At 66.0% G+C, this 57,408-nt stretch carries 47 protein-coding genes, 1 tRNA gene and 2 CRISPR repeat arrays (2 of these 50 running past the window's edge); of the genes, 29 read left to right on the top strand and 19 right to left on the bottom strand.

Going from position 1 to position 57,408, the window contains the following annotated elements; translation table 11 throughout:
• Positions 1–572 carry the 5' portion of a leucine--tRNA ligase gene (gene leuS / locus ACFOHJ_RS13500; protein ID WP_378221221.1) on the bottom strand. The gene continues 2,056 nt to the left of window position 1, outside the view, so 572 of the gene's 2,628 nt are visible here — the first part of the coding sequence; it begins with the start codon at positions 570–572; its stop codon lies beyond the left edge, outside the window.
• A 141-nt stretch (positions 573–713) separates the two neighbouring features.
• Here leuS and ACFOHJ_RS13505 point away from each other — a divergent pair, with 141 nt between their 5' ends.
• Positions 714–1,376 carry a YggS family pyridoxal phosphate-dependent enzyme gene (locus ACFOHJ_RS13505; protein ID WP_378221223.1) on the top strand — a complete coding sequence of 221 codons (663 nt, stop codon included), beginning with the start codon at positions 714–716 and terminating at the stop codon, positions 1,374–1,376.
• 70 nt (positions 1,377–1,446) lie between these two features.
• Here the strand turns inward: ACFOHJ_RS13505 and ACFOHJ_RS13510 are convergent, their stop codons facing one another.
• Positions 1,447–2,553 (bottom strand): ABC transporter substrate-binding protein, encoded by a 1,107-nt coding sequence (locus tag ACFOHJ_RS13510; RefSeq protein WP_378221226.1) that lies wholly within the window; start codon positions 2,551–2,553, stop codon positions 1,447–1,449.
• A 174-nt stretch (positions 2,554–2,727) separates the two neighbouring features.
• Complete coding sequence (locus tag ACFOHJ_RS13515; protein ID WP_378221227.1) at positions 2,728–3,000, bottom strand: usg protein; 273 nt, start codon at positions 2,998–3,000, stop codon at positions 2,728–2,730.
• Positions 3,001–3,266: 266 nt separating this feature from the next.
• Between ACFOHJ_RS13515 and acs the strand changes: the two genes are divergently transcribed.
• Both acs and ACFOHJ_RS13525 read left to right on the top strand, forming a co-directional pair.
• Positions 3,267–5,222 carry an acetate--CoA ligase gene (gene acs / locus ACFOHJ_RS13520; RefSeq protein ID WP_378221230.1) on the top strand — a complete coding sequence of 652 codons (1,956 nt, stop codon included), beginning with the start codon at positions 3,267–3,269 and terminating at the stop codon, positions 5,220–5,222.
• 22 nt (positions 5,223–5,244) lie between these two features.
• Positions 5,245–5,982, top strand: coding sequence for an MOSC domain-containing protein (locus ACFOHJ_RS13525; protein ID WP_378221232.1), 738 nt, complete (start codon positions 5,245–5,247; stop codon positions 5,980–5,982).
• 79 nt (positions 5,983–6,061) lie between these two features.
• On the opposite strand, the gene ACFOHJ_RS13530 is transcribed toward ACFOHJ_RS13525, so the two are convergent.
• The 4 genes from ACFOHJ_RS13530 to ACFOHJ_RS13545 all read right to left on the bottom strand — a co-directional run bounded on the left by ACFOHJ_RS13530 (position 6,062) and on the right by ACFOHJ_RS13545 (position 9,027).
• Positions 6,062–6,355 (bottom strand): excalibur calcium-binding domain-containing protein, encoded by a 294-nt coding sequence (locus tag ACFOHJ_RS13530; RefSeq protein ID WP_378221235.1) that lies wholly within the window; start codon positions 6,353–6,355, stop codon positions 6,062–6,064.
• A 277-nt stretch (positions 6,356–6,632) separates the two neighbouring features.
• Positions 6,633–8,036: a hypothetical protein gene (locus tag ACFOHJ_RS13535; protein ID WP_378221238.1), complete on the bottom strand. Its 1,404-nt coding sequence runs from the start codon at positions 8,034–8,036 to the stop codon at positions 6,633–6,635.
• A gap of 269 nt (positions 8,037–8,305) precedes the next feature.
• Positions 8,306–8,758: a thermonuclease family protein gene (locus ACFOHJ_RS13540; protein ID WP_378221239.1), complete on the bottom strand. Its 453-nt coding sequence runs from the start codon at positions 8,756–8,758 to the stop codon at positions 8,306–8,308.
• Positions 8,759–8,814: 56 nt separating this feature from the next.
• Positions 8,815–9,027, bottom strand: a complete 213-nt coding sequence (locus ACFOHJ_RS13545; protein WP_378221242.1) for a DUF1674 domain-containing protein — start codon at positions 9,025–9,027, stop codon at positions 8,815–8,817.
• Positions 9,028–9,133: 106 nt separating this feature from the next.
• Between ACFOHJ_RS13545 and htpX the strand changes: the two genes are divergently transcribed.
• The 4 genes from htpX to purH all read left to right on the top strand — a co-directional run bounded on the left by htpX (position 9,134) and on the right by purH (position 15,056).
• Positions 9,134–10,117: a zinc metalloprotease HtpX gene (htpX, locus tag ACFOHJ_RS13550; protein WP_378221245.1), complete on the top strand. Its 984-nt coding sequence runs from the start codon at positions 9,134–9,136 to the stop codon at positions 10,115–10,117.
• Positions 10,114–11,505, top strand: a complete 1,392-nt coding sequence (locus tag ACFOHJ_RS13555; protein ID WP_378221579.1) for an RsmB/NOP family class I SAM-dependent RNA methyltransferase — start codon at positions 10,114–10,116, stop codon at positions 11,503–11,505. The genes htpX and ACFOHJ_RS13555 overlap by 4 nt, the downstream gene beginning before the upstream one ends.
• 129 nt (positions 11,506–11,634) lie before the next feature.
• Positions 11,635–13,311, top strand: coding sequence for a heparinase II/III family protein (locus tag ACFOHJ_RS13560; protein ID WP_449224166.1), 1,677 nt, complete (start codon positions 11,635–11,637; stop codon positions 13,309–13,311).
• Positions 13,312–13,439: 128 nt separating this feature from the next.
• On the top strand, positions 13,440–15,056 hold the full coding sequence (purH, locus tag ACFOHJ_RS13565; RefSeq protein WP_378221249.1) for a bifunctional phosphoribosylaminoimidazolecarboxamide formyltransferase/IMP cyclohydrolase: 1,617 nt from the start codon (positions 13,440–13,442) through the stop codon (positions 15,054–15,056).
• 187 nt (positions 15,057–15,243) lie between these two features.
• On the opposite strand, the gene ACFOHJ_RS13570 is transcribed toward purH, so the two are convergent.
• The 3 genes from ACFOHJ_RS13570 to ACFOHJ_RS13580 all read right to left on the bottom strand — a co-directional run bounded on the left by ACFOHJ_RS13570 (position 15,244) and on the right by ACFOHJ_RS13580 (position 21,933).
• The gene (locus ACFOHJ_RS13570) at positions 15,244–16,620 is read right to left on the bottom strand and encodes an MFS transporter (RefSeq protein ID WP_378221250.1); all 1,377 of its coding nucleotides are present in this window, start codon (positions 16,618–16,620) and stop codon (positions 15,244–15,246) included.
• A 64-nt stretch (positions 16,621–16,684) separates the two neighbouring features.
• Positions 16,685–17,137 carry a cytidine deaminase family protein gene (locus ACFOHJ_RS13575; protein WP_378221252.1) on the bottom strand — a complete coding sequence of 151 codons (453 nt, stop codon included), beginning with the start codon at positions 17,135–17,137 and terminating at the stop codon, positions 16,685–16,687.
• Positions 17,134–21,933 carry an NAD-glutamate dehydrogenase gene (locus tag ACFOHJ_RS13580; protein WP_378221254.1) on the bottom strand — a complete coding sequence of 1,600 codons (4,800 nt, stop codon included), beginning with the start codon at positions 21,931–21,933 and terminating at the stop codon, positions 17,134–17,136. Before ACFOHJ_RS13580 ends, ACFOHJ_RS13575 begins: the two co-directional genes overlap by 4 nt.
• A 155-nt stretch (positions 21,934–22,088) precedes the next feature.
• Here ACFOHJ_RS13580 and ACFOHJ_RS13585 point away from each other — a divergent pair, with 155 nt between their 5' ends.
• The gene (locus tag ACFOHJ_RS13585) at positions 22,089–22,652 is read left to right on the top strand and encodes a peroxidase-related enzyme (RefSeq protein ID WP_378221256.1); all 564 of its coding nucleotides are present in this window, start codon (positions 22,089–22,091) and stop codon (positions 22,650–22,652) included.
• Positions 22,653–22,654: 2 nt separating this feature from the next.
• Here the strand turns inward: ACFOHJ_RS13585 and ACFOHJ_RS13590 are convergent, their stop codons facing one another.
• Both ACFOHJ_RS13590 and typA read right to left on the bottom strand, forming a co-directional pair.
• On the bottom strand, positions 22,655–23,269 hold the full coding sequence (locus ACFOHJ_RS13590) for a LysE family translocator (protein WP_378221258.1): 615 nt from the start codon (positions 23,267–23,269) through the stop codon (positions 22,655–22,657).
• A 96-nt stretch (positions 23,270–23,365) separates the two neighbouring features.
• On the bottom strand, positions 23,366–25,189 hold the full coding sequence (gene typA / locus ACFOHJ_RS13595; RefSeq protein ID WP_378221260.1) for a translational GTPase TypA: 1,824 nt from the start codon (positions 25,187–25,189) through the stop codon (positions 23,366–23,368).
• A gap of 208 nt (positions 25,190–25,397) precedes the next feature.
• Between typA and ACFOHJ_RS13600 the strand changes: the two genes are divergently transcribed.
• Entirely contained in the window at positions 25,398–25,685 is a 288-nt protein-coding gene (locus ACFOHJ_RS13600) for a hypothetical protein (protein ID WP_378221262.1), read from the top strand.
• A gap of 16 nt (positions 25,686–25,701) precedes the next feature.
• Here ACFOHJ_RS13600 and ACFOHJ_RS13605 read toward each other — a convergent pair whose 3' ends face one another.
• The 3 genes from ACFOHJ_RS13605 to ACFOHJ_RS13615 are packed head-to-tail and all read right to left on the bottom strand — an operon-like array spanning position 25,702 to position 27,819.
• Entirely contained in the window at positions 25,702–26,340 is a 639-nt protein-coding gene (locus ACFOHJ_RS13605) for a TPM domain-containing protein (protein ID WP_378221264.1), read from the bottom strand.
• An 8-nt stretch (positions 26,341–26,348) separates the two neighbouring features.
• The gene (locus ACFOHJ_RS13610; protein WP_378221581.1) at positions 26,349–27,179 is read right to left on the bottom strand and encodes a TPM domain-containing protein; all 831 of its coding nucleotides are present in this window, start codon (positions 27,177–27,179) and stop codon (positions 26,349–26,351) included.
• 1 nt (position 27,180) lies between these two features.
• Complete coding sequence (locus ACFOHJ_RS13615) at positions 27,181–27,819, bottom strand: LemA family protein (protein WP_378221267.1); 639 nt, start codon at positions 27,817–27,819, stop codon at positions 27,181–27,183.
• A gap of 149 nt (positions 27,820–27,968) precedes the next feature.
• Between ACFOHJ_RS13615 and ACFOHJ_RS13620 the strand changes: the two genes are divergently transcribed.
• From ACFOHJ_RS13620 to ACFOHJ_RS13670, 11 genes are all read left to right on the top strand, one after another.
• A complete protein-coding gene (locus ACFOHJ_RS13620; RefSeq protein WP_378221269.1) occupies positions 27,969–28,223 on the top strand; it encodes a hypothetical protein in 255 nt (84 codons plus the stop codon).
• A gap of 6 nt (positions 28,224–28,229) precedes the next feature.
• Complete coding sequence (pdxY, locus tag ACFOHJ_RS13625) at positions 28,230–29,087, top strand: pyridoxal kinase PdxY (protein WP_378221271.1); 858 nt, start codon at positions 28,230–28,232, stop codon at positions 29,085–29,087.
• A gap of 78 nt (positions 29,088–29,165) precedes the next feature.
• Positions 29,166–29,810 carry a carbonic anhydrase gene (locus tag ACFOHJ_RS13630; RefSeq protein ID WP_378221273.1) on the top strand — a complete coding sequence of 215 codons (645 nt, stop codon included), beginning with the start codon at positions 29,166–29,168 and terminating at the stop codon, positions 29,808–29,810.
• 107 nt (positions 29,811–29,917) lie between these two features.
• Complete coding sequence (locus ACFOHJ_RS13635; protein ID WP_378221275.1) at positions 29,918–31,963, top strand: M3 family metallopeptidase; 2,046 nt, start codon at positions 29,918–29,920, stop codon at positions 31,961–31,963.
• A gap of 180 nt (positions 31,964–32,143) precedes the next feature.
• Positions 32,144–32,764 (top strand): 50S ribosomal protein L21, encoded by a 621-nt coding sequence (locus tag ACFOHJ_RS13640; RefSeq protein WP_378221278.1) that lies wholly within the window; start codon positions 32,144–32,146, stop codon positions 32,762–32,764.
• A 102-nt stretch (positions 32,765–32,866) separates the two neighbouring features.
• A complete protein-coding gene (rpmA, locus tag ACFOHJ_RS13645) occupies positions 32,867–33,136 on the top strand; it encodes a 50S ribosomal protein L27 (RefSeq protein ID WP_378221279.1) in 270 nt (89 codons plus the stop codon).
• 118 nt (positions 33,137–33,254) lie between these two features.
• On the top strand, positions 33,255–33,845 hold the full coding sequence (locus tag ACFOHJ_RS13650; RefSeq protein WP_378221280.1) for a GNAT family N-acetyltransferase: 591 nt from the start codon (positions 33,255–33,257) through the stop codon (positions 33,843–33,845).
• A gap of 121 nt (positions 33,846–33,966) precedes the next feature.
• Entirely contained in the window at positions 33,967–34,995 is a 1,029-nt protein-coding gene (obgE, locus tag ACFOHJ_RS13655; RefSeq protein WP_378221281.1) for a GTPase ObgE, read from the top strand.
• A 43-nt stretch (positions 34,996–35,038) separates the two neighbouring features.
• On the top strand, positions 35,039–36,178 hold the full coding sequence (gene proB, locus ACFOHJ_RS13660) for a glutamate 5-kinase (protein ID WP_378221284.1): 1,140 nt from the start codon (positions 35,039–35,041) through the stop codon (positions 36,176–36,178).
• 2 nt (positions 36,179–36,180) lie between these two features.
• Positions 36,181–37,467 carry a glutamate-5-semialdehyde dehydrogenase gene (locus ACFOHJ_RS13665; protein WP_378221287.1) on the top strand — a complete coding sequence of 429 codons (1,287 nt, stop codon included), beginning with the start codon at positions 36,181–36,183 and terminating at the stop codon, positions 37,465–37,467.
• Between the two features lie 260 nt (positions 37,468–37,727).
• Entirely contained in the window at positions 37,728–38,315 is a 588-nt protein-coding gene (locus tag ACFOHJ_RS13670) for a nicotinate-nucleotide adenylyltransferase (protein ID WP_378221583.1), read from the top strand.
• Positions 38,316–38,319: 4 nt separating this feature from the next.
• On the opposite strand, the gene ACFOHJ_RS13675 is transcribed toward ACFOHJ_RS13670, so the two are convergent.
• Positions 38,320–39,603 (bottom strand): MFS transporter, encoded by a 1,284-nt coding sequence (locus ACFOHJ_RS13675; RefSeq protein WP_378221290.1) that lies wholly within the window; start codon positions 39,601–39,603, stop codon positions 38,320–38,322.
• A gap of 71 nt (positions 39,604–39,674) precedes the next feature.
• Here ACFOHJ_RS13675 and ACFOHJ_RS13680 point away from each other — a divergent pair, with 71 nt between their 5' ends.
• The 9 genes from ACFOHJ_RS13680 (at position 39,675) to cas2 (ending at position 48,632) form a co-directional block, all read left to right on the top strand.
• On the top strand, positions 39,675–40,316 hold the full coding sequence (locus ACFOHJ_RS13680) for a TetR/AcrR family transcriptional regulator (RefSeq protein WP_378221292.1): 642 nt from the start codon (positions 39,675–39,677) through the stop codon (positions 40,314–40,316).
• Between the two features lie 161 nt (positions 40,317–40,477).
• A tRNA-Ser gene (locus ACFOHJ_RS13685) sits at positions 40,478–40,567 on the top strand.
• Positions 40,568–40,837: 270 nt separating this feature from the next.
• The gene (locus tag ACFOHJ_RS13690; RefSeq protein ID WP_378221294.1) at positions 40,838–43,126 is read left to right on the top strand and encodes a CRISPR-associated endonuclease Cas3''; all 2,289 of its coding nucleotides are present in this window, start codon (positions 40,838–40,840) and stop codon (positions 43,124–43,126) included.
• A 51-nt stretch (positions 43,127–43,177) separates the two neighbouring features.
• The gene (gene cas5c, locus ACFOHJ_RS13695; protein ID WP_378221297.1) at positions 43,178–43,876 is read left to right on the top strand and encodes a type I-C CRISPR-associated protein Cas5c; all 699 of its coding nucleotides are present in this window, start codon (positions 43,178–43,180) and stop codon (positions 43,874–43,876) included.
• Positions 43,873–45,675: a type I-C CRISPR-associated protein Cas8c/Csd1 gene (gene cas8c / locus ACFOHJ_RS13700; protein ID WP_378221299.1), complete on the top strand. Its 1,803-nt coding sequence runs from the start codon at positions 43,873–43,875 to the stop codon at positions 45,673–45,675. The genes cas5c and cas8c overlap by 4 nt, the downstream gene beginning before the upstream one ends.
• Positions 45,675–46,631, top strand: a complete 957-nt coding sequence (cas7c, locus tag ACFOHJ_RS13705) for a type I-C CRISPR-associated protein Cas7/Csd2 (RefSeq protein WP_378221301.1) — start codon at positions 45,675–45,677, stop codon at positions 46,629–46,631. The genes cas8c and cas7c overlap by 1 nt, the downstream gene beginning before the upstream one ends.
• A 4-nt stretch (positions 46,632–46,635) precedes the next feature.
• Positions 46,636–47,307, top strand: coding sequence for a CRISPR-associated protein Cas4 (gene cas4, locus ACFOHJ_RS13710; RefSeq protein WP_378221304.1), 672 nt, complete (start codon positions 46,636–46,638; stop codon positions 47,305–47,307).
• Positions 47,304–48,338 carry a type I-C CRISPR-associated endonuclease Cas1c gene (gene cas1c / locus ACFOHJ_RS13715; RefSeq protein ID WP_378221306.1) on the top strand — a complete coding sequence of 345 codons (1,035 nt, stop codon included), beginning with the start codon at positions 47,304–47,306 and terminating at the stop codon, positions 48,336–48,338. The genes cas4 and cas1c overlap by 4 nt, the downstream gene beginning before the upstream one ends.
• 3 nt (positions 48,339–48,341) lie before the next feature.
• Complete coding sequence (cas2, locus tag ACFOHJ_RS13720; RefSeq protein WP_378221308.1) at positions 48,342–48,632, top strand: CRISPR-associated endonuclease Cas2; 291 nt, start codon at positions 48,342–48,344, stop codon at positions 48,630–48,632.
• Between the two features lie 214 nt (positions 48,633–48,846).
• A CRISPR array of direct repeats spans positions 48,847–51,665; the repeat unit is 32 nt; unit sequence GTCGCCCGCCACGCGCGGGCGCGGATCGAAAC.
• Between the two features lie 99 nt (positions 51,666–51,764).
• Positions 51,765–54,125: direct repeats of the CRISPR family, unit length 32 nt; unit sequence GTCGCCCGCCACGCGCGGGCGCGGATCGAAAC.
• 23 nt (positions 54,126–54,148) lie between these two features.
• Here the strand turns inward: cas2 and ACFOHJ_RS13725 are convergent.
• The 3 genes in view from ACFOHJ_RS13725 to ACFOHJ_RS13735 are tightly spaced (each overlapping or abutting the next) and all read right to left on the bottom strand, a layout consistent with a single transcriptional unit that may run on beyond the window.
• Entirely contained in the window at positions 54,149–56,023 is a 1,875-nt protein-coding gene (locus ACFOHJ_RS13725; protein ID WP_378221311.1) for an alpha/beta fold hydrolase, read from the bottom strand.
• Positions 56,023–56,910, bottom strand: coding sequence for a branched-chain amino acid ABC transporter permease (locus ACFOHJ_RS13730; RefSeq protein WP_378221313.1), 888 nt, complete (start codon positions 56,908–56,910; stop codon positions 56,023–56,025). Before ACFOHJ_RS13730 ends, ACFOHJ_RS13725 begins: the two co-directional genes overlap by 1 nt.
• Positions 56,907–57,408, bottom strand: partial view of an ABC transporter ATP-binding protein gene (locus ACFOHJ_RS13735; RefSeq protein ID WP_378221315.1) — the 3' portion only. The gene runs 290 nt beyond the window's last position; only the last 502 of its 792 coding nucleotides appear in the window; its start codon lies beyond the right edge, outside the window; the stop codon is at positions 56,907–56,909. Before ACFOHJ_RS13735 ends, ACFOHJ_RS13730 begins: the two co-directional genes overlap by 4 nt.

The raw sequence follows: 57,408 nt of genomic DNA on the forward strand, positions 1-57,408 counted from the left end.
TGCGTCAGGTCGCGCTGCTCGACCGGGGCGCCGGAGCGCCAGCCCTTGCCGTCGATGACCTGCTCGTTGGCGAGCACGGTCATGTCGACCGGGTCCCAGTTGACCTTGGCGGACTTGCGCTCGGCAAGACCTGCCTTCCAGAAGTCGAGGAACATCTTCTGCTGGTGGCGGTAATAGGAAGGGTTGCAGGTGGCGATCTCGCGCGACCAGTCGAGCGAGAGGCCCATCGTCTTCAACTGGCCCTTCATCGTCTCGATGTTGGCATAGGTCCAGTCGCGCGGGTTGACCTTGTTGTCGCGCGCGGCGTTCTCGGCCGGCAGTCCGAAGGCGTCCCAGCCCATCGGATGCAGCACGTTCTGGCCCTTGGCGCGGTGGTAGCGCGCGACCACGTCGCCCATCGTGTAGTTGCGCACATGGCCCATGTGGATGCGTCCCGACGGGTAGGGGAACATCTCCAGCACGTAGTATTTCGGGCGCGGATCGTCGTTCCTGGTTTCGAACAGCTTTTTGGCGTCCCAGGCCTTCTGCCATTTGGGCTCGGCCGCGCGCGGGTTGTATCGTTCGGTTGCCATGATCCGTTTTTCACTTAAAGAAGGCGGGGAAAACCCCGGGATTTGCGTGTGTGAAGACCGTGGTTCGGGTCTTCACCACGGTTTGGCGGACCCGTCAACCGAAAGGGCGGCGATGGGCCGCGAAAACGAAGGAATTGGACCATGGGCGACGCCGTCGAACACCTTGCGGCCGTGAAGGCGAAAATCGCCGCTGCCGAACGGGCGGCGGGGCGTGCCGTTGGCGCGGTGACGCTGGTCGCCGTCTCCAAGACCTTCGACGACATTCATGTCCGCCCGGTGGTCGCCGCCGGCCAGCGTGTGTTCGGCGAGAACCGGGTGCAGGAGGCGATGGGCAAGTGGCCGGCGCTGAAGGCGGATTTTCCGGACGTGGAGTTGCACCTGATCGGTCCCCTGCAGTCCAACAAGGCGAAGGAGGCGGTGGCGCTGTTCGACGTCATCGAGACCGTGGACCGCGAGAAGATCGCGGCCGAACTCGCCCGGGAGATGGGCAGGCAGGGCCGGCGGCTGCGGCTCTACGTGCAGGTCAATACCGGTTCCGAGCCGCAGAAGGCGGGCATCGGGCCGCGCGGGGCGGTGGCTTTCGTCGACCGCTGCCGCGAGGTCCACGGTCTCGCCATCGAGGGGCTGATGTGCATTCCGCCGGCGGACGAGAATCCCGGCCCGCATTTCGCGCTCCTGGAAAAGCTGGCGCGCGAGGTCGGCGTCGAAAAGCTCTCCATGGGCATGTCGGGCGATTTCGAGACGGCGGTGGCCTTCGGCGCGACCAGCGTGCGGGTCGGGTCGGCGATCTTCGGCAGCCGCTGAGCGAGTGGCCGCCTGAAACGGCGAAGGCCGGGGTTTCCCCCGGCCTTCGGATACGTGACTGGCTCCAGCCTTACTCGGCCGCGACGATCTTGCCGCCTTCCCACTTGAACAGCGAGAAGCTCGGCGAGGACAGGTCGCCATTCTCGCCATAGGTCAGCTTGCCGATGGCGGTCTGGATCGGCTGGCCGTCCTTCAGCGCGGTAGCCACGGCCGCGGTGTCGTCGGCCTTGCCGGCCTTCTCGATGCCGGCCTTGATGACCTGCACGGCTGCATAGGCGTTGAGCGTGAAGGCCTCCGGCGGAACGCCCTTGTCCTTCAACACCGCGACGGCCTCGGCCGAATCCGGGTTCTTCAGCGCGTCGGTGGCGTTGGTGAAGAGCGTGCCGGCGGCCGCCTCGTTGCCGATCGCCCAGTACTCGGTGTTGGACAGGCCTTCACCGCCGATGATCTGCGCCTTCACGCCGGCATCCGCGAGCTGGCGCGCCAGCAGGCCGCCCTCGGGGTGGTAGCCGCCGAAATAGATGACCTCGGCGCCGTCCTTCTTCAGCCGGCCGACCAGAGCGGTGTAGTCCTTCTCGCCGGCGGTCAGGCCTTCATACATCACTTCGGTGACGCCGCCGGCATTGATGGCCGCCTTGAAGGAGTTGGCCAGGCCCATGCCGTAGGTGCCCTTGTCATGGATGACGGCGATCTTCTTGTCCTTGAGGTGGTCGAGCACGTATTTGGCGGCCACTTCCGCCTGCTGGTCGTCGCGGCCGCAGGTGCGCAGCACGTTGGTCAGGCCGCGGTTGGTGAGGTCCGGCGCGGTCGCGGTCGGCGTGACCATCAGCACGCCGTTTTCGGCAAAGACGTCCGAGGCCGCCATGGCGACGCCCGACGTGACGGGGCCGACGACATAGTGGATGCCGTCGCCGACGAGCTGGTTGGCGGCCGACACGCCCTGCTTGGGATCGCCGGCATCGTCGGCCAGCTTGATCACGACTTTCTCGCCGAGGATGCCGCCGTTCTTGTTGATCTGGTCGACGGCGGCTTCCGCGCCGTTCTTGACCTGATCGCCATAGGCGGCGACGGGGCCGGTGAGGGGCGCCACGAGGCCAATGGTGATATCGGCCCAGGCGGCCGGCGTGAGAGCCAGCGAAGCGGCAAACGCAACACCGGCAAGCAACTTTAACTTCATGAGCGTTACTCCTCAGATGGCCGGCAATATATGTCGGCGGGGAACCTTGCCCATAGCCCTTCGCAGCCTCGTTGGCAAACGGAACGGATGCTGGCGGCCCGCCGGGCGCGCGGTGCCCGGAGAACGAGGCGAGGCTTCCTCAGGGGCAGGACCGTATCGGGAGGAACAGCCGGCTCAGTGCAGCAGGAACTCGCCGTCGACCTTGCGCCACTCGTTGGGCGCGATCAGGGTGCGGTGCGTGTAGGTCACCGAGTGGAGCGGGCCGTCGAGCTTTTCGCGCCAGAATTCGATGAATTTCACCAGCACCGGGAACCTCGGGGCGAGATCGTAATCCTGCCAGATGAAACTTTGCAGCAGGTGCGGATGGTCGGGGTAATGGTAGAGGATGTTGGCCGTGGTCAGGCCGTACCCCTTCAGCATCAGGTCGAGTTCGGATTGGTCTCTCATGATCGCCCTCGCAAGCTTATGAGCCCTGTCCTGAGATCAGGAGTCTGCGCCCGCATGGTTAATCGATGCTTAACGGCATCGGGACACAGGATACGCCCGCTTTGATTGCCGATCATCGCACGAGTGCGTCATCACGCCGCTGCCCGTCGAAGGTCTGATGTTGCCGTCGGGGCCGAAGTGTTAATAATACAGTGGACGCGCGCGACCGTAAGCCGCGCCGCCGCGTGCCGCATGCCGGCAAACGAGCAGGGAGAGGAAATCAGGCAATGTCAGACGATTACGTCCACAAGGTACAGGCCGCGTGGAAGAAGAATGCGCTGATCGACAACGAGACTTATCTGAAGTGGTACGCCGACAGCGTGAAGAACCCGGACAAGTTCTGGGGCAAGCATGGAAAGCGTATCGACTGGTTCAAGCCTTACACCAAGGTGCGCAACGCCTCGTTCGAGGGCAAGGTCTCGATCAAGTGGTACGAGGACGGCACCACAAACGTTTCCTACAACTGCATCGACCGGCATCTCAAGAAGCGCGGCAACCAGATTGCCATCATCTGGGAAGGCGACAATCCCTACGACGAGAAGAAGGTCACCTATAACGAGCTGCACGAGCATGTGTGCCGCTTCGCCAACGTGCTGAAGAAGCATGGCGTCAAGAAGGGCGACCGCGTCACCATCTACATGCCGATGATCTTGGAGGCGGCCTATGCGATGTTCGCCTGCACGCGCATCGGCGCCATCCATTCGGTGGTGTTCGGCGGCTTCTCGCCCGACGCGCTGGCCGGCCGCATCGTCGACTGCAAGTCGAACTTCGTCATCACCGCCGACGAGGGCCTGCGCGCGGGCAAGCATATCGCGCTGAAGGAAAACACCGACAGGGCCATCGAGATCGCCGCCAAGGATGGCGTCAAGGTCGACAAGGTCATCGTGACGCGCCGCACCGGCGGCAAGATCGACTGGATGGAAGGCCGCGATTTCTGGCTGCACGAGGAGGCCGCCTCGGTGAAGCCGGCCTGCCCGCCGGAAAAGATGAAGGCCGAAGACCCGCTGTTCATCCTCTATACGTCCGGCTCGACCGGCAAGCCCAAGGGCGTCCTGCACACCACCGGCGGCTACCTCGTCTATGTGTCGATGACCCACCAGTATGTCTTCGACTACCATGACGGCGACATCTACTGGTGCACGGCTGATGTCGGCTGGGTGACCGGCCACTCCTACATCCTCTACGGGCCGCTCGCCAACGGCGCGACCACGCTGATGTTCGAGGGCGTGCCGAACTACCCGACGCCGTCGCGCATGTGGGAGGTGGTCGACAAGCACAAGGTCAACATCTTCTACACCGCGCCGACCGCGATCCGCGCGCTGCGCGGCGTCGGCGACGAATGGGTGCAGAAGACCTCGCGCAAGACGCTGCGCATCCTGGGTTCGGTCGGTGAGCCGATCAACCCGGAAGCCTGGGAATGGTACTTCAACGTCGTCGGCGAGAAGAAGTGCCCGGTGATCGATACCTGGTGGCAGACCGAGAACGGCGGCATCCTGATCGCGCCGCTGCCGGGCGCGACGGACCTCAAGCCCGGTTCGGCGACGCGGCCGCTGTTCGGCATCGTGCCGGAGATCGTCGACAACGACGGCAATACCATCGAGGGCGAAGGCAGCGGCAATCTGTGCATCAAGGAGCCGTGGCCGGGCATGACGCGCACGGTGTTCGGCGATCATGAGCGCTACATCCAGACCTATTTCAGCAGCTACAAAGGCAGGTACTTCAGCGGCGACGGCTGCCGGCGCGATGCCGGCGGCTATTACTGGATCACCGGCCGCGTCGACGACGTCATCAACGTGTCGGGCCACCGCATGGGCACGGCGGAAGTGGAGTCGGCGCTGGTGGCGCACGACAAGGTGGCCGAGGCCGCCGTGGTCGGCTACCCGCACGACATCAAGGGGCAGGGCATCTACTGCTATGTCACGCTGGCCGAGGGCGTCAGCGGCAGCGATGCGCTGCGCAAGGAACTGATCGCGCATGTGCGCAAGGAAATCGGGGCGATCGCCGCGCCCGACAAGATCCAGTTCGCGCCAGGCCTGCCCAAGACGCGTTCGGCCAAGATCATGCGCCGCATCCTGCGCAAGATCGCCGAGGACGAGTTCGGTTCGCTGGGCGACACCTCGACGCTGGCCGATCCGAGCGTCGTCGACGACCTGATCGCCAACCGCCAGAACAAGCGGGCATGAGGCAAACCGCCCGGGAGGATCGATGACCGTGCTCGGGCGGGTGAAAGGACTGTGGCGCTATCCGGTGAGTTCGCTCGCCGGAGAGCCCATGTCGGCGATTTTCCTCGGGCAAGGCGGGGCCGACGGCGACCGGCTCTACGGGCTGGTCGAGGTTGCGAGCGGCGAGGTTGCCGCTCCCGACCGCAATGCCAAGTGGCATCCGGTGCCCCGCATCCGCACCCGCCTGTCGGCGGGCGGCGGCCTGGAAATCCTGGTTCCCGGCGGGGACTGGGTGTCGGCCCCGGGCGCGGCTTGCGACCGGGCGGTTTCCGCCTTTCTCGGCTTCGAGGCGGCGATCCGGCCGTTCCCGGCCGAGGGGGCATCCCTGACCGACGGTTCGTTCGTGCTGCCGCGCTATGAAAAGGCGCCGGTGCATCTTCTGACCACCGCGTCGCTGGCGCGGCTGAAGGCGCTGCACGCGCAGGGCGACCCCGACCCTCGGCGCTTTCGCCCGACGATCCTCGTCGACATGCCGGAAGTCGAGGGGATATTTCCGGAATCGGAGTGGCTCGGCCGGCGCATCGCCGTCGGCGAGGTGGAACTGACGGTATCGGCCCCGTGCCGCCGCTGCGGCTTCACCATCATCGCGCAGGAGGGGTTCGACAACGACCCCGGCATCCTGCGGACGCTGGTGCGCCATAACGCGCACAATATCGGCGTCTACTGCACCGTGGACCGGCCGGGCGATGTTCTGCTCGATGCGCCGCTGCGGTTTTTGTGAGAGCGAAAAGCCGCTCTGCTCTTTATTTTAACCGCATTTCTGGACGCAAAACCGTTTCACGCTTTTGCAGGGCAATGGCCTAGCAGCCGATCTGGTCCTTGATTTTCTGGACTTCTTCCAGAGAGCGACAGACGTTTTCGCAAGGGATGCCGTCGTTGTCACCATCGGCGCGCGAATAACCACCGCACCACATTTGAACGGCCTCTTCGCAGGAGGCGGCCCGTTTGCAACTGGCGGCTGCGAGGATGACCTCGGTATGTTCAAAAGCCGCCGGATGCGCATAAACGGAGTTCGCGAAAGCATTTGCGGTCAAAAGGAACAGGACAATCGCGCTCGTGGCACACACCAAGCTTGGCGCATACTTGGCGGTCACGGTCTGCTCCTTGCAAATAGAGTTCCAGCACCCCATCATAAGGCCGTGTTCAACCAATCGAAAGGAGGTGATCCGATGTCGAGTGATTTCGTTTTGCGTTGCGTGGTCTCGGCGGATCGTCCTTTCGGGAAGCAGCCTTCCTGAAATCGGCGTGACGCGCGGCTGACGCCTCCGGGCCGTCGCCTGGGAATGTCGCCATGAGCCGCGCCAGCAGCGAAAGCACGGGGCCGCCCTTCCGGGGCGGCCCTCGCTTTTTGTGAACCGGGTGTAGTGACCGTTATTTGGTCAGCGCCAGTTGCTCGGTATTGGCGACGATGTCCTTGAAAGCGGCGTCCAGTTCGGGGCCGGTCGAAACATCGTAGAAGTGCTTCATCGAGGACGTATCGTTGCTGGCGCAGTTCCTGAGCACGCTGCGCGCCTGGCTGGATTCGGAATTGGGGAGCGCGAACCCGATGGTGAAGACGACGATGCCGTCTCTTTTCATATTGCCGCAGATGCTTTCGGCGTAGCTGCGCGATTTCTGACCCTGGTCGTTTTGCGGCTGGTTGTTCTTGTCCTTGCTCACCGGCACGCCGGCGAATGCCGTGTTGAAGGCGCCGTCCGTCATCAGGATCGCTACCTTGCCTACCTTCTTGGGATTGATGTCGGCGGGGCCGTCGCCGGCCCCGGCACTGCTGATCGCCGAACGCCATTTGGGTGACAGCATGTAGTATCCCCACTGTGCGGCGATGCCGCCGGCAGTGACGCCGTTGGCACTAAAGCCCTCGATGGCGGCCAGCAGCGCATCCTTGTCGGCTGTCAGCGGTACCAGACCGGCCTGGGGGCAGGTGCCGACGCGGTCATCCCGGTTGACCTTGGCGTAGTACTGTTCATCCTTGTTGTTACGGCGAACGATCCGGATCGTGTCGGGCGCGTCATCCGAGAAATCGGCGCTGCCGTCCTGCATCTTGCGTTCCGTGGCGCAATTGTCCGGGTGTGTTGTTGCCGATACGGGAGTCGCGATCGACGGAGGCAGGTCGGGACCGTTCTTTTGCTCGACGAAAACCGTGTCGGCCAACTTGCCGGTGTTGACTGCTTCCGCATAAGGCACGATTGCCACGCGCACTCGGGGAGTGTTTGGATTCTTGTTTCCAGCGAGCAACGCCTCGACGGCGCTTTGGGCGGCCTTTTTCAGATCTTTGATCTTCTGTCCGCCCATCGATCCCGTGACGTCCAGCATCATCGCCACTTCGATGTGCCTGTCGGAATAGATCGCGGCGCCGATGTTGGAGACGCGGCGGGTGTTCGGCATGCCGAACAGCGGGAAGTACAGCGATACGTCGACATGAGCCTCGGCTTCGACGGTCTTGGCCGTGTCGTCGATGGTCAGCCTGTCGAGGACGATCTCGTCATAGGCGAGCAGGCCGCCGGTGCTGTTGGCGCTGAGAAACGCCCGAACGGTGTCGGGGGCGTCCTCTTCGGTGATGTCGCCGATGGTGATGCTGCGCGCCGTCGAGGTGACCGCGGCGTCGACCGCCGCGCGCAATGCCGACTTGGCGTTCATGAGTTGCACCGTGTCGACGGCAAAGCCGACGCCCAGCACCAGCGCCGAAGCGGTGATGCCGAAGACCACGGCAAAATTGCCGCCGCGATGGCGGGCGAACCTGTCGATCGCCTGCCAGAAACCCCCATGACCCCACATTCGCCCTGTCTCCGCCGCCACGCCCCCGGAAGCCTCTCATGCGGCGATGCAGGCTTTCCCCCTGATCGCCCGGGCAAGAGCGCCGGACTTGCTTGAACTGCCTCAAAATGTTGTTTTGGCTTGGATTTTGAGGGGGCGTGCTAAATGAAACATGAATGGCGCGGCGCCAGTTCGCAATATGCTTACCGGGTCCTGACCGGCGGCGCCGATGCCCGTCGGCGGCAGGGCCATTGTGTGCCGATCCGGGACAAGGGGTCGGCTTGGAGCGCTCAGCCGCACCAGCTTTTCCGGCGCCCGCCGGTGTAGGCCCGGACCAGGCTCTGGCCGAGCATTTCCTCGGCCACGGGCACGCCGTCCTGCGTTTCGACGTCGGCCAGGACGCGGCCGTAATATTTCGCGCCGCCGATATTGGAGATCGAAACGCTACCCTCGCCGATCAGCCGGGCAAGCTCGTCGCGGGCGCGCAGCGCGGCCCGGTGTTCGGCCGCGCACCGGCTTTTCATTTCCGGGGCGTCGATGCCGCGAATGCGCACGTTGACGCGCACGGACTGGCCCGGCCACACCAGCGCGTCGGCGACAAAGGTGTCGCCGTCCAGAACATCGAGGACGATGGCCTCGACGGGCCCGCGAAAACCCCCGCCCGCCCGGACCGGGGTGAGTGCGGCCAGCGCGACGGCGGTGCCGAAAAGGGCAATGCAAAGCGGGCGGCGAAACGAATCCATGCCAAGGCATTTATTCCTATTCTGCGTCGCGCGCAAGCGATCGCGGGGGGCAGGATTCAAAAGTCGCTGGTCAGTCCCTTGACCTCCCAGTCGCCGTAGCGGCCGGGTTCCTTGCCGCCGCGGCCGCCGTGTTCCTTCGGCAGGGCGGCTTCCTTTTCACGATAGACCTGCCGGCGGGCTTCGGCCTCGGCCAGGGCGCGCCTGGCGGCGGCCGGCAAATCCCTCGATGCGCTGTCGGTGGCTGCGGGAGCTTTATTTTCGTCGGCCATGCGAGCCTTCCCTGGATTGAAACGGGACCCGTTATTCCCCATCCTATACCGGAACCCGGCGCAGATCGCAGCCATGAATTGACGCTCGCCAGACACGGAGCAGACGATGAATACCCTTCGCACCGCCATGCTTCTTGCTGCCATGACGGCCTTGTTCATGGGCGTCGGCTTCCTGATCGGCGGATCGGGCGGCATGATGATCGCGCTGGTCATCGCCGCCGGCATGAACCTGTTCAGCTACTGGAACGCCGACAAGATGGTGCTTTCCATGCACCATGCCGTCGAGGTCGACGAGCGCAACGCGCCGGAATATTTTTCGATCGTGCGCGGCCTTGCCCAGCGCGCCGGCCTGCCGATGCCGAAGGTCTACCTGATCGACAACGACCAGCCGAATGCGTTCGCCACCGGCCGCAACCCCCAGAACGCGGCGGTCGCCGCCACCACCGGACTGCTGCGCCGGCTTTCGCATGAGGAAGTGGCGGCGGTGATGGCGCATGAACTGGCCCATGTGCAGCATCGCGACACGCTGACGATGACGATCGTGGCCACGCTGGCCGGCGCCATTTCGATGCTGGGCAATTTCGCCTTCTTCTTCGGCGGCAATCGCGACAACAACAATCCGTTCGGCTTCATCGGCGTGCTGGTGGCGATGATCGTGGCCCCGTTCGCGGCCATGATCGTGCAGATGGCGGTCAGCCGCACGCGCGAATATTCGGCCGACCGGCGCGGCGCGGAAATCTGCGGCAACCCGCTTTGGCTCGCTTCCGCGCTTGACAAGATCGCGCGCGGAGCCGAACGCATTGCCAACCCCGATGCCGAGCGCAATCCGGCGACCGCGCACCTGTTCATCATCAATCCCCTTTCCGGCGAGCGCATGGACAATCTGTTTTCCACCCACCCGGCGACGGAAAATCGCATCGCCGCCCTCCAGGCGATGGCACGCGAGATGGGCGGCGGCCGCGAGGCGGCGCCGAGCCAAAGCGGGCCGTGGGGCGCAGCCGCCGCGCCGCAGGCGCGGGGCGAGCGCGAAGCGCCGAAGGCAGGTCCGTGGGGTCGTAGCCCGACCGGGCCTAAAGGCCCGTGGTCCTGATCTTGGACGGGAACGCTCACCGCAAGCCGGGAAAGCCCCACCGGCGGCCCAGGCCTGCCGACGAGGCGGCCGCGCCGGGGCTTGCCGCCCGCAAGGCGGCTGCGCGGCTGCTGGCGGCGGTCATCGACGCCCGCACGCCGCTCGACGGCCTGACGGACCACGAGCACGGCCACCCGCAGTACCGGACGCTCGACCTGCGCGACCGGGCGCTGGTGCGCGCCATCCTGGTGACGGCGCTTCGCCATCGCATGACCATTGCCGGGCTGATCGGGCGCCGGCTGGAAAAGCCGTTGCCGCCCAACGCCACCGCGCTGTCGCATATCCTGCATGTGGCGGCGGCGCAAATCCTCTTCCTCGACGTGCCGGATAGCGCCGCCGTCGACCTCGCCGTCACCCACGCCAAGGCCGATCCGCGCACCGCACGGTTTTCCGGCCTCGTCAACGGGGTGCTGCGCGCCATTACCCGCGGCAAGGAGGCGGAACTCGCCGATGCGCTGGCGCGAACCGAAGAGGCGCCGCCATGGTTCGTGGAGCGGCTCAAGGCCGCCTACGGGGTCGATACGGCAAGGCGCATCCTCGAGGCGCACCGGCATGAAGCGCCGGTCGATTTTTCCGTCAAGGCCGATCCGGCCCTGTGGGCGCAGAAGCTTGGCGGCATCGTCACCCCGACCGGCACGGTCCGGGTGGAGCGGCTTGCGGCTCCCGTCGCCGAACTGCCCGGTTTCGAGGACGGCGCGTGGTGGGTGCAGGATGCCGCCGCCAGCCTGCCGGCGCGGCTTCTGGGCGAGGTGCGCGGCCTTCGCGTCGCCGACCTGTGCGCCGCACCCGGCGGCAAGACCGCGCAACTTGTGCTTGCCGGCGCCGACGTGACGGCGCTCGACACTTCGAAGAACCGGCTTGCGCGGCTGCGGCAGAACCTGGAGCGGCTCGGCCTCGATGCGCAAACCGTCCAGGCCGACCTGCTCGAATACAAGCCGGAAACGCTTTTCGACGCGGTGCTGCTCGACGCGCCCTGTTCCTCCACCGGCACGGTGCGCCGCCATCCCGACGTTCCGTGGACGAAAACGCCCGCCGACATCGAAAAGCTGGCGGCCCTGCAGGCAAGGCTTCTTGAACACGCCGTCACCCTGGTGAAGCCGGGCGGGCGCATCGTGTTCTCCAACTGCTCGCTCGACCCGCTCGAAGGCGAGGACCTTTACCGCGATTTCCTAGCGCACGCGCCGGGTGTCGCCGACGATCCGGTGCGGCCCGGCGAGTTTGCCGGCCTCGATCCCTACCTCACGCCGGAAGGCACGCTGCGCAGCACGCCGGCCGGCATGGACCTCGGCGCGCCCGGAATTTCCGGGCTCGACGGCTTCTTTGCCGCCCGCCTGCGCAAGGCTGGCTGAACGAAGCAGTGGGCATCGGGTTAAAGCGCCTTCGCATGAATCCCTGAATGGCTTACCTTGCGCGGTCTGCAAGGGCGATTCCCCGGGGGTGCATTGACAATCGAGGCAGGCAACAGGATGCGCGTGGGCATGCTCGTGGCGAAGGAAGTCTGGCGCAAGACGCGCCGGCGCCTGCGGTCCGGCCCCGCTTACCGATGGCGTTATTCGGGCCGCACGCCCGAGCGCGTCCTGATCGCGCCGCCGGACCTGCGGCTCGCCGATCCGCAGATCGCGCTCGAAATCTATTACGGCCGCTACCCCTTGTCCGGGCACATGGTCGAGACCGGCGGCCAGTCGCCGTTCCAGATCCAGGTCAACGATCGCGGCTGGAAAAAGAGCCTGCACGGCTTTCGCTGGCTGCGCCACATGCGTGCCGCCGGCACGGAGCTCGCCGCCGCCAATGCGCGGGCGCTGGTGGGCGACTGGATCGCCATGCATGGCGGGCGCATCGACGGCGTCGCCTGGGAACCGGGCACGACGGCCAAGCGCATCATCTCGTGGCTGCAGCATTCCTCGGTCGTGCTGCAGGGGGCGGAGTTTCCGTTTTACCGCTCGTTCCTGAAATCGCTCGCCGTGCAGATACGCTACCTGCGCTCGATGGCGCCGGAGATGCCAGACGGCAAGGACAGGCTGCGCGCCCGCATCGCGCTGGCCTTTTCCGCGCTGTCGCTGCCGGCTCCGGCAAGCGCGCTGCGCACGGCCACCCGCAATCTGGGCGCCGAACTCGACCGGCAGATCCTGCCGGACGGCGGCCATATCTCGCGCAACCCGATGGTGGTCCTCGAAATCCTCGCCGACCTCCTGCCGCTGCGCCAGACCTACGCCAACCAGGCGGAAACCCCGCCGGCGGCGCTGATGGGCGCGATCGACCGCATGCTGCCGGCCTTGCGCTTCTTTCGCCACCAGGACGGCAGCGTCGCCCGCTTCAACGGCATGGGCGCGACCATCCAGGACCGCATCGTCGCCATCCTGCGCCATGACGACACCGCCGGCTCGCCGCTGCTGCATGCGCCGCATTCGGGCTATGAGCGCCTGTCGATGGGGGACGTCACCGTCATCGCCGATACCGGCGCGCCGCCGCCGGTCGCCGTATCGGCTTCGGCCCATGCCGGCTGCCTGTCATTCGAACTGTCCTCGGGTCGCCAGCATTTCATCGTCAATGCCGGCATCGACACCTATGGCGCCGCCGAGTTCCGGCCGCTGGCGCGCGCCACCGCCGCCCATTCGACGGCGACGCTCAACGATACCTCCTCGGCCCGCTTCAGCTATTCGCCGCGCGTCAGCGACGTGCTCGGCTCGCCGCTGATCGGCGGGCCGCGCGCCGTGCCGTGCCAGCGCATCGACGACAAGGATCGCCAGGGGTTCGTGGCCCGCCACGACGGCTATGCGGCGCGCTTCGGGCTGCTGCACGAGCGCCAGATGGCGATGACCGGCAACGGCAACGTGCTGTCCGGCCGGGATCGCTTCGTGCCGGCCGAGGGCCGGACGGTCCGCAATGGCGAGGACATGGTCGCGGTGCGGTTCCATGTCCATCCCGACATCGTTCTGGCGCGAGACGAGCGCGAGCGGCTGGTGCTGGCGGCCGAGGCCGGCGACCACTGGCTTTTCACCTCGCCCGAGGTGGAGCCCGAGGTGGAGGAATCGATCTATTTCGCCGGGCTCGGCGGCCCGCGCCGCAGCCGCCAGATCGTGCTGCATTTCAGGGCCTGCGAGATGCCGGAAGTGCGCTGGCAGCTGATCCGCACGAAGATTTCCGGGGAAGCTTAGCCCTACAGCATGTCTCCCGAAGTGGCCCGGTTTCGGGATAAAGACATGCTTAGGGCCGGTCGTGTCGCATTGATTTCCGCTCGTCATATGCTACGGCCCGTTCCTAATTCCACGAAAGGTCCTGTGCCATGGCTGTCGCCTCGAAAATGATCCCTCCGCCCGACCTGGTTCCGGTGCGGCGCGCGCTGCTGTCGGTTTCCGACAAGACGGGGCTGGTCGAATTCGCGCAGGCGCTGGCCAAGGCCGGCGTCGAGCTCGTCTCCACCGGCGGCACGGCCAAGGCGATCGCTGCGGCCGGCATCGCGGTGCGCGACGTTTCGGAACTGACCGGCTTTCCCGAAATCATGGACGGCCGCGTCAAGACGCTGCATCCGGCGGTGCATGGCGCGCTGCTCGGCGTGCGCGACGACCCCGAGCATGCGGCGGCGATGCACCAGCACGGCATCGAGCCGATCGACCTCGTCGTCGTCAACCTCTACCCGTTCGAGGAAGTTCGCCGCTCCGGCGGCGAATACGCGGCCATCGTCGAGAACATCGACATCGGCGGCCCTGCCATGGTGCGCGCCTCGGCCAAGAACCACGCCTATCTCGCCGTGGTCACCGACCCGGAGGACTACGCCTCGGTGCTCAATGCGCTGGAGATGAACCTCGGCTCGCTGTCGTTCGATTTCCGCCAGAAGCTCGCGGCAAAGGCGTTCGCGCGCACCGCCGCCTACGATGCGGCGATCTCCGGCTGGTTCGCCGAGGCGCTCGCCATCGAGCATCCGGGCTGGTGCGCGTTCGGCGGCAAGCTGGAGACGGTGATGCGCTATGGCGAGAACCCGCACCAGTCGGCGGGTTTCTACGTCACCGGCGACCGGCGGCCCGGCGTCGCCACGGCAAAGCAGCTTCAGGGCAAGCAGCTTTCCTACAACAACATCAACGACACCGACGCGGCCTTCGAACTGGTCGGCGAATTCGACCCGGCCCGCTCGGCGGCCATCGCCATCATCAAGCACGCCAATCCGTGCGGCGTCGCCGAAGGCGGCACGTTGAAGGAAGCCTATCTCAAGGCGCTGGCCTGCGATCCGATCTCGGCCTTCGGCGGCATCGTGGCCATGAACCGCATCCTTGACGCGGAGGCGGCCGAGGAAATCGTCAAGACCTTCACGGAAGTCATCATCGCGCCCGAAGCCAGCGAGGAAGCGGTGCGCATCGTTGCCGCCAAGAAGAACCTGCGCCTGCTCACGGCCGGCGGCCTGCCCGACCCGCGCGCTGCCGCGACGACAGTGAAGTCGGTGGCCGGCGGACTGCTGGTGCAGGGCCGCGACAACGCGGTGGTCGACGACCTCGACCTCAAGGTGGTGACGAAGCGCGCGCCGACGCCCGCGGAACTGGCCGATCTCAAGTTCGCGTTCCGCGTCGCCAAGCATGTCAAGTCGAACGCCATCGTTTATGTGCGCGACGGCGCGACCGTAGGCATCGGCGCCGGGCAGATGAGCCGGGTCGATTCATCGCGCATCGCCGCGCGCAAGGCGCTCGACGCCGCCGAGGCCGCCGGCAATCCGGAGCCGCTGACCAAGGGGTCGGTGGTCGCTTCGGATGCCTTCTTCCCGTTTGCCGACGGCTTGTTGTCGGCAATCGAAGCGGGCGCCACCGCCGTCATCCAGCCGGGCGGCTCGATGCGCGACGACGAGGTGATCGCCGCCGCCGACGAGCACGGCATCGCCATGGTGTTCACCGGCGTGCGCCACTTCCGGCACTGAGGGCAAGCCTACCATCGCAAGAAATACCCCCACCCCTAACCCCGGGGGAGGGGGATTCTTTTACCGTCACGCCAATTGCCACGACCGTGACGTGGGTACCGGTAGAGTTCCCCTCCCCCTGGTGGGGAGGGGTTAGGGGTGGGGGGTGGCCTCGCCAAGTCCGGCGCAAGTTCAGGAAGTGTAGGTGCTATTCCCTGGGCCGGTTCGCGGGATAGGGCGTGCCGGCCAATATCCACATGCCCGCCCCCAGGAACAGGATGATCGCCGCCATGCCGAGGCGGGCAGAGCCACTGGCCGCGGTGACGGTGGCGACGAGGAAGGGGGCTGCGAAGCTCGTTGCCCGGCCGGCCAGCGCATAGATGCCGAAGTAGCGCCCTGCTTCCTCCGCCGTGACGCTGCGCGCCATGTAGGAGCGCGAGGAGGCCTGCACCGGGCCGAAGGCAAGCCCGATGAGCAGGCCGAAGGCGATGTAGGCCTTTTCCGCCGGCGTGCCGAACAGGCCGCCCGAATCCTCGCCGGGCAGTTGCCACAGCCCGAAGAGGGTGTAGCCCGGCCCGGTCGAGACGATGCCGACGGTGGCGACCATGAGAAGGACGAGCGCCGTCATCACCACCTTCTTCGAGCCGAGCACGGTATCGAGCCGGGCGGCGGCGAGGCAGCCGAAGACGGCGACGACGTTGAGAATGATGCCGAAGACGCCGATCTCGGTGATCGACCAGGAAAACATCGCTGCCGCGAAGGCCCCGCCCAGCGCCAGCAGCGCGTTGACGCCGTCCTGGTAGAGCATGCGGGCGATGAGGAAGCGGAAGATCGCGCCACGCCGCCGCGCCTCGGCGATCGTTGATTTCAGTTCCGCCAGCCCGGCGCGCACGGCCGGGCCTATGGCAATGCCCTTCGCCGCGTCCGGCGTGAAGAGGAACATCGGCAGCACGAAGACCAGATACCACAGCGCCGACAGCGGCCCGGTGGCGCGCGCGTCCTCGCCGAGTTTCGGATCGAGGCCGAACAGCGGGTCGAGTCCGAGCAGGGTCTTTCCGGTTTCCGGCGAGCCGGCCATGAAACCGACGACCAGGATCAGCGCGATCATGCCGCCGAGATAGCCGAGCCCCCAGGCGACGTTTGAGATCCGGCCGATCTCGCTGGCCGGCATCAGGCGTGGCATCATGGAATCGTTGAAGACGATCGAGAATTCGGCCGCCACCGAAGCAAGCGAGAAGAACAGGACGGCGAGCCAGAGGCTCGATCCGGGTGCGGCGAACCACAACAGGCAAAGGCTGACGATCTGGATGGCGGCGAAGAAGCCGATCCAGGGTTTTCGCGGGCCGGTCTGATCGGCGATGGAGCCCAGCACCGGCGACAGAACGGCGATGGCGAGGCCGGCGGCCGCGATCCCGTAGCCCCACGCCGCCTGGCCCTGCGCCGGGTCGGCCGCCATGCGCGAGACGAAATAGGGGCCGAAGATGAAGGTGGTGACGACCGTGAAAAAGGGCTGCGCCGCCCAGTCGAACAGCATCCACCCCCATATGCCGCGCCCGGACGCGCGCTGGACGGTAGTGTCGGTCATGGTTCCTCCGGCCTCCCGACAGGGGCGGCGTGTCTGGGCGGTTTCCCGGGGCTGTGCAGAAACGTCAAAGCGAGCCCATGGGCGGCGCTGCCGGTTCGCCATAGGGGATCAGGGCGGCCAATGTCGTCACCGTGTCTTTCGCCACGACGACGGAAGTATGCCAGTTTTCCGGATCGACCTGGCGGATGAGTTCCCGGCACCTGCCGCAAGGAGGCATGATATTCCCATCGGCGTTTACGGCTACGATGGCCGTGATCCGGGTTTGCCGGCTTTTGAGCATGTCGGCTATGGCGGCATGCTCGGCGCAGAAGCCCAGGCTCGAGGCCGTGTCGATGCATATCCCGGTGTGAATGCTCCCGGATGCGGTCAGCAGCGCAGCCGCCACGCCACCGGCCGAGCATGTATCGGAGCAATCGAAGTCACCGGCGATCTGAAGCGCCGTCGATATCAACATTTCCGAAACCGAATCCGTCGTTCCGGCTACCATAGACGCTACCTCCTTGTCGGGGAGTTTCACCTTCCCGTCAGGTCGCTCATCAGGCCCGAGGCCACCGAAAGGCGCGAGACGGTGAGGTCGCCGCCTTCCGTCAGCGCCTTCAGGCGTTCGCGCACGCGGGCGATTGCCTCGCCGCCGGCCTCCAGCCACGCCGCGACCGGGTCGGCCGCGCCCGCATGCGCGGTCAGCGCCGCGACCGCGATGCCGCGTCGTGCCGCGCCGATCGTGTCATGCGCGCGCGACAGGGCGAGCTGGTCGTAATAATCCGACGGGGTGAGGGAATGCACCGCCTCCTCGATGCGGGGAATGCGGAAGGCTTCGCTGACATGGAAGAAGGCCTTGGCCGCCGACGCGATGTCGGCACCTGCCATCCCGGCGGTCAGCGCAATGTCGGGAATGAGTTCGGCGGCGTCGGTCAGCGCCAGCCGCTCGGCCAGCTTTTCCGGCGCGCCGCCCTTGAACAGGCCGTGGCGCCGCTCTTCGATCCGCTGCCGCGAAAATTCCGGCAGCAGCGAGGCGAGCCTGGGTTCCAGCGCCTTGCGGACCTCGAGCAGGGCGTCGATGCGCTTGCCGAGGGGCTCGGTACCGTTGTCGTTCTTCAGGTACCAGTTGCAGGTGGTGAAGATCAGCCGGCTGACGGTCTGGTAGAGGTCGAGCTGGACCTGGCCGTCGATCTTGTTGTCCAGCGCATCGATCTCGCGATAGAGCGCCGGCAGGGCGAAGCCGTCACGCACCAGCGCGAAGGTCCGCATCACGTCGGCGGCGTTGCGGCCGGTCGATTCCTGCAGGCGGTTGACGAAGGACGGGCCGCCCCGGTTGACGAGATCGTTGGCGACGACGCGTGTGATGATCTCGCGGCGCAGGCGGTGGCCGTGGATTTCGCCGGCATATTTCTTCGCCATGCGTTCGGGGAAGTAGCCCATCAGGTCGCGGTCGAAATGCGGATCGTCGGGCGCGTCCGAGGCGACAATGTCGGAAAACAGCGCGATCTTGGCATAGGCCAGGAGCACGCCGAGCTCCGAGCGGGTCAGCGGCTCCCCGCGCGCCTGCCGCTCGGCGAGCGCCGCCGGCGACGGCAGGTTCTCGACCGCCCGGTTGAGCAGGCCTCGGTCCTCCAGCGCCTTCATGAAGCGGCCCTGGTGGGCGATGTCGGCCAGCCCGCGCTGGCGGGCCAGCGACAGCGCCAGCGTCTGCTGGTAGTTGTTGGCAAGCACCAGGTGGGCGACCTCGTCGGTCATGTCGGCCAAGAGCTTGTTGCGGGCGGGGCGCGTCAGCGTTCCCTTGCGCATGGCCGAGGCCAGCGCGATCTTGATGTTGACCTCGACGTCGGAGCAGTTGACGCCGCCGGAATTATCGATGGCGTCGGAGTTGTTGCGCCCGCCGGCAAGCCCGAACTCGATGCGCGCGCGTTGCGTGACGCCGAGGTTGGCGCCCTCGCCGATCACCTTGGCGCGCACCTCGGCCGCCGTGATGCGGATGGCGTCGTTGGCGCGGTCGCCGACCTCCTGGTTGGTCTCGGTCGAGGCCTTGAGATAGGTGCCGATGCCGCCGAACCACAGAAGGTCAACGGGTGCCGACAGGATGGCGCGCATGATTTCGGTCGGCGAGGCGGTGGTCTTGGAAAGGCCGATGGCGGCGGCTGCCGCCGCCGGCAGCGTCACCGACTTCTGGTTGCGCGAAACGATGACGCCGTCCTTCGACAGTTTCGACTTGTCGTAGTCCTGCCAGCTCGAGCGCGGCAGCTTGAACAGGCGCGCGCGCTCCGCAAAGGAGACAGTCGGATCGGGGTCGGGATCGATGAAGATATCGCGATGGTCGAAGGCCGCTACCAGCTTGGTCTGCTCGGAGCGCAGCGCGCCGTTGCCGAAGACGTCGCCCGACATGTCGCCGACGCCAACCATGGTGAAGGGCGTCGTCTGGATGTCGCGGTTCATTTCGCGGAAATGCCGCTTTACCGCTTCCCAGGCGCCGCGGGCGGTGATGCCCATGCCCTTATGGTCGTAGCCGGCCGAGCCGCCGGAAGCGAAGGCGTCGTCCAGCCAGAAGTCGTGCGCCTGGCTGATGGCGTTGGCGGTGTCGGAGAACGTCGCGGTGCCCTTGTCCGCGGCGACGACGAAATAGGGATCGTCGCTGTCGCGGCGAACGACGCCTTCCGGCGGCACGACATGATCGATGTCGATGTTGTCGGTGACTGACAGCAGGCTGGAGATGAAGTTCTTGTAGGCGGCCTTGCCGGCCTCGAAGACGGCCTCGCGGCTGCCGCCCACCGGCAGTTGCTTCGGGTAGAAGCCGCCCTTGGCGCCCACCGGCACGATGACGGCGTTCTTGACCTGCTGCGCCTTGACCAGGCCGAGCACTTCGGTGCGGTAGTCCTGGGCGCGATCCGACCAGCGCAGGCCGCCGCGCGCCACCGGGCCGAAGCGCAGGTGCACGCCCTCGACCTCAGAGCCGTAGACGAGGATTTCGCGCCATGGCTTCGGTTCCGGCAGGCCGTCGATGGCGCGCGGGTCGAGCTTGATCGCCAGCGACTGGCCGCGATCCTTCTTGCCGGCCACGAAGTGATTGGTCCTGAGCGAGGATTCGATCAGGTTGAGGAAGCGGCGGATGATGGTGTCGTCGTCGATGTTGGGAACGTCGTCCAGCGCATCCTTGATCTTGGCCTTGAGGTGCTTGGCCTCCACCGCACCCTCGCTGGCCGCGTCCGGACCGAGCAGCGCCACGAACAGGGCGTGCAGGCCGCGCGCGATATCGGGATAGCGGTTGAGCGTCGCGGCGATGAAGTCCTGGCTTTGCGGAATGCCAGCCTGCTGCAGGTAGCGGCCATAGGCGCGCAGCACTAGAATCTCGTTCGCCCACAGGCCGGCGGTCTGGGCGAGGCGGTTGTAGCCGTCATTGTCGACGTCGCCGTTCCACACGGCCAGGAAGGCGTCGTCGAACAGGGCGCCGCCGTCGTCCAGCGCGATCGGCCGCCCGTCTGCGCTTTCCAGTTCCATGTCGTGGATGAAGACCTTGCCCGACGGCGCGCTGCCGATCTCGAAGGTGCGCTCGCTGATGACGCGGAAGCCGATGTTCTCGAGGATCGGGACCCGGCGCGACAGCGCCACGGGCGCGCCATGGTGATAGATCTTGAGCGAGGCCTGGGTCGCGGTTTGCCCGGTGTCGCGGTAGTAGTCGATGCTGATCGGATGGTCGGCGTCGACCCGGGTGATGCGCTCGGCGTCGACCAGCGCCACGGCGGCGGTGAAGCTGTCGCGATAGCTTCCGGGGAAACGGGTGGCGATCTCCCGGAGGCCGGGGGCGCTGCCGGAAATTTCGGCCGTGTCGGCAAGCGCGTCCTCCCAGGTGCGGATCATGTCGCGGATGGCCGTTTCGATCGTCGCCTGGTCCACCTTGGGCGTCTTGCCGTTGGTGCGGCCGATGATGAAATGGATGCGGGTCAGGCCGCCTTCCGGGAATGCCACGTAGTAGGCGGAAACGCGGCCGTCGAAGACCGTCTTCAGGTAGCTGCCGATCCTGTCGCGGGCGGCGCTGTCGTAGCGGTCGCGCGGCACGAAGACGAGGACGGAGACGAAGCGGTCGAACTGGTCGGCGCGCACCAGCGCGCGCACGCGCGGCCGGTCGGTCAGCGCGAGGATGGCCTCAGCGTGCCTGCGCAGCGTCGGCACCGGGATCTGGAACAGTTCGTCGCGGGGGAAGCTTTCCAGCACGTTGATCAGCGCCTTGCCGGAATGGTCGCCGGCATCGAAGCCGGCCTTGGCGATGACGCATTCGGCCTTCGAGCGCAGGTAGGGAATGTGCATCACCGAGCGCGTGTAGGCGGTGGAGGTGAACAGGCCGACGATGCGCAACTCGCCTGAAAGGGCGCCTTTGGCGGTGTAGGTCTTGATGCCGATATAGTCGAGATAGATGCGCCGGTGCACGACCGACTTGGCGTTGGCCTTGGTGACGATCAGCGGTTCCGGCCCATGCAGGAAGGCACGGATTTCCGGCGTCGTCGTCACCGCCTCGGTGCCGCGCCGCAGCACCAGCACGTCGGGATCGGTGAGGATGCCGAGGCCCGGCCCGTCGTCGCGCTCCAGCGTGCCGCTCTTTTCACCGCCGCTATACTTGTATTCGCGCATGCCGAGGAAGGTGAAGTTGTCGTCGCGCAACCATTCCAGGAAGGCGATGGCCTCGGTGACATGGGCCTTGTCGAGGGGGACCGGAGCATAGCGGAATTCGGAGATCGCCTGGTCGAGCCGGGCCAGCATCGGCTTCCAGTCGTGGACGGCGGATCGCACCTGTTCCAGCACTTTTTCCAGCCGTTCGGCCAGCGCCTGCGCCTGTTCCTGGGTAAGTCGCCCGATATGGACGTGGATGACGCTCAGCCGGTCGTGGGCTTGGTTGCCCCGGGCCAGGCCGGCATCGCCGAGGATTTCCTCGACGCCGTTCCTGCCGTGCCTGGCGACGATGACCGGATGCGTGACCAGGTAGGGTTCGGAAAAATCCTCGGTGATTTCGCCGAGGATGGAATCGAACAGGAAAGGCATGTTGTCGTTGACGACGGTGACGACGGTCACCGGGCGCCCGTCGCGGAAGACGCCCGAATCCGCGTCGACGGCAACGACGCTTTCGCCTTTCTTGTGACTGGCGACGGCCTTGCGGGCGAGGTCGGCGGCGCGCGCGAGGTCGGCCGCGCTATAGGCGGCGACGTCTTCGGCGGGCGCGCGCGCGAGCAGGTAGTCGGCGAAGGAAGCGGATTTCTCCGCCTGCTTTACGGGAGGCTTCCGGATCCCCACGGCCTTTTTCGTTTTGCTCGCGGCTTTCGGGTTTGCCATGATGCTGGATACTCCCTCCCGGTATGTGCTTTGCGGTATCGTAGCCAGATGACGGGCATTTGGCGACAAGGTTTGACATTGGCCCGAAATATATAACGATTTGATTTGGCACAGTTGTGAAGCCGCCGGGCAGGCGGAACGGGAAGGAAAGAACCATGGCTGAAAAGATTACCGCGCTCGATCTGGCTCCGGCCGAACTCAGCGACGCGACGACTGCCTACTTCGCCAAATGCGAGGAAAAGCTCGGCCTCGTGCCCAACGTGCTTCTTGCCTATGCCTTCGACGAGAAGAAGCTTCGCGCCTTCACCGACATGTACAACGACCTGATGCTGGGCGAGTCCGGGCTGTCGAAGCTGGAGCGCGAGATGATCGCGGTGGCGGTCTCCTCGATCAACCACTGCTTTTATTGCCTCGTCGCCCATGGCGCGGCGGTGCGCCAGCTTTCGGGCGATCCGAAGCTGGGCGAGATGATGGTGATGAATTTTCGCGTGGCCGATCTTACGCCGCGCCAGCGGGCGATGCTGGACTTCGCCGTCAAGCTGACGGAAAACCCGGACAAGATGGTGGAAGAGGACCGCGCGGCGCTGCGGCAGGCGGGCTTTTCGGACCGCGACATCTGGGACATCGCCTCGACCGTCGGCTTCTTCAATATGTCGAACCGGGTGGCCGCCGCCGTCGACATGCGGCCGAACGACGATTACCACGCCATCGCGCGGTAACTTTACGACCGGGCCGCGATGGCGGCGGCGGCGCCGGCTATGGTGGCGGCGCTGAGGCGGTTGGCGAGGCGCATGGCGCGCGGGCTTTTCAGGAGCTTGCGCGCCTGCGAGGCCGCCAGCACCCAGGTGAGGTCGACGCAGGCGAGCACCACGGCCATGGTCAGCGTCAGTTCCGCCCAGCCGGTGACGGTCACGGAGGCGAGGTCGATGATGGTCGGCAAGAGCGCCAGGTAGAACATCATGATCTTGGGGTTGCCGAGGGTCACGGCCATGCCGGCGAGGAACAGCTTGAACGGCGAATCCTCGCGCGGCATCTCGCCTTCGCCGGCCTCGACCGGTGCCGTCCACATCTTCCAGGCGAGGTAGGCCAGATAGCCGACGCCCACCCATTTCACGATGACGAAGGCTACGTGGAACGTCTGCGCCACGACGGCCAGCCCGAACACGGCGCAGGAAAGCCAGATGCCCTCGCCGATCCACATCGCGGCGAGGAACGGAAAGACGTCGCGAAAGCCCTTCGAGATCACCCGCGCTACCAGAGCGGCCACCGAGGGGCCTGGCGAGCCGGCGGCCACGAAAAGCGCTGCCGCGAAGATCAGGAGAGAGGCAAGGTGCATGGGACGGCTCCGGGCCGGGAGGATATCCCGAAACCATAACGCAAAACGCGACGGCATGGACAGTGCCGTCGCGTTCCGGGTCGGTAAAAATTCAGGTCAGGCTGCGGCGACCTTCGAGCGCTCGAAGCGCTTGCGCTCGTTGGGGTCTAGGTAAAGCTTCCTGAGGCGAATGGTCTTCGGCGTCACCTCGACCAGTTCGTCGTCCTGGATCCAGGCCAGCGCCCGCTCCAGCGTCATGCGGATCGGCGGGGTCAGCTTGACGGCCTCGTCCTTGCCGGCGGCGCGGATGTTGGTCAGCTTCTTGCCCTTGAGCACGTTGACCTCGAGGTCGTTGTCGCGGGAATGGATGCCGACGATCATGCCCTGATAGACCTTGACGCCGGCGTCGATGATCATCGGGCCGCGGTCTTCCAGGTTCCACATCGCATAGGCGACGCTCTCGCCCTGCTCGTTGGAGATCAGCACGCCGTTGGTGCGGCCGGGCAGTTCGCCCTTGTAAGGCTGGTAGGAGTGGAACAGCCGGTTCATGACGGCGGTGCCGCGCGTATCGGTCAGCAGTTCCGACTGGTAGCCGATCAGGCCGCGCGTCGGGGCGTGGAAGACGAGGCGCTGGCGGTCGCCGCCGGAGGGGCGCAGCTCGACCATCTCGGCCTTGCGCTCCGACATCTTCTGCACCACCACGCCGGCGTGTTCCTCATCCACGTCGATGACGACTTCCTCGACCGGTTCGAGCAGGTTGCCGGCCTCGTCCTTCTGCATGACGACGCGCGGACGCGACACGGCGAGTTCGAAACCCTCGCGGCGCATCGTCTCGATCAGCACGGCCAACTGGAGTTCGCCGCGGCCGGACACATAGAAAGAATCCTTCTCGGCCGATTCCTCGATGCGCAGCGCGACGTTGCCCTCGGCCTCCTTGAGCAGGCGGTCGCGGATGACGCGGCTGGTCACCTTGTCGCCCTCGGTGCCGGCCAGCGGCGAATCGTTGACGAGGAAGCTCATGGTGACCGTCGGCGGGTCGATCGGCTGGGCGACCATCGCCTCGGTGATCGAGGGATCGCAGAAGGTGTCGGCGACGGTGCCTTTCGACAGCCCGGCGATGGCGACGATGTCCCCCGCCTGCGCCTCTTCGATGGGCTGGCGCTCGAGGCCGCGGAAGGCGAGAATCTTGGAGACGCGGCCGTTTTCCAGCAGTGTGCCGTCGTGGTGCAGCACCTTCACCGTCTGGTTGGGCTTCAGCGTGCCGGACTCGATGCGGCCGGTGACGATGCGGCCAAGGAACGGATTGGCTTCGAGGATGGTGCCGATCATGCGGAACGGGCCGGGATGGACGGTCGGCGCCGGCACATGCTTCATCACCAGGTCGAACAGCGGCGCCAGCCCCTGGTCCTTCGGGCCTTCCGGATTTTCGGAGACCCAGCCGTCGCGGCCGGAGCCGTAGAGGATCGGGAAGTCGAGCTGCTCGTCGGTGGCGTCGAGCGCCGCGAACAGGTCGAAGACCTCGTTGACGACCTCGACATGGCGCGCATCCGGCCGGTCGATCTTGTTGATGACGACGATGGGGCGCAGGCCGACCTTGAGCGCCTTGCCGACCACGAACTTGGTCTGCGGCATCGGGCCCTCGGCGGAGTCGACCAGCACGATGGCGCCGTCGACCATGTTGAGGATGCGTTCCACCTCGCCGCCGAAATCGGCGTGCCCGGGCGTGTCGACGATGTTGATGCGGGTATCCTTCCATTCCACCGAGGTGGCCTTGGCGAGGATGGTGATGCCGCGTTCCTTCTCGATGTCGCCGGAATCCATGGCGCGTTCTGCCACGCGCTGGTTTTCACGGTACGAGCCGGACTGCTTGAGCAGCGCGTCGACCAGCGTGGTCTTGCCATGGTCGACGTGCGCGATAATCGCGATATTGCGGAGTGTCATTGGGTTCTCTGGGTTGCTTGGGCAGCAAGCCCAGATGTCGCAGCCGGGCGCCGCATCGTTTTAATGCGCGGCTCATACAGGTTTTTTCGCAAATGCGAAAGGGGAGGGGGGTCATCAAATCGATCGTTACCGAATATTAAGACATTTGAGTCGAAATGATTTTATTAACCAATCGGGAACCTGGGCTCCCGTCGCGAGTTCACTGCGAATGATCCGTTCCGCTTCCCTTTCGCGTCTTTTCCTGCCGCTGGCCGGCGTGCTGGTGACCGTCGCGCTGGCGACCGGCGGGGCGCAGTCGGCGGCAACCCGGATCGCGCCGCTGCACGGCGACGTAGCCGCTATGCCGGATGCGGCCGCGATGTTCGCCGATGCGCCGGACGGCGTCGATCCGGTCGTGACCGGCCCGGTGAGCGCATCGTTCAGGCAGCAGCAGGCCGAAGCCGGCTGCGACAAGGCGGTTTGGCCGAAGATCCCGGCTGCCTGCTATCCCAACTGACCGGCGCCCAGCCGCCTCAGATTTCCACCAGCCGGTTTTCCAGTTCGTCGGTATCGCCGGGCGACACCGGGAAATGCTCTGCCAGCACCGACCCCACCGTCCCGATCGCCTGGATGAAGCCATCGACAAGGCGGCCGTCGGCAGCGCTTTGCGTCAGGCCGCGCACGGCGCTGTCCCAGACGGACTGGTCGACGCGGTCATCGATCCCGCTGTCTGCGACGATCTCGGCATAGCGTTCGGCCAGCGACACGAAGATCAGCACCCCGGTCCGCGCCTGGGTGAGGTGGATGTTATGGGCGAGGAACTGCCGCGAGGCATTGGCGTGGGCGGCCGCGAAACGCAGCCGGTGCGGCACCAGATGGATGCGCAGCGACGGCACCAGCCATAGCAGCGCCAGCACCGCGACCGCCGCCAGCAATTGCAGGGCGGCGAACCACGGCAGGCGCAGAGACAGCCACCAGCTTTCCAGCGCGAAGCCGAGCGCAAGCGCGGAGATCAGGATGCCGAGCATCGCCACCAGGGCCGCGGGGAAGAAATAGGCGTCGCTGGCATGCGCCACCACGCAGTAGATTTCGCCGTCGGTCTTTTTCTCGGCGGCGGCGATGGCTGCCGCCACGCGGGCATGGTCCTGAGGGCTGATGAGATGTCTTGCCATGGCCTGCCTCACCAACTTCCCGACGAACCGCCGCCGCCGGACGAACCGCCGCCACCCGAAAAGCCGCCTCCGCCCGAAAACCCGCCTCCGCCGGAGAAGCCCCCGCCCGACCAGCCGCCGCCCGAGCCGGAAGAGCGGCCGGTGTCGAAGGTCATGCCCAGCCAGCGATAGCGGTGCGGCCCGATTTTCTGGCCGAAGATCGGCGGCAGGATCGCCATGGCGAAGCCGCCGAAGAACAGCGTCGCCCATACGATCATGAACAGGATGGGCACCCAGTCCTCGATGTTGCCGCCGACGCCAGTCTGGTTGCGCTTTCCGCGTGCCTCCAGTTCTTCCGGATGACCTTCCAGGACCGAGATCATGTCGTCGACAGCCTTGTCGATGCCGCCGGAAAAGTCGCCGTTGCGGAAGGCCGGCACCATGTCGTTTTCGATGATCAGCTTGGTGTGCAGGTCGGTCAGCGTGCCTTCGAGGCCATAGCCGACCTCGATGCGCATCTTGCGGTCGTCCTTCGCGACCAGCAGCAGCACGCCGTTGTTCTCGCCGGCCTGGCCGAGCTTCCAGAAGCGGAAAAGCCCGTTGGCGTAGGTCTCGATGTCCTGCCCGCCGAGCGAGGGGACGGTGGCGACCACGATCTGGTCGGAGCCCTTCTTCTCGAAGTCGGCGAGCTTTTGCGTAAGCAGCACCTCGCTGGCCGCATCGATGAGGCCGGCGTTGTCGACCACGCGCCCGGTCAGCGCCGGAAAGTCGGCGGCAAGGGCGTAGAGGGGCAGGCAGAGGGCAAGGAAGAGAAGAGCAGACAGTCTTGCGATGCCTGCTCCGTTTTGCCGCGCGAAAATCTTATCCACCCTGTTTGGTGCCGAAATTCACCTTCGGCAGTTCGAGCTTGTCTTCCGGCACGGTGAAGTTAGGCATCGGCTCGTTGGACGTGTACCAGAACTTGGCCCACAGGATCGACGGGAAGGTCCTCAGCGACAGGTTATAGTCCTTCACCGCCTGGATATAATCGCGCCTTGCCACCGCGATGCGGTTCTCGGTGCCTTCGAGCTGGGCCTGGAGCGCCAGGAAATTCTGGTTCGCCTTCAGGTCGGGATAGTTTTCCACCACGGCGAGCAGCCGCGACAGCGCGCTGGTCAGTCCGGCCTGGCTGTCCTGGAAGGCCTTGAACGCTGCCGGGTCCTTCAGCGTTTCCGGCGTCACCGTGATCTGCGTCGCCTTGGTGCGGGCATCGACCACCGCCTGCAGCGTCTCGCGTTCGTGCGCGGCGTAGCCTTTGACGGTCTCGACCAGGTTGGGGATGAGGTCGGCGCGGCGCTGGTACTGGCTCTGCACCTCGCTGAAGGCGGCCTTGGCGTTTTCCTCGGCGGTCGGGATGGTGTTGAAGCCACAGGCGGAAAGCAGCGGCACCATGAACACCATGACGAGAAAGGCAGGCAACAGGCGCGTGAAACGGGATCGGGGCAGGCTGGCAGCGTACATGGGCGGTTCCTGAATCAGGAGGAGGAAGCGGAAATCTAGCATAAACGCTGCCCAAGGAAACGGCTTGCGTCGGCTGGTGGGGCGTGAACAATGCCGAAGCCCTCAATTGGTTCCGACCGCAACCTCGCTCGTGAGACAGGATATCCGCAATGCCGCAACGGCGAGACGACCGGCAGGCCGAATCAAGGCGAATCCTGAGGCGGCTCGCCGACGAGGAGGAAGCGGGCCGAAATTCGCTCTTGGCGCGCACCGCCAAGGGTGCTTTTGATCGCGTTTCGGCCAGGAATGCCGACCGCACCGACCCGCTCGACTACTGGGGCACCCGCATCGGCCGCACGCTCGGCTTCCTGCTCGCGGTCGGGCTGGTGGTGTGGCTCGTCGTCTATCTTACGCGGGGCATGTGAGGACCGATGGGCACCGATAGCAGGACCACGCCGCCGGCGGTCATCGTCCTCTCCAGCCATGTCGTGCGCGGAACGGTCGGCAACCGGGCGGCGGTGTTCGCGCTCGAAACGCTAGGTTTCCCGGTATGGGCGGTGCCGACCGTCACCCTTGCCTGGCATCCGGGCCATGGGCCGGCGACCCGCATCGTCGCTTCGCCCGACCAGTTTGCCGCTCTGATGGCCGACCTCGAACGCGCGCCCTGGCTGGGGGAAGTGGGGGCGGTCCTCACCGGTTATCTCGGCGATGCCGACCAGGCCGCTGCCATCGCGGGTCTGATCGGCGCGGTGCGAGCCAGGAATCCGAATGCTCTTTATGTCTGCGATCCGGTGATCGGCGATGCCGGCGGCCTTTACGTGCCCGAAAGGACGGCCACCGCCATTCGCGACCGGCTGGTCGCGATCGCCGACATCGCCACCCCCAACCGCTACGAGCTGGAATGGCTGGCGGGGCGCCGCCTGGCCGACCTCGGCGAGATCGCGGCGGCGGCGCGCGGGGCAGGACCCCGCACCATGCTGGTGACCTCGGCGCCGGCCCTGGCCGACAGCTCGATCGGCAACCTCCTGGTGAAGGAGAGGGAGGTCGTGCTTGCCGAACATCGCACGGTCGAGCGGCCGCCGAACGGCCTCGGCGACCTGACGGCCGCCGTCTACCTCGCCCGCGTGCTCGGCGGATCAGCGCCAACGCAGGCTCTGCAATCCACAACCGCCACCGTCTACGAGATACTCATGCGCACGGCCGGACGTGGCGGCGACGAGCTGCAACTGGAAACCGATGCCCGCAGCCTCGCCCATCCGTCGGCCGCGGTAAGCCTGCGCCATCTCTAATGGCTGCTCCGCCAAAAGAGCGACAGCTATACGATTTTCGTTGAAACCGCCCCGGCTTTGCCGTTAATTGCGGCCGCAATGTCCCATCTCCCAGAACATCTCCTCGTCGGCTATCGCAACTTCATGAAGGGCCGCTACGCGGCCGAGAGCGAGCGTTATGTCTCGCTGGCGCGTGAAGGGCAGGCTCCCGAAACCATGCTGATCGCCTGCTGCGACTCGCGATCGGCGCCCGAGACGATCTTCGATTCCGGTCCGGGCGAGTTGTTCGTGCTGCGCAATGTCGGCAACCTGATCCCGCCCTTCGAGCCGGACCAGGAGTTCCACTCCACGTCGGCGGCGCTCGAATTCGCGGTGGACGTGCTCAAGGTCAAGAACATCGTCATCATGGGCCATGGCCGCTGCGGCGGCATCCGGGCCGCGCTGGCGCAGGGCGGCAAGCCGCTGAAGCCCGGCGACTTCATCGGCAAGTGGATGAGCCTGATCCACACCGCGGCCGCCGCGGTGGCGTCGACCTCGGTGATGACGGCGACCGAGCGCGAGACCGCGCTGGAGCGCATTTCCGTGCGCTACTCGCTCAACAATCTGCGGACTTTCCCGCAGATCAAGGCTCGGGAAGAAGCGGGCGAACTCACACTCTATGGCGCCTGGTTCGATATCTCGGCCGGCGAATTGTGGGCGATGAACCGCGAGACCGGCGATTTCGAGCGGCCCTCGCTGGATTGACGCGACCCACCTGACCGGGGTTCTCCGCCAGCCGTTGCGCGGCGCAGGTTTGCGACCTACATCGCGGTGGCACGCCTTGCCCTCTCCTGTTCAGCGAGAATGACCCCATGTCCGATATCGATCTTGCCACGCATCCCCTGACCGCATGGAAGGGGCCGCTCGGCCTGCCGGACTTCACGCGCATCGAAGACGGGGATTTCGGGCCGGTGTTCGATGCCGCGCTGGCGGCGCACGCGGCCGAGATCGAGGCGATCGCCGGCAATGTGCAGGCACCGACCGTCGACAACACGCTGGCCGCGCTGGAACTGGCGGGCCAGCCGCTCGACCGGGTGTCCTCGATCTTCTGGTGCCGGGCCGGCGCCCATACCAACAAGGACATCCAGGCGCTGGAGCGCGACGTGTCGCCGAAGATGGCGCGGCATTTTTCGGCCATCTCGATGAACGAGAAGCTGTTCGCCCGCATCGACGCGCTCTACCAGAAGCGCGCTTCGCTCGGCCTCGACGCCGAGACGCTGCGCGTGCTGGAAAAGACCTGGAAGGGGTTCGTCCGCTCCGGCGCGAAGCTCGATGCCGGGGGCAAGAAGCGGCTCGCCGCCATCAACGAGGAACTGTCGTCGCTCGGCACGAAATTTGGCCAGAACGTGCTGGCCGACGAAAGCGACTGGGCGCTGTTCCTCGACGAGGCCGACCTTGCCGGCCTGCCGGATTTCGTGAAGGCGTCGATGGCCGAGGCGGCCGAGACGCGCGGCCAGAAGGGCCGCTACGCCGTCACCCTGTCGCGCTCGATCTACGAGCCGTTCACCACTTTTTCCGAGCGCCGCGACCTGCGCGAGATCGCCTGGCGCGCCTTCACCATGCGCGGCCAGAACGGCGGCGCCAGCGACAACACCGAGGTGGTACGCGACCTGTTGAAGTTGCGCGCCGAGAAGGCGGCGCTGCTCGGCTATGGCTCCTATGCGGCGCTGAAGCTGGACGACACCATGGCCAAGACGCCGAAGGCCGTCCATGACCTGCTCGATCCGGTCTGGCGCAAGGCGCGGGAAAAGGCGGCGGCCGACCAGAAGGAACTGGAGCGGCTGGCAACGCAAGCCGGCAGCAACGAAACCTTTGCCGCCTGGGACTGGCGCTTCTACCAGGAGAAGCTGCGGGCCGAGAAATTCGCCTTCGACGAAGCCGAACTCAAGCCCTATCTGCAACTCGACCGGGTGATCGAAGCCTGCTTCGACGTGGCGACGCGGTTGTTCGGCATCGGCTTCGAGGAAAAGAAGGGCATCGCCGCCTGGCATCCGGACGTGCGGGCTTTCGTGGTGCGCAATGCCGACGGCTCGGAACGGGGCGTGTTCCTGGCCGACTATTTCGCGCGGCCGACGAAGCGTTCCGGCGCGTGGATGAGTTCGCTGCAATCCGGCTACAAGCTTGGCGCGGGCTCGACCCCGGTCATCTACAACATCATGAATTTCGCCAAGCCGCCGAAGGGCGAGGCGGCGCTGCTTTCGGTGGACGAGGCCAAGACGCTGTTCCACGAATTCGGCCATGCGCTGCACGGCATGCTGACCGAAGTGACGTGGCCGTCGGTTTCGGGCACCTCGGTTAGCCGCGACTTCGTCGAACTGCCGTCGCAGCTTTACGAGCATTGGCTGACGGTGCCGCAGGTGCTGGAAAAGCACGCGCTGCATGTCACCACCGGCAAGCCGATGCCGAAGGCGCTGCTCGACAAGATGCTGGCGGCGCGCACCTTCGGCGCGGGCTTCGCCACGGTCGAGTTCACCGCCTCGGCGCTGGTCGACATGGCCTATCACGCGCGGGCCGATGCGCCGGCGCAGCCGCTTGCCTTCGAGGCGGAGACGCTGGCTGCGCTGTCGATGCCGGACACCATCGCCATGCGCCACCGCACTCCTCATTTCGGCCATGTCTTTGCCGGCGACGGCTATTCGGCCGGCTATTATTCCTACATGTGGTCGGAAGTGCTCGACGCCGACGCCTTTTCGGCCTTCGAGGAAACCGGCGATCCGTTCAATGCGGAACTGGCGGCGCGGCTGAAGCAGAACATCTACGCCGCCGGCGGCTCGCGGGACCCCGAGGCGCTCTACACCGCCTTCCGCGGCAAGATGCCCTCGCCCGAAGCGATGATGGAAAAGCGCGGTCTGGTGTGAGACGGCGCATCCTTGACTTGACGCCCGCCTTCGGCTAGGGACGGCGCGCAATCGGCGTGGAGACTTTTCCGCGCCGCTTGTCTTTGAAACCCGCAGACTGACAAAAAGACGGTCGGGCCGCCCTTCCTTCGTGGAACACCAGCGGTCCATCAAGGCCGACCGAACAGCGAAAGGCTAAAAATGTTCGCAGTCATCAAAACGGGCGGCAAGCAGTACCGCGTCGCCGCCAACGATCTGCTGAAGATCGAGAAACTGGAAGCCAACGTCGGCGATATCGTCGTCATCGACAGCGTGCTCGCGCATGGCGAGGGCGAGAACGTCGTGTTCGGCGCGCCCTTCGTGGCCGGCGCCACGGTTGCCGCCGAAGTCGTCGAACAGGGCAAGAACCGCACCGTCATCGCGTTCAAGAAGCGCCGCCGGCAGAATTCGCGCCGCAAAATCGGCCACCGCCAGCTGCTGACCACGGTTCGGATTTCCGAAATCCTGACCGATGGTGCCAAGCCGTCGAAGAAGGCGGAAGCCAAGCCCGCCAAGGCCGCCGCGAAGAAGGAAGCCGCTCCGGCCGCCGCCGCGGCCGCGCCGCTGTTCAAGGCACCGAAGGGCGACGCCGACGACCTCACCGTGATCAAGGGCATCGGTCCGGTCGCGGCGAAGGACCTGAACGCCCAAGGCATCGTCACCTTTGCGCAGATCGCCGCGCTCTCCGACGCCGACGTGGAGAAGATCGACGCCAACATGCCGTTCAGCGCCGACCAGATCAAGGACTGGCGCGAGCAGGCCAAGGAACTGGCGAAGAAGTAAGCTGCCGGCCCTGTCACCAGGGGCCGACATCGGACTTGAAACGGACGCAAAGCGCGTTCATAAGGATTCGAGGCGCCCTTGCGGCGCAAAGGAGTTTGACAAATGGCACACAAGAAAGCTGGCGGTTCGTCGCGCAACGGTCGCGATTCGCACTCCAAGCGCCTTGGCGTGAAGAAGTTCGGCGGCGAAGCCGTCATTCCCGGCAACATCATTATCCGTCAACGCGGCACCCAGTGGCATCCCGGCGTCAATGTCGGCATGGGCACGGACCACACCCTGTTTGCGCTGGAAGCCGGCGCCGTCACCTTTACGAAAAAAGCCAATGGCCGAACCTACGTGTCGGTAAACCCGATGCTTAAGGCCGCGGAGTAGCCGGTTCCGCACTTAAACCGGCTCCCATCTCGGGAACCGGTGTCTGGCCATGCCAGGAAAAGGATCAGGGAGATGGGACGCACCATCTCCCTTTTTCTTTGCCTGGAGGAATTTCCACATGGTTGCCGAAGCGGAAGACAGCGACTACGAGAGTATCGTCATTGCCAGCCCCGTGCTCGAGACCGAGCGGCTGGTGATGCGGGCGCCGCAGGAGAGCGACATCGCTCAGCTCGTCGCGCTCGCCGACAACCACCACGTCGCGCAGATGCTGGCGCGCATGCCGCATCCCTATGGCGAGGCCGAGGCGCGTGCCTTCCTCGCCATGGCACGGGCGCCGCGGCGCGGCGGGGCCACCTACGCGCTTACGCTTGCCGGCACCGATACGCTGGTGGGCTGCGCCGGGCTCGACTCGACCGAGCGCGGGCTGGAACTCGGCTACTGGATCGGCGAGCCGTACTGGAAGCGGGGCTATGCGACGGAGGCTGCGCACGCGCTGGTCGACCTCGCCTTCCGCTGCACCGACATCCAGGTGCTGCAGGCGTCCTGCCGGGTCATCAACCCCGCGTCGCGCCGCGTCATCCACAAGTGCGGCTTCCAGTATGCGGGGCAGGGCATGCTGAACTCGATCGTCGCCGGCCAGGTTCCGGTCGAGCGCTACCGCCTCGACCGCAAGACCTGGACCAGCCTCCGCAACTGGGCGCGCTCGTGAGCGCCAGCGGGCTTGTGGCGACGGGCACGGCAAAACATGCCGTGTCCACTCGCCCTTGCCCGCGCAATAGGGTAGAGCATGGCTCGCCCGAAACCCGCCAACGGCAGAAACCGCAGATCCGATGAAATTCCTCGATCAGGCCAAGGTCTATATCCGCTCCGGCGACGGCGGCGCCGGTTCGCTGTCGTTCAGGCGTGAAAAGTTCATCGAATTCGGTGGGCCGGACGGCGGCGACGGCGGGCGCGGCGGCGACGTCTGGGTCGAGGCGGTAGACGGGCTCAACACGCTCATCGACTATCGCTACCAGCAGCATTTCAAGGCCAAGACCGGCATGCACGGCATGGGCCGCAACATGACCGGCGCCAAGGGCGCGGACGTGACGCTGAAAGTGCCCGTCGGCACGCAGGTGCTGGAGGAGGACAACGAGACGCTGATCTGCGACATGGTCGAGGTCGGCCAACGCTTTCTTTTGGCCAAGGGCGGCAATGGCGGCTTCGGCAACCAGCATTTCAAGACCTCGACCAACCGGGCGCCGCGGCGCGCCAATCCCGGCCTGCCGGGCATCGAGATGACGGTCTGGCTGCGGCTGAAGCTGATCGCCGATGCCGGGCTGGTCGGCCTGCCCAACGCCGGCAAGTCGACCTTCCTCGCGGCGGTCACGGCGGCCAAGCCGAAGATCGCCGACTATCCCTTCACTACGCTGCATCCGGGCCTCGGCGTCGCCCGCATCGATGCGCGCGAATTCGTGCTGGCCGACATTCCCGGCCTGATCGAAGGCGCGCATGAGGGCGTGGGCATCGGCGACCGTTTCCTCGGCCATGTCGAGCGCACGCGCGTGCTGCTGCATCTGGTGTCGGCGCAGGAGGAAAGCCCCGGCAAGGCCTACAAGACCGTGCGCGGCGAACTGGAAGCCTATGGCAACGGGCTCGAGGACAAGGTGGAGATCGTGGCGCTCAGCCAGGTCGATACGATCGACGCCGACGAACGCAAGAAGAAGGCGGCGTCGCTGAAGCGTGCGGCCGGCCGCGCGCCGCTGTTGCTATCGGCCGTGACCCATGAAGGGGTCGAGACGGTTCTGCGGGCGCTGATGGCGGTGGTGGAAGAGGCGCGCGCGCCCGCCGCACCGGTCGATGCGCGGTGGGAGAGCTGACCGTGACGCTGCTTCCGCGCGAAGGAATTTCTGGCTGGCTCGCATGACGCTATCGCTCAAAAAATACCGGCGCATCGCCATCAAGATCGGCTCGGCGCTGCTCGTCGACCGCTCCAAGGGGCTGAAGCACGACTGGCTGGCCTCGCTGGCAAACGACATTGCCGAACTCACCGAAGACGGCGTGGAAGTGCTGGTGGTTTCTTCCGGAGCGGTCGCGCTCGGCCGCACCATCCTGGGGCTCGGCAAGCGCGCGCTGAAGCTGGAGGAAAGCCAGGCGGCCGCCGCCGTCGGCCAGATCGCGCTGGCGGGCGCGTGGTCGCAGGCGCTCGGCAACCATGGCCTGAAGTCCGGCCAGATCCTGCTGACGCTCGGCGACACCGAGGAGCGCCGCCGCTATCTCAACGCCCGCGCCACCATTTCCACCCTGCTCAAGATGAAGGCGGTGCCGGTCATCAATGAGAACGACACCGTGGCGACCTCCGAAATCCGCTATGGCGACAACGACCGTCTGGCGGCGCGCGTCGCCACCATGATGGGCGCGGACCTGCTGGTGCTCTTGTCCGATATCGACGGGCTCTATACCGCGCCGCCGGCGCGCGACCCGCAGGCGGAGTTCATCCCGCTGGTGGAACACATCACGCCCGATATCGAGGCGATGGCCGGGGCAGCGGCCTCGGAACTGTCGCGCGGCGGCATGCGCACCAAGCTCGACGCCGGCAAGATCGCCACCATGGCCGGCACCGCCATGATCATCACGGCCGGGGCGCGGCTGTCGCCGCTGATGGCGGTCGAGCGCGGCGAACGCGCGACCTTCTTCAAGCCGAGCAGCCACCCGGTGAAGGGCTACAAGACCTGGATCGCCGGCCATCTGGAGCCGGCGGGCCGCCTTTCCATCGATGCGGGCGCGGTGCGCGCGCTCCTGTCGGGCAAGTCGCTGCTGCCGGCCGGCGTCAAGCTCGTCAGCGGCAATTTTTCGCGCGGCGACACGGTGGCGGTGCTGTCGCCGGAGGCGCGCGAGATCGCGCGCGGCCTGGTTGCCTACGATGCCGCCGATGCCGTAAGAATTGCCGGCCTTAAGACGGCCGAGATCGAAGCGGTGCTCGGCTATGAGGCGCGCTCGGCGATGATCCACCGCGACGACCTCGTGGTGAACGACGATGCCGGCGAGTACCAAGGAGGATGACCATGCTGACCAAGCGTGACAATTCCGAACACGACGTCGCGGCGTTGATGGCCGATATCGGCCGGCGCGCCCGTGCCGCCGCCCGACCGCTGGCCACTGCCACGGCCGAACGCAAACATGCCGCCCTCGTAGGCATGGCGCAGGCGATCGTGCTGCGGGAGCAGGAAATCCTCGACGCCAACGCCATCGACATGGCCAATGGCGAGGAAGGCGGCCTCGCGGCTTCGTTTCTCGACCGGCTGAAGCTGACGCCGGCCCGCATCCGCGCCATGGCCGACGGCATCCGCGCCATTGCCGAACTGCGCGACCCGGTCGGCGAGGTGATCGCCGAGTGGGATCGGCCGAACGGCCTGCATATCGAGCGGGTGCGCACGCCGCTCGGCGTCATCGGAGTCATCTACGAAAGCCGCCCCAACGTGACGGCGGACGCCGGCGCGCTCTGCCTCAAGGCCGGCAATGCGGTGATCCTGCGCGGCGGCTCGGATTCGGCCAATTCTTCCGCCGCCATCCATGCCTGCCTGGTCGAGGGCCTGAGGGCGGCGAACCTGCCGCAGGACGCGATCCAGCTAGTGCCGGTCACCGACCGCGCCGCCGTCGGCGAGATGCTGAAGGGGCTTTCCGGCAATCTCGACGTCATCATTCCGCGCGGCGGGAAAAGCCTGGTTTCGCGGGTGCAGACAGAAGCGCGCGTGCCGGTGTTCGCACATCTGGAAGGCATCTGCCATCTCTATATCGACCGCTCGGCCGATCTCGACATGGCGGTGAAAGTGGCGGTGAACGCCAAGATGCGGCGCACCGGCATCTGCGGCGCGGCCGAGACGCTGCTGGTCGACCGCACCGTGGCAGCAACGCACCTTGTGCCGGTGCTTGCCGCCCTGCACGACAAGGGCTGCGAAATCCGCGGCGACGCCGAGGTGCTGCAGGCCTTTCCGCAGGCGGTGGCGGCCACCGACGCCGACTGGACCACCGAATATCTCGACGCCATCCTGTCGGTAAAGCTGGTGGACGGGGTCGCGGCGGCCATCGACCATATCGAGACCTTTTCTTCGCACCACACCGAGGCGATCGTGGCCGAAGATGCTTCGGCGGTGGAGAAATTCTTCAACGAGATCGATTCCGCCATCCTTTTGCATAACGCCTCGACCCAGTTCGCCGACGGCGGCGAGTTCGGCATGGGCGCGGAAATCGGCATCGCCACCGGCAAGATGCACGCGCGCGGGCCGGTCGGCGTCGAACAACTCACCTCGTTCAAGTACCGCGTGCGTGGAAGCGGCCAGGTGCGGCCGTGATAGCGGCTGGTCGGGCTTAGGTGCGCATGAGGTTCGACCCCCACTCCGATTTGCTTCGCAAACCACCTCTCCCCCGTTCGACGGGGGAGAGGAAACGCCAATTGCAGCGCCGTTCCTCTCCCCTTTTGAGGGGGGGAGGTGGCGCGCGAAGCGCGACGGAGTGGGGGGTGGCCATATCCTGTGCTGCTGGCCGATCAGAGAGGGGCGTCTGACGCGTGCTTTTCTCGGCGAACAGCAAACCTGCTTCCCGCTACCTGCGCATGCCGCATGTCGAGCGCGGCATGCAGGTCGGCCTGTTCGGCGGCTCGTTCAACCCGCCGCATGCGGGCCACGCGCTGGTCGCCGACATTGCGCTGCGGCGGCTGGCGCTCGACCAGTTGTGGTGGATGGTGACGCCCGGCAACCCGCTGAAAAGCGTGCGTGAACTCGCACCGCTGGCCGAGCGGCTGCGGCTTTCGGAGGCCATCGCCAGGAACCCGCGCATCAAGGTCACCGCCTTCGAGGCCGCCTATCACGTCCGCTATACCGCCGACACGCTGGCGCTGGTGCGCGAGAAGAATCCGGGCGTCGATTTCGTCTGGATCATGGGCGCGGATTCGCTGCGCGACTTCCACCGCTGGCAGCGCTGGCGCGAGATCATGATGACGTTCCCCATCGCCGTGATCGACCGGCCGGGCTCGACGCTGTCGTTCCTGTCCTCGGTGGTGGCCAAGGCCTTCGACCATGCCCGCGTCGACGAGGCCTATGCGCCGCGCCTCGCGCATATGCGGGCGCCGGCGTGGACGTTCATCCACGGCCCGCGCTCGTTGCTTTCGTCCAGTGCGATCCGCCGGCAGGAGGGCCGGTAGCGGTTCAGGCCAGCTGGCTCTCCGGCTCGAAGGCCGGCTTGCTGGTGTCGATCAGCAGCGACAGGCAGGCGGCGATGATGGCCGTCATGCCGGCAATCTGGAAGGCCAGCGTGTAGTCGCCCTGCATTTCGCGCAGCGCCCCACCGAAGAAGGCGGCGCTGGCCGCCCCGACCTGGTGCCCGGCAACGATCCAGCCGAACACGATCGGTCCCGAATTGTCGCCGAAGGCCTCGTTGGCAAGGCGCAGGGTGGGCGGCACCGTGGCGATCCAGTCGAGGCCGTAGAGCACGGCGAAGATGGTCAGCGCGGTGCCGGAAAAGCCGGACAGCGGCAGGTAGATCAGCGACAGGCCGCGGATGCCGTAATAGATGCCGAGCAGCTTGCGTGGGTCGAAGCGGTCGGTCAGCCAGCCGGACATGGTCGTGCCGATGAGGTCGAACACGCCCATCAGCGCCAGCAGCCCGGCGGCCTGCACCTCGGGGATGCCCATGTCGCCGCAAAAGGCGATGAGGTGGGTGCCGACCAGCCCGTTGGTGGTGAAGCCGCAGACGAAGAACGTGGCGAACAGGTACCAGAACACGCGCGTGCCGGCGGCGCGGCGCAGGGTGCCGAGCGTGTGGGCGATGAAGTTGCCCTGGGCGGCGGGCGAAACCGGCGGCACGTCGTCGGCGTCCGCGCCATAGCGGACGAGCCCGATGGAAGACGGCCGCTCCGGCACCAGCAGCCACACCAGCGGCAGTATCGCCGCGCAGCCGATGGCGACGGCCATGGCGACCGGCTTCCAGCCGCCCGATTGCGCCAGCCACGCCAGCGCCGGCAAGAACACCAGCATGCCAGTGGCGCTCGAGGCCGACATCAGCCCCATCACCAGGCCGCGGTTGGTCTTGAACCAGCGGTTGACGATGGTGGCGCCGAGCACCGTGGCGACCGCGCCCGAGCCGACGCCGGAAAAGACGCCCCAGGTCGCCACCATCTGCCACGGCTCGGTCATCGACAGGCTGAGCGCAGTGGAACCCGCCATCAGCGCCAGCGCGCCGAGCAGGATCTTGCGCAGGCCGAAACGCTCCATCAGCGCGGCGGCGAACGGCCCGGTCAGCCCGTAAAGGAAGATGCCGACGGCGGCGGCGAGCGAGATGGCGTCGCGCCGCCAGCCAAGCTCGGATTCCAGCGGCAGCATCATGACGCCGGGCGCCGAGCGCAGTCCCGCCGATACCAGCAGCGCGAGGAAGATGACGGCCACGACGACGAGCGCATAGCGCTGGCCAAATGGCTGGGAACGGGCTATCATGTTACTGACCGGTACGTTTCGGATGATGCATAATGCGTACCGATCGGTAACATTGTCAAGCGAGCCCGCGAATGACAGGTGACAATAATATTGATGCGAGGACCAAGAGTGGCGATGGATCGGTTCCGCGTGCTGCCGAAAAGATCATGCAGGTTGCGCGCGAGCTGTTCTATCGGCAGGGCATAAGGGCGATCGGCGTCGACGAGATCGTCCGGACGGCGGGCGTCACCAAGCCCAGCCTTTACCGCAGCTTCGCCTCCAAGGACGAGTTGGCGGCCTGCTACCTGAAGCAATATGACCGCGAGTTCTGGGGCCGTTTCGACGAGGCGGTGGCGGCGCATCCGGGGGATCCGCGCGCGCAGATCGTCGCGTTCCTCACCCGCGTCGGCAAGCGCACGCAAAAGCCCGGCTATCGCGGCTGCGGCATGACCAACGCGGCGGTGGAATATCCGGACCACGAGCATCCGGCGCGCGTGGTCAGCGAGGACAACAAGAAGGAACTGCGCCGGCGCCTGCGCGCCATGGCCCGCGCCATGGGCGCCGGCGATGCCGAAACGCTGGGCGATGGCCTGCTGCTCTTGATCGAGGGCGCCTATATTTCCGGCCAGCTTTTCGGCAAGGGCGGGCCGGCGAAGTCGGTGGCGAGGAACGCCGACCTGCTGATCGAAGCCAGCCTGGACGCCGCGCGCTCGCCGGAAATCGCGGCAGGCTGATCGGCTCGAGGTGGCGCGCATTTCGGAAAATGCGGTTTGCCGGGACCTCGCAGTGCCAGGCAAGCCAAGAAACCGGCAAAACGGCCGGGATTGGGCCTTGTAACCTTGGCGGTGACCCGTTATCTAGTGCGCCGCGCCCCTAGGGTGGACCATGACCCCGCGGAGAGGTGGCAGAGTGGTTGAATGCACCGCACTCGAAATGCGGCATAGGTGCAAGCCTATCGGGGGTTCGAATCCCTCCCTCTCCGCCATCATGAGACTACCACCCCTTTCGTAGAATTTTACCCATCGGCATTTCCGCCTCGGCCCTGATGCGGAAGTGGTCTTTGCCGGTTGGTTTCGTGTATTTTGAAAATTTGGCCAGGCCGACTGCACGCGGAAATTCGCTCCATACGCAATAATTTTGCGTATTGGTGCAAAGAATTCCTCTTTCCAATACGATAAGTCTGAATACAGTAGATATACGTGGCCGACAGAACGGGCTGCGAAGTATTTTTTGTTATGTTTTGTAGGGACTGCATATGGCCTATTTGGCCCATTCCGGCTCTCCCGGAAAAGGTGACGGGCAACTTCTTTGTGTTCACCTGAACGAGACCGCTTGTCTGGCGGCGAAGTTCGGCGCTCCCTTTGGGCTTGAACGGCTGGCCTTCATAACCGCGCTGTTCCACGATCTCGGCAAATACGATCCGCGCTTTCAGGAGCGTTTGGCGTGCAAGGACATCCGGGTCGACCATTCTACGGCCGGCGCCGTCGTCCTGCGCGACCTGGCGAAAGGAATGGACCCATACAGCCGGCTCATGGCGGAAATGGCCGCCTACGCCATTTTGGGGCATCATGCCGGGCTGCCGGACCGGAACAGCTCGGAACCTTCCTGCTACGAGATGCGCATCAAGGGGTTTCACGACGGGCGGCTGGACCCTGTCTGGAAGAGCGAGATCGTAGTCGATCTCGACGACATCGCGCCGGATTGGCTGAAGACGATGATCCTGCCCGACAATCCGCATCTCGACTTCGACCTTTCGGTCGTCGGCCGCATGCTGTTTTCGTGCCTCGTCGATGCCGATTTCAAGAATACGGAGGAATTCTATAGCCAGTTGGAAAAGCGCGAGGCGGACCGCGCATGGCCGGCGCTGCAGGCGCTGCTGCCGGCGTTTCGTAGCCGTTTCGATGCCCACATGGCCGGTTTGGACCAGGACGGCGACCTAAACCGGTTGCGCCGCGACATCCTTGCCCATGTGCGTGGCAAGGCCGGCCTGCCGCCTGGCCTGTTCACGCTGACGGTGCCAACCGGCGGCGGCAAGACGCTGGCCTCGCTCGGCTTCGCGCTGGACCATGCGGCGGCACACGGACACCGCCGCATCATCTACGCCATCCCGTTTACGTCGATCATCGACCAGACGGCCGATATTTTTCGCAGGATGCTCGGCGACGACGTTGTCCTTGAACACCATTCGGCCATCGAGGAAGACGAGGCGGAGGCCCGCCGCCAAGGGCGCGAGTGGCCGGCCAGCCGCGACAAGCTGAAGCTTGCCATGGAAGACTGGGCGGCGCCAGTGGTCGTCACCACCAATGTGCAGTTCTTCGAAAGCCTGTTTGCGGCGCGAACCTCGCGGGCGCGCAAGCTGCACAATATCGCCGGCTCGATCATCATCCTCGACGAGGCGCAGACCATCCCGCGCCCGTTGCTGAAACCCTGCGTGCGGATGCTGGATTCGCTCGCCCGCCTGTTCGGCTGCACGATCGTGCTGTGCACCGCCACCCAGCCGGCGCTGGGCAAGACAGGGGCGGACGGCGAGCCGGGTTTCCCGGACGGACTCGACCTCCATCCCGGCCGCGAACTGGCGCCGGACCCCGAAGAACTCGCCGCGCGGCTGCGCCGTGCCCGCATCGTGCCGGGCGGCGAACTGGATAACGATGCACTGGTCATCGCGCTCGCAGGTGAGCCGCAGGCGCTCGTCATCGTCAACAGCCGCAAGCATGCGTTGGAGCTTTACCGGCAGGCTGAGCAAGCGGGGCTGGGCGGGCTCATTCATCTGACCACAAGGCAATGCGCGGCGCACCGGCGGGAGATTCTGGCCAATGTGCGCAGCCGGCTCAGGGATGGGCAGCCTTGCCGAGTTATCGCCACCAGCCTGATCGAGGCCGGCGTGGACGTGGATTTTCCGAGAGTCTGGCGTGCCGAAGCCGGCTGGGACCAGGTCATGCAGGCGGCGGGACGGTGCAATCGTGAGGGCAGGCGACCGCTGGATGACAGCATTGTCACCGTGTTTTCGGCGCCGGACTATCCGCCGCCGCGCGAGATCAAATCTCTGATCGGCGACACGACACGCGCTCTGAAGGATTTTCAGGGCAACACGCAGTCGCTTGCGGTGATTCGAACATTCTTCGGCGAAGTCTATTGGCGCGCGGGGCCCGATCTGGATCAGAAGGAGATTGTTCCCGCCTTCAAATTTGGCGGCAACGGCACCGATTTCGCCTTCCGCGAAGTCGGGCAGAAATTCCGCATGATCGAAAGCGACATGGTTCCGGTTATCGTACCTTGGGAAGAGAAGGCCCAGGATGCGGTGGATAAACTCGGGATCGATAAAATCCCGTCTGGCTTAATCGCGCGGAAGTTGCAGACTTATGTCGTGCAGGTTCCCAAGAAGGCGCGGGACCTACTGGTTCGCTACGGCCACGTCGCGTTCGAATCGCCCGAGCTGCGAGCGGATCAGTTTGCCCTGCTGAAGACGAGGAGCCTGTACGACCCGGAGGTGGGGCTCCTCTGGGAGACGCCGGAATACCTGGCGGTGGAGAACACAGTGATATGATCGCTTTTGGCCTGCGCATGCGGCCGCAAGGGATCCGAGGGGCGGGAAAAGATGGCTTACGGCATCCGGCTCAAGGTCTGGGGCGACTATGGCTGCTTTACGCGGCCGGAAATGAAGGTGGAGCGCGTCTCCTATGACGTGATGACGCCTTCGGCCGCGCGCGGCATTCTCGAGGCGATCCACTGGAAGCCGGCGATCCGCTGGGTGGTGGATGCCATCCATGTGCTGAAGAAGCCGCAATTCCAGTCCATCCGCCGCAACGAGGTCGGCTCTAAGGTGCCGGCGGGCAAGGTCAGGAGCGCCATGAAGCGCGGCGATCTGGAGTGCCTGCAACTTCTGGTCGACGAGGATCGCCAGCAGCGCGCCTCGACCGTGCTGGTAAAGCCCTGCTACGTCATTGCCGCGCATTTCGAACTGACCGCGAAGGCCGAGGCCGACGACAGCGAGGGCAAGCATCTCGACATCTTCAATCGGCGGGCGCGGCGGGGGCAGTGTTTTCACCAGCCCTGCCTCGGCACGCGCGAATTCGCGGCGAGCTTCGAACTAGTCGAGCCGGACGGGCCGACGCCGGAGCCGGAACCGGAGGAGAGGACCGCGCAGCTCGGCTTCGGCACCGAGCGCAAGCTGGGCTTCATGCTCTGGGACATCGATCATCAGGCGAAGGGCAGGCCCTCGATGTTCTTTGATGCCGTGCTGCGCAACGGCGTGATGCAAGTGCCGAAACCCGGCTCGCCGGAGATACGCAGATGAGCATTCTCGCTTCGCTTGCCCGCGCCTATACGCGGCTGCCCAACGCACCGCCGTTCGGGTACTCCCTGGAGAAGATCGGCGTGATCGTCGGCTTGAACGGGGACGGCTCGGTGGCGAGCGTCTCGCCCTGGTTCGACGGTGAGGGAAAGAAGCGTAAGCCGCGCCTGATGCTGGTGCCGCAACCGGTGAAGAGAGCCTCCAACATCGCGCCCAATTTCTTGTGGGACAAAACGGCATATTCGCTCGGGGTGACTGCCGGAGAAGGAGCGCGAACTGCGCGCGAACACGCCGCTTTCATTGAGCGTCATGAAAAGGAATTGGCGGGCACGAATGACCCCGGACTGAAGGCTTTCCTCCTATTTCTTAAACAATGGTCTCCGGAGCAGTTCAGCACGCCCCTGTGGAGTGACGAACTGAGAGACCAGAATATCGTCTTCGCTCTCGAGTCGGATCGTCTTCAGAACCTCTGGCTGCATGATCGCCCGGCCGCCAAGGAGCTTTGGGCGCGAGTGTCGGGAGGCGATGGGGAGAACCGACAAATCTGCCTTGTTACAGGGCAGCCCGGGCCGGTTGCGAGGCTGCATCCTTCGATCAAGGGCGTGTGGGGCGGGCAAACGGCCGGGGCATCCATTGTTTCCTTCAATCTAAATGCCTTTACCTCCTATGGCCACGAGCAGGGCGACAACGCCCCCGTCTCGGAAGCCGCCGCCTTTGCCTACACCACCGCGCTGAACACCTTCCTGGCGGACAGAAAGCATCGCCTGCAGATCGGCGACGCCTCCACCGTGTTCTGGGCCGATTCCGAAGACGCGGAAGCGGCACTCCTGGCCGAAGCCGCATTTCCCGGGTTGTTCGATTCGGCCGCGGTCGAGGCTGAGACTACGACGGACGTCAAAATTCTGCTCGAGCGCTTGCGGAAGGGTGACCAGCAACTCGGCGAGGAACTGGCGCTGAAATCGAGCGAACTCGCCCGCAGGGTCGAAAAGGGCGTGCGCTTCCACGTGCTCGGGTTGGCACCCAACGCTGCGCGCATCTCCATTCGTTTTTATTACGAGAACGACTTTCGCGAGTTGGCGGCGAACTACCGGCGCTTCATCGACGACATGCGCGTCGAGCCGCCGTGGCGCGATCCCTACGCGCCGCTCTGGCGCTATCTGGTTGAAACGGCGGTGCTGGGCAAGCGTGAGAACATTCCGCCCAATCTCGCCGGCGAATGGATGCGTTCGATCTTAACGGGAACCAACTATCCGCTAAGCTTACTCTCCAGCGTGCTCGCGCGCATCCGCGCCGATGGCGAAATCAACGCGCTGCGTGCCAGCATCCTGCGCGCATTGCTGGTACGCAATTATGGGATGCGTCCGAACAACGGTGACAAGAAAAGGGAGGCTCCTGTGTCGCTAGACCCTGAAAACAGGAACAAGGGCTATCTGCTCGGGCGGCTTTTTGCCGTTTATGAGCGTGTCCAAAGACAAGCGCTTGGCGACAAGATCAACGCGACAATCAAGGACAAATTCTACGGCTCGGCGTCGGCCGCTCCGCGCAATGTGTTTGCGGCGCTGGAGCGAGGTTCGGCCAACCATCTGTCGAAGATCGGAAAGGAAAAACCCGGCCACCGGTACAATCTGGAGAGAGAAATCGGCACGATCATGGAAGCTATGGAACCCGGTAGTGATCCATTTCCCGCATCGCTCAACACCACCGAGCAGGCACTATTCGGCCTCGGCTATCACCACCAGCACAGCGACTTCTTCAAATCCCGCAAGGGCAACCAGACCGATGCTTCGGGGGAGACTGCATAATGACCGCCATCGCTAACCGCTACGACTTCGTCTTGTTGTTCGATGTCGCCAAGGGCAACCCGAACGGCGACCCCGATGCCGGCAACCTGCCGCGCCTCGATCCCGAGACCAACCACGGGCTGGTGTCGGACGTCAGCCTGAAGCGCAAGGTGCGCAATTATGTCGAACTGGCGAAGGCCGGCATTGAGGGGCACCATATCTATGTCGAGGAAGGCGCGATCCTCAACGACAAGCATAGGCAGGCCTACAAGGCGCTGCGGCCCGGCGATGCCAAGGTGGAGAAGGATGCCAAGCTCAATCCGAAAGACGATGCGGAAGCGACGCAGATCCGCGACTTCATGTGCCGCAATTTCTTCGACGTGCGCACGTTCGGCGCCGTCATGTCCACGGGCATCAATGCCGGCCAGGTTCGCGGCCCGGTCCAGATGACCTTCGCCAATTCGATCGAGCCGATCCTGCCGCAGGAAATCTCCATTACCCGCATGGCGGCGACCAACGAGGCGGAGAAGAAAAAGCAGGCGGAAGGCGGCGAAGAGGGCAACGAGCGCGTCGACAACCGTACCATGGGCCGCAAATATATCGTGCCTTATGCGCTCTATCGCGCGCACGGTTTCATTTCCGCCAAGCTGGCGGAGCGCACCGGCTTTTCCGATGCCGATCTCCGCCTTCTGTTCGAGGCGCTGGGCAGCATGTTCGAGCACGACCATTCCGCCGCGCGCGGCGAGATGGCCACGCGCAAGCTGATCGTCTTCAAGCACGGCAACGCCATGGGCAACGCGCCGGCTCACGCCCTCTTCGAGCGGATCAGCGTCGGCCGCAGCATCGACGGTGACTTCAAGCCGATCGACCGCAATATCGACAACTATCCGCCGGCCCGCGCCTTCTCCGACTACGCTGTCACCATCGATCGCGACAACCTGCCGGAAGGGGTCGAGATCATCGAACCTTGCGGCTGACATCATGAGCGGCGACGGCGTTGCGGAACAGGAGAGCGAGCCCTTTCCGCTCTCTGCGCTGCAGCACGCCGTCTATTGCCTGCGCCAGGCCGCCTTGATCCATATCGAGCGTGCCTGGGCCGACAACCGCTACACGGCGGAAGGCCACGTGCTGCATGCCGTCGCCGACAAGGGCGGGTCGCGCAAGGCGCGCGGCGTGCGCCGTGTCATGACGCTGCCGCTTTCCTGCAAGCGGCTGGGCTTTGCCGGCACCGCCGACCTCGTCGAGTTTCACCCGCGCCCGGATGGCGGCGAGACGCCTTACCCCGTCGAATACAAGCGCGGCAAGCCAAAGCTGCACCGTGCCGATGAGGTGCAGCTTTGTGCGCAGGCGCTGTGCCTGGAGGAAATGACCGGCCAATCGGTGTCGGAAGGCGCGCTGTTCTACGCCGAGACCAGGCGGCGGGTCGTGGTGCCGATCGATGCCGAACTGCGCCGCCTGACGGAGGACACCGCAGCCGCTTTCGCGGCCGTGTTCGCTTCCGGCGTCACGCCGCCGCCCACGACAAGGCGCGAACGCTGCCGCGCGTGTTCGCTGAAAGAGATCTGCCGGCCCGATGCCGTTTCGCGCCCGGCAAAGGCGTGGCGAACGCGCATGGTGGAACGCCTTGCAGCCACCGAGGCGGAGGCTCCATGAAGAAGCTGCTCAATACCGTCTACGTCACCACTGAAAACGCGGCGCTGCGCAAGGACGGCGAGAACCTGGTCGCCGAGGTGGAGGGCGAGGAGAAAGCCCGCGTGCCGCTGCATATGCTCTCTGCGGTCGTTGTGTTCGGCCCGATCTTGCTGTCGCCGGCCCTGATTGCCGCCTGCGCGGGCGCCGGCATCTGCATCGCCCTCCTCGACCGCAACGGCCGCTTCCAGGCCCGCGTCGAGGGTCCGATTTCCGGCAATGTGCTGCTGCGGCGGGCGCAGTACCGGATGTCCGACCGGCCGGACGACATCGTGCGCTCGCTGGTCGTCGGCAAGGTGTCCAACCAGCGCGCGGTGCTGATGCGCGGGTTGCGCGACTATGGCGGGGACATGGAGGACGATGTTCGAAACGCCATTGCCACCGTTGTCGGCCGGCTTGCGCAGATCATGCGTCGCGTCGAACTGGCCGGCGAAGACATCGACCGGCTGCGCGGCTCGGAAGGCGAGGCGGCCAATCTCTATTTTTCCGTTTTCGATCATCTTATCCGCGCGCCGGACCCTGAGCTGCGCTGGACCGGGCGCTCGCGCCGGCCGCCGCTCGATCCGCTCAATGCCTTGCTTTCGTTCCTTTATACGCTGCTTACGCATGATTGCCGCAGCGCCTGCGAGTGCGTCGGCCTGGATCCTTCGGTCGGTTTCCTGCACCGTGACCGGCCCGGCCGGCCGAGCCTCGCGCTCGACCTCATGGAAGAGTTGCGCCCGGTACTCGTCGACCGGCTGGCCCTGTCGCTGATCAACCGGCGCCAGTTGCGGGCGCGCGATTTCAGCCGCAGCGACAGCGGCGCGGTGCTGCTTACCGACGACGCGCGCAAGACCGTGCTCAGCGCATGGCAGGAGCGCAAGCGCGAAGAACGCCAGCACGCCTTCCTGGAAGAAAAAGCGCCGCTCGGATTGGTTCCCTACCTGCAGGCACAGATGCTGGCGCGCCATCTGCGCGGCGACCTCGACGCCTATCCGCCCTGGTTCTGGAAGTAGTTTATGCTCGTGCTCGTGACCTATGACGTCGCCACCTCGACCAACAAGGGCGCTGCCCGGTTGCGCGCCGTCGCCAAGGCCTGCCGCGATTACGGCCAGCGGGTGCAGTATTCGGTGTTCGAGATCGAGGTCGATACGGCACAGTGGACGAGGTTGAAAGCCCGGCTCGAAGGCATCATCGATCCGGCAACGGACAGCTTGCGCTATTATCATCTTGGTGCAAACTGGCAGCGCAAGGTGGAGCATGTCGGCGCCAAGCCGGCGGCGGACCTCGGCGGCACCCTCATCGTCTGACTGGATCCGGCCCGACAGGAAACGGTGGGAGAAGCGAGCGCGAACCCCAAACGTGTCGGTATTTCCCGGCACGTTCGCACCGAGCCCAGCTCTTTGAAATCGTGAAGAATTTTTACCGGCAAGGCTGGCTTGCCGCGCCCAGGCCACATTTGCCCGCACCCTTCGCGACGGGCCGGCTATTTTCCAAAGCCTTCCGCTGATTTAGAGGAAGGCAGTCGCCCGCCACGCGCGGGCGCGGATCGAAACTCGCCGAACTGATCCATTGCGGTCCCGGCCTGCTGGTCGCCCGCCACGCGCGGGCGCGGATCGAAACGATTTCGCCTATGGGTTGGTCCGCAAAGGCGGACCGTCGCCCGCCACGCGCGGGCGCGGATCGAAACGCTCCAATTCCGACCTGCAACGCGCGAGGACCGGGTCGCCCGCCACGCGCGGGCGCGGATCGAAACGCGATCTGGACCCAACCCAACGCCTCGAGGTGAGTCGCCCGCCACGCGCGGGCGCGGATCGAAACCTCTACCTCGATGAGATCGAGCGACAGACGATGTGTCGCCCGCCACGCGCGGGCGCGGATCGAAACCCGACATGCGCCTGCTAATGACGGGTCGCGCCGTGTCGCCCGCCACGCGCGGGCGCGGATCGAAACTGTTCGCCGGAATCATCTGGCTCGCGGTGCTGGCATGTCGCCCGCCACGCGCGGGCGCGGATCGAAACTTCGACGAAGCCCTGGGCGACGCCGGCATCCGCGTCGCCCGCCACGCGCGGGCGCGGATCGAAACCGTACCGCGACCACGCCTATTCCGGTCCAGCGCTGTCGCCCGCCACGCGCGGGCGCGGATCGAAACGCCCTTCATCGCGCCGCCCTCCTGGCCTCGCGCGGTCGCCCGCCACGCGCGGGCGCGGATCGAAACTTCTGCCAGGGCATCCTCGTTGTGACCAGCGCAAGTCGCCCGCCACGCGCGGGCGCGGATCGAAACTTGCCGAGGAAGAACAGCGACAGAAGGACGGTGGTCGCCCGCCACGCGCGGGCGCGGATCGAAACACAAGGTCATCTCGCTTGGCACTGGCGAACTCGAGTCGCCCGCCACGCGCGGGCGCGGATCGAAACTTGTAGCCCGCGCCGTTCCAGCCGCGCGCGAAGGTGTCGCCCGCCACGCGCGGGCGCGGATCGAAACTACGACGAAGACTTTGCGCGCCGCGTCGAAGCTGCCGTCGCCCGCCACGCGCGGGCGCGGATCGAAACATTCCGGCTCGGGTCCAAGCGCGCCGTCAGCCGCTTGTCGCCCGCCACGCGCGGGCGCGGATCGAAACGCTGCAAGGCATACCGGAAGCCGTTCGGGCGGAGTCGCCCGCCACGCGCGGGCGCGGATCGAAACTGGATACCGCACGATCTTGAGCGCCTTCGCAACGGTCGCCCGCCACGCGCGGGCGCGGATCGAAACCAGACTTTCAGGGGGACTATGGGCCGCGCGCGAGGTCGCCCGCCACGCGCGGGCGCGGATCGAAACCTGAAAAGAGAGCCTTGGCCCTCACGAAGTTCATGTCGCCCGCCACGCGCGGGCGCGGATCGAAACATGATGACCAGGTGGATATGCTCGGTTTGATCGGTGTCGCCCGCCACGCGCGGGCGCGGATCGAAACCAGCGGCGAGAACGATGGCGATGGCGTACCAGTGTCGCCCGCCACGCGCGGGCGCGGATCGAAACTGCGAAAGCGTCGATCTGGGCCAGAACGTCTTCGGGTCGCCCGCCACGCGCGGGCGCGGATCGAAACCCGCGCGGCGCTGCGATCGCGCGCGTCAATCATTGTCGCCCGCCACGCGCGGGCGCGGATCGAAACCCGCGCGGCGCTGCGATCGCGCGCGTCAATCATTGTCGCCCGCCACGCGCGGGCGCGGATCGAAACTCGACCGGTAAGCGGGGGCAGCTACAGCCTGACAGTCGCCCGCCACGCGCGGGCGCGGATCGAAACTATGCGGACACCCGGCAGGAATTGCCGCCGCTAGCGTCGCCCGCCACGCGCGGGCGCGGATCGAAACCGTTCCCTACCGGCCGTTGGCACCCAGCGAGGATCCGTCGCCCGCCACGCGCGGGCGCGGATCGAAACGCTCCAATTCCGACCTGCAACGCGCGAGGACCGGGGTCGCCCGCCACGCGCGGGCGCGGATCGAAACCTTGCCGACATGGCCAATCGTCTCCCACGACTTGTCGCCCGCCACGCGCGGGCGCGGATCGAAACATCTTCATTCTCCTTCAATCGCAGTTCTCGCGGTGGTCGCCCGCCACGCGCGGGCGCGGATCGAAACGCGTGTAGCTGGGTGCAGAGGTAGAAATCCTCCGCGTCGCCCGCCACGCGCGGGCGCGGATCGAAACCGCCAGATGATGTTCCGCTCGGCGTTCTGGGAGCGTCGCCCGCCACGCGCGGGCGCGGATCGAAACTGGTGGATGGCCGGCACGATCTCGACCGCCGCCATGTCGCCCGCCACGCGCGGGCGCGGATCGAAACACTCGGCGTTCGCTCGTTGGAAGCCGCGCGCGCGGGTCGCCCGCCACGCGCGGGCGCGGATCGAAACGATCAGCGCGCGCCGGTCGCTAATCCAAAGCCGCGTCGCCCGCCACGCGCGGGCGCGGATCGAAACAGCCCAAGGTTGTCGTCATAGAGCAGCTGCATCGGTCGCCCGCCACGCGCGGGCGCGGATCGAAACCTGGCTGCACTCGCTGAACGACTTGGATGCCGGGTCGCCCGCCACGCGCGGGCGCGGATCGAAACGTCGCCGGTCACTCGAAGGCCAGGTGGGGCGAAAGGTCGCCCGCCACGCGCGGGCGCGGATCGAAACTTCCTCGGGCTTCCTGTCGTCTGGAATGACCCCGTCGCCCGCCACGCGCGGGCGCGGATCGAAACCTTGCGTCAGGCTCACGTGCTGCATGTAGGGACAGTCGCCCGCCACGCGCGGGCGCGGATCGAAACACGCATTGCGCGATGCGAAGCCCGGAAGATCAGAACGTCGCCCGCCACGCGCGGGCGCGGATCGAAACATCGGCAGTGACAGGGCAGGTACGAGGCGTCGTTGTCGCCCGCCACGCGCGGGCGCGATCGAAACGGCGAACACCTCGTCGAGGCGACGGACGATTACGAGTCGCCCGCCACGCGCGGGCGCGGATCGAAACATGGGATTCGGGTCGAATGCCCATGCCAGCCAGCAGTCGCCCGCCACGCGCGGGCGCGGATCGAAACGCAGACGCATTTCAGCCCGACCAAAGGCGAAATTGTCGCCCGCCACGCGCGGGCGCGGATCGAAACTTCCACTGGCGATATGCTTCCACATTCGAGACACGGTCGCCCGCCACGCGCGGGCGCGGATCGAAACCACAAGAGCGAGCGGGCGGCAGAACTGGTGCGCCGTCGCCCGCCACGCGCGGGCGCGGATCGAAACGGCGTGCAGGTCGTCATCGGTGACGATATGCGCCTGTCGCCCGCCACGCGCGGGCGCGGATCGAAACTTGTCGTTTCTGAGGGGGCTAGCCGTGTATATTGGTCGCCCGCCACGCGCGGGCGCGGATCGAAACGCGGCGCTGCTGACGTTCCTGCAAGGCTTGCAGGTCGCCCGCCACGCGCGGGCGCGGATCGAAACTCCCGCAACCGCCTCGGCCTGCGCTTTTCAAAATGTCGCCCGCCACGCGCGGGCGCGGATCGAAACCAGCTTGCCGGATAAAGGGAAGGGGAGGGGCGGCTGTCGCCCGCCACGCGCGGGCGCGGATCGAAACTGGCTCTACTCGGGCTGGCAGAATAAGCAACTGGGTCGCCCGCCACGCGCGGGCGCGGATCGAAACGCCTGCGCTACCGCATCGTCGGCGGCAAGGTCATGTCGCCCGCCACGCGCGGGCGCGGATCGAAACCACGTTGGGCGCTGGATTGAGCCGGATGTCACGATGTCGCCCGCCACGCGCGGGCGCGGATCGAAACCCGGTGGCAGAGTTGAACGCCGCATCCGTCTGCAAGTCGCCCGCCACGCGCGGGCGCGGATCGAAACTGCCAATATTCGACACAGGCGCGGATCACGCCCTGGTCGCCCGCCACGCGCGGGCGCGGATCGAAACCGCCTTACAAGCTCGCGATCGGCGGTGCTCCAACTGTCGCCCGCCACGCGCGGGCGCGGATCGAAACTTGCGCACGTGCTGAAGGATCATGTCGCCCGCCGTCGCCCGCCACGCGCGGGCGCGGATCGAAACTCTCCGTTTATGCGTGTTGCGTTTCGGGGTGCATGGTCGCCCGCCACGCGCGGGCGCGGATCGAAACATGAGGACTTCCGCGGTTTCCATCATCTCGAACGAGTCGCCCGCCACGCGCGGGCGCGGATCGAAACTTGGTTAATCCGGCGTTTGCCTACGCTACGACCACGTCGCCCGCCACGCGCGGGCGCGGATCGAAACTATTGCTCGCGGCGCTGCGGCGGCGGGAAGTTCGTCGCCCGCCACGCGCGGGCGCGGATCGAAACGCGCATCACCTTCCAGTAGTGAGACTGGCCGCGCAGTCGCCCGCCACGCGCGGGCGCGGATCGAAACCTTGCATAGTGACCACTTTGCAACTCGCGAAATGTCGCCCGCCACGCGCGGGCGCGGATCGAAACTGCCAGATACAGCGGTCGGCCGAGCTTCCAGAGTGTCGCCCGCCACGCGCGGGCGCGGATCGAAACTCCATCAGGCTGGCATCCGCTTCCGTCTCGCGGCGTCGCCCGCCACGCGCGGGCGCGGATCGAAACTAGTGCTTCCGCGACACTGGCGACCTGGAAAGCGGTGTCGCTCGCCACGCGCGGGCGCGGATCGAAACATGACGTCGCCGGCAACGCCGCCGCGCCAGTCCTTGTCGCCCGCCACGCGCGGGCGCGGATCGAAACCCTGACCATGATGGGCTGGGGGAAAGAGTGTTGTCTGTCGCCCGCCACGCGCGGGCGCGGATCGAAACTCGGCCATGCAGCGCACGAAATAGGCGGCATCGAACGTCGCCCGCCACGCGCGGGCGCGGATCGAAACAGGCTGTGCTCGCCGGCGTGATCACTGGGGCCATGTCGCCCGCCACGCGCGGGCGCGGATCGAAACGTGCCGAGCCAGCGCATACCCGGCCGCAAGTACAAGTCGCCCGCCACGCGCGGGCGCGGATCGAAACTCGTTGCACCACCCGGATGTCGCGCCGTCCACCGGTCGCCCGCCACGCGCGGGCGCGGATCGAAACGCATATAAGAAAATCGAGCGCGCTCTCGCCGCCATGTCGCCCGCCACGCGCGGGCGCGGATCGAAACATCCTCGATCTTAACTGCCTGCAACGCGAAGGCGAGTCGCCCGCCACGCGCGGGCGCGGATCGAAACATGAGCCGGCAGCGCCCAGACCTTCTCCTTGTCGGTCGCCCGCCACGCGCGGGCGCGGATCGAAACAAAGCTGGCATGATCGTCTCCGGCTATGTGTCGGGGTCGCCCGCCACGCGCGGGCGCGGATCGAAACCCGCCGGCTTCTTGCGGCCCAGTCTACGCGACCACGTCGGCGTCGCGCCGGCTTGCTGCTTCGGTGGCGTGCAGGAAGGCGGCGAGTTTCTTGTTGAAGATCTCGGGCTTCAGCAGGAAGGGCGCGTGCTTGCCGTCCTCGATGTCGTCCGGCTCGCCGGTCCACTGCTCGAGCTTGAGGTCGCGGAAATACCGGTGGTTCAGGAACGGGTCGTTCGAGCCGTTGAGGATGGCGAAGGGCGTGGCGGTCGAGCGCAGGAAGCGCATCTGCCGAGGCCAGTCGACGATCTGGAGCTTGCCCAGCGTGTAGGCGCGGGCGCGCCCGTCCGTCCTGCGCACGGCGCGGTGGAGATGGATCGTCTCCGGCCCCTTCGCCGCAGTGGTCGAGGTGGCGAAGTCGCGCGCCTCGGCCGGCGACAGGAACAGCTTGCTGGCGAGCACGAAATGGCTCGTCGCGTCATAGGCGCGGCCGACGTCCTCCGGCACGACCCTGAGCGGCGGCGTGCCGGATATGGCCAGCGCACGCACCGGATAGCCGCGCGCGGCCAGTTCGATGGCGATGTAGCCGCCAAGCGACCAGCCGAAGACGCAAGGGTTCTGCACGCCGAGCGCTTCGAGCACGTCCTCGGCCACGTCGGCGAAGGCTTCGACGCTGTAGTCCTTTTCCGGATCGGCGTTGTCGGACACGCCGTGCCCGGGCAGGTCGAAAGAGACGACCCGGTAGCGGCCGCAGAACGCCTTGAACTGGTTGGCGAATACTTCCTTGGCGGAGGAGTTGCCATGGATCAGGAGCAGCGCCGGCTTGTCGCCGCCGGTGTCGGCGACGGCGATCCGGCCGTGGCGCGTGGGTATCAGGGTTTCGCGCGCGCCCGTCATCGCCTCGCGGCTCTGCAGGCCGAAGCGGCGGCGCAGGCTGGCCGTTGCCTGCGAGCGGGCGACGGCGAAGGCTTCGCGTAGCGTCTGCAGCAGTGCCCACAGGCCGCCGGGATAAAAGATCAGGATGACGATCAGCAGCAGCGACATGATGATGTTGCGCCATGCGCCGTAGGCGGCGAAGACCTCCGACACCATGGTGACGAAGAAGGCGGCCAGGATCGGTCCCCAGATCGTGCCGGCGCCGCCCAAAAGCAGCATGGAAAGCAGCAGGCCGAGGAGGCCGAGGCCGAAATTGTCGGGCGAGGCGACGCGCATGTAGGAGCCGTAGAAGCCGCCGGCCATGCCGCTCAGCGCGGCGCTGACGGTGAGGGTGAACAGGCGAATGCGGGTTTCCGACATGCCGCGCGAGATGGCGTAGTATTTGTGGTCGCGCATGGCCACGATGGCGCGGCCGTAGCGGGAGCGCGTGATCTTGTAGAGGATGATGGTGGAGCCCACCAGCATCATCAGCGCGAGGTAGTAGTAGCCGATCTTGCCGCCGCGGTTGAAGCGGTAGCCAAACAGGTTCAGTGCCGGCAGGCTGACCATGCCGGATGTGCCGCCGGTGATGTCGGACTGGCTGATGACGATCTGGTAGAGAACCTGTGACGCCGCGATCGTCACCAGGACGATGTAGATGCCTGAAAGCCTGAGGATCGGCAGGGTGATGACGGCCGCGACCAGTCCGGCGGCGACGCCGGCAAGCGCGATGCCCAGCCATGGCGAAAGCCCGAGCGTCTGGCCTATCAGCCCGAAAGCGTAGGTTCCGATGGTGAACAGCGCCACATGGGCGAAATTGAACAGGCCGCCATAGCCGAGGCTGAGGTCCCAGCTCGACGCCACGATGCCGAACACGAAGGCCAGCACCAGCAGGTGGCGCAGATACATGCTGGACGTGAGCAGCGGCAGGAGCGCCAGCACGGCCAGGGCGAGGAGCACGGGGATGAACCCCGAACCGCGGACGAAGGACGGGTTATACCGCATCAGACGGATTTCCTGTGGCGGCCGAACAGGCCTTCTGGCTTGGCGACGAGCACCACGATCATGATGGCGAAGAGCACGGTCGGGCTCCAGTAGAGGCCGACGAAATAGGTCATCACCGCTTCCAGCAGGCCGACGATGAAGGCCGCGTAGATGGGGCCGGTGAAGCGCGCGATGCCGCCGAAGATCACCACGATCAGCGCCTTCATCAGCGGGTCGGAGCCCATCGACGGGTTCATGAAGCGGGTGGAGCCGATGAGGATGCCGGCAAGGGCGGCGAGAGCGGCGGAGAGGCCGAAGGCGACTGCAAAGAGCCGTTCGACGTCGATGCCCATCAACTGCGCCGCCTCGCGGTTCTGCGCGACCGCCCGCATGGCGCGGCCGAGCGACGTGCGCTGGAGGAAGAAGCCCAGCGCCACCAGGATGATCAGCGCCAGCGCTACAACGGCCATCTCGTTGCGCGATATCGTCATGCCGAACACCGACATGTCGCCGCCAAGCAGCGGGGAAAGCTGCTTGTTGCGCGGTCCCCAGACCAGGTTGATGACGTTTTCCAGGATGGTCGCGCCCGCCAGCGTGGTGATGACGGATTTGACGACGATGTCGGCACTTCGCTCGAACGGCTTGATGAGGACGTAGTAGATCAGCATGCCGATGACGAACATGCCTACTATGGAGGCTCCCGCGCCGACCAGCAGGCCGGCACCGGCGGCTTCCGTGCTGGCCACCTGCCAGGCGATATAGGCGCCGAGCGCGATGAAGGTGCCATGGGCGAAATTGAAGATGCCGAGCGTCGTCCACACCAGCGCGAGGCCGGTGGCCATGAGCGCATAAAGCGCGCCCAGCACGACGCCGCCGAGCAGGATCAGGTTGAGCGTCTCAAGGGTCAATGGTGATCCTCGCCGAACATCAGTTTCATGATCTCTTCATGCGTGGGCATGTCCGCCTTCTCGATGCGCCGCGAGATGCGGCCGTGATCGAACAGGTAGAGCGTGTCGATCAGTTCCCCGAGGAAGGCGATGTCCTGGTCGACCACGATCAGCGGCACGCCGGAGCCGCGGATGACCTGGATCGCGGCCGCCAGTTCGCCGCGCATCTTGGGCGACAGGCCGAGCGTCGGCTCGTCGAGGATGAGCAGCTTGGGCGCGGCCATCAGGCCGACGCCGATCGCCACCATCTGGCGCTCGCCACCTGACAGGAAGCGGACCTTGTGGCTGCGCCGCTCATGCACGCGCGGAAACAGCCGGAACACCTTGTCGAGCGTCTCGGCAGCGTTGGCGCGGCCGCCGGAGGCATAAGGCGCGATCGACAGCGTCTCGGCCACGGTCATGTCGGGGAACAGCAGGTTACCCTGCGGTACGTGGATAAGGCCCGCCCGCGCGACGGCC

The organism is Aquamicrobium soli, from assembly GCF_042646345.1.
GTDB classification, from domain to species: Bacteria; Pseudomonadota; Alphaproteobacteria; order Rhizobiales; family Rhizobiaceae; genus Mesorhizobium; species Mesorhizobium soli_A.

Bases quoted from the DNA above. Each gene is read 5' to 3' on its own strand.
- typA (WP_378221260.1), bottom strand. From the start codon at position 25,189: ATGACACTCCGCAATATCGCGATTATCGCGCACGTCGACCATGGCAAG.
- ACFOHJ_RS13725 (WP_378221311.1), bottom strand. From the start codon at position 56,023: ATGCGGTATAACCCGTCCTTCGTCCGCGGTTCGGGGTTCATCCCCGTG.
- ACFOHJ_RS13580 (WP_378221254.1), bottom strand. From the start codon at position 21,933: ATGGCAAACCCGAAAGCCGCGAGCAAAACGAAAAAGGCCGTGGGGATC.
- ACFOHJ_RS13585 (WP_378221256.1), top strand. From the start codon at position 22,089: ATGGCTGAAAAGATTACCGCGCTCGATCTGGCTCCGGCCGAACTCAGC.
- cas4 (WP_378221304.1), top strand. From the start codon at position 46,636: ATGAGCGGCGACGGCGTTGCGGAACAGGAGAGCGAGCCCTTTCCGCTC.
- ACFOHJ_RS13680 (WP_378221292.1), top strand. From the start codon at position 39,675: ATGACAGGTGACAATAATATTGATGCGAGGACCAAGAGTGGCGATGGA.
- acs (WP_378221230.1), top strand. From the start codon at position 3,267: ATGTCAGACGATTACGTCCACAAGGTACAGGCCGCGTGGAAGAAGAAT.
- ACFOHJ_RS13600 (WP_378221262.1), top strand. From the start codon at position 25,398: ATGATCCGTTCCGCTTCCCTTTCGCGTCTTTTCCTGCCGCTGGCCGGC.
- ACFOHJ_RS13670 (WP_378221583.1), top strand. From the start codon at position 37,728: ATGCCGCATGTCGAGCGCGGCATGCAGGTCGGCCTGTTCGGCGGCTCG.
- ACFOHJ_RS13690 (WP_378221294.1), top strand. From the start codon at position 40,838: ATGGCCTATTTGGCCCATTCCGGCTCTCCCGGAAAAGGTGACGGGCAA.
- ACFOHJ_RS13630 (WP_378221273.1), top strand. From the start codon at position 29,166: ATGTCCCATCTCCCAGAACATCTCCTCGTCGGCTATCGCAACTTCATG.
- cas8c (WP_378221299.1), top strand. From the start codon at position 43,873: ATGAGCATTCTCGCTTCGCTTGCCCGCGCCTATACGCGGCTGCCCAAC.
- ACFOHJ_RS13640 (WP_378221278.1), top strand. From the start codon at position 32,144: ATGTTCGCAGTCATCAAAACGGGCGGCAAGCAGTACCGCGTCGCCGCC.
- ACFOHJ_RS13545 (WP_378221242.1), bottom strand. From the start codon at position 9,027: ATGGCCGACGAAAATAAAGCTCCCGCAGCCACCGACAGCGCATCGAGG.
- ACFOHJ_RS13650 (WP_378221280.1), top strand. From the start codon at position 33,255: ATGGTTGCCGAAGCGGAAGACAGCGACTACGAGAGTATCGTCATTGCC.
- ACFOHJ_RS13590 (WP_378221258.1), bottom strand. From the start codon at position 23,269: ATGCACCTTGCCTCTCTCCTGATCTTCGCGGCAGCGCTTTTCGTGGCC.
- obgE (WP_378221281.1), top strand. From the start codon at position 33,967: ATGAAATTCCTCGATCAGGCCAAGGTCTATATCCGCTCCGGCGACGGC.
- proB (WP_378221284.1), top strand. From the start codon at position 35,039: ATGACGCTATCGCTCAAAAAATACCGGCGCATCGCCATCAAGATCGGC.
- purH (WP_378221249.1), top strand. From the start codon at position 13,440: ATGGCTGTCGCCTCGAAAATGATCCCTCCGCCCGACCTGGTTCCGGTG.
- rpmA (WP_378221279.1), top strand. From the start codon at position 32,867: ATGGCACACAAGAAAGCTGGCGGTTCGTCGCGCAACGGTCGCGATTCG.
- ACFOHJ_RS13620 (WP_378221269.1), top strand. From the start codon at position 27,969: ATGCCGCAACGGCGAGACGACCGGCAGGCCGAATCAAGGCGAATCCTG.
- ACFOHJ_RS13510 (WP_378221226.1), bottom strand. From the start codon at position 2,553: ATGAAGTTAAAGTTGCTTGCCGGTGTTGCGTTTGCCGCTTCGCTGGCT.
- ACFOHJ_RS13505 (WP_378221223.1), top strand. From the start codon at position 714: ATGGGCGACGCCGTCGAACACCTTGCGGCCGTGAAGGCGAAAATCGCC.
- cas7c (WP_378221301.1), top strand. From the start codon at position 45,675: ATGACCGCCATCGCTAACCGCTACGACTTCGTCTTGTTGTTCGATGTC.
- ACFOHJ_RS13635 (WP_378221275.1), top strand. From the start codon at position 29,918: ATGTCCGATATCGATCTTGCCACGCATCCCCTGACCGCATGGAAGGGG.
- ACFOHJ_RS13605 (WP_378221264.1), bottom strand. From the start codon at position 26,340: ATGGCAAGACATCTCATCAGCCCTCAGGACCATGCCCGCGTGGCGGCA.
- ACFOHJ_RS13540 (WP_378221239.1), bottom strand. From the start codon at position 8,758: ATGGATTCGTTTCGCCGCCCGCTTTGCATTGCCCTTTTCGGCACCGCC.
- ACFOHJ_RS13675 (WP_378221290.1), bottom strand. From the start codon at position 39,603: ATGATAGCCCGTTCCCAGCCATTTGGCCAGCGCTATGCGCTCGTCGTC.
- cas5c (WP_378221297.1), top strand. From the start codon at position 43,178: ATGGCTTACGGCATCCGGCTCAAGGTCTGGGGCGACTATGGCTGCTTT.
- cas2 (WP_378221308.1), top strand. From the start codon at position 48,342: ATGCTCGTGCTCGTGACCTATGACGTCGCCACCTCGACCAACAAGGGC.
- ACFOHJ_RS13535 (WP_378221238.1), bottom strand. From the start codon at position 8,036: ATGTGGGGTCATGGGGGTTTCTGGCAGGCGATCGACAGGTTCGCCCGC.
- cas1c (WP_378221306.1), top strand. From the start codon at position 47,304: ATGAAGAAGCTGCTCAATACCGTCTACGTCACCACTGAAAACGCGGCG.
- ACFOHJ_RS13525 (WP_378221232.1), top strand. From the start codon at position 5,245: ATGACCGTGCTCGGGCGGGTGAAAGGACTGTGGCGCTATCCGGTGAGT.
- ACFOHJ_RS13615 (WP_378221267.1), bottom strand. From the start codon at position 27,819: ATGTACGCTGCCAGCCTGCCCCGATCCCGTTTCACGCGCCTGTTGCCT.
- htpX (WP_378221245.1), top strand. From the start codon at position 9,134: ATGAATACCCTTCGCACCGCCATGCTTCTTGCTGCCATGACGGCCTTG.
- pdxY (WP_378221271.1), top strand. From the start codon at position 28,230: ATGGGCACCGATAGCAGGACCACGCCGCCGGCGGTCATCGTCCTCTCC.
- ACFOHJ_RS13665 (WP_378221287.1), top strand. From the start codon at position 36,181: ATGCTGACCAAGCGTGACAATTCCGAACACGACGTCGCGGCGTTGATG.
- ACFOHJ_RS13560 (WP_449224166.1), top strand. From the start codon at position 11,635: ATGCTCGTGGCGAAGGAAGTCTGGCGCAAGACGCGCCGGCGCCTGCGG.
- ACFOHJ_RS13570 (WP_378221250.1), bottom strand. From the start codon at position 16,620: ATGACCGACACTACCGTCCAGCGCGCGTCCGGGCGCGGCATATGGGGG.
- ACFOHJ_RS13515 (WP_378221227.1), bottom strand. From the start codon at position 3,000: ATGAGAGACCAATCCGAACTCGACCTGATGCTGAAGGGGTACGGCCTG.